This window comes from Roseibium sp. RKSG952 (assembly GCF_009711355.1).
Window position 1 is genome coordinate 52,645 of sequence record NZ_SMMF01000950.1, and the last position, 57,671, is coordinate 110,315.

47 protein-coding genes and 1 pseudogene (1 of these 48 running past the window's edge) are annotated in these 57,671 nt (G+C 55.1%); 28 read left to right on the forward strand and 20 right to left on the reverse strand.

Annotated elements, in window-relative coordinates; all coding sequences use genetic code 11:
* The 6 genes and pseudogenes from E1297_RS49960 to E1297_RS33075 all read left to right on the forward strand — a co-directional run.
* Nucleotides 1–984 (forward strand): annotated as a pseudogene (locus E1297_RS49960) (hypothetical protein); the annotation flags it as partial.
* 212 nt (nucleotides 985–1,196) lie between these two features.
* Nucleotides 1,197–2,267 (forward strand): FHA domain-containing protein, encoded by a 1,071-nt coding sequence (locus E1297_RS33055; protein ID WP_155145604.1) that lies wholly within the window; start codon nucleotides 1,197–1,199, stop codon nucleotides 2,265–2,267.
* Nucleotides 2,268–2,270: 3 nt separating this feature from the next.
* A complete protein-coding gene (locus E1297_RS33060; RefSeq protein ID WP_155145606.1) occupies nucleotides 2,271–3,056 on the forward strand; it encodes a PP2C family serine/threonine-protein phosphatase in 786 nt (261 codons plus the stop codon).
* A gap of 26 nt (nucleotides 3,057–3,082) precedes the next feature.
* Entirely contained in the window at nucleotides 3,083–4,345 is a 1,263-nt protein-coding gene (locus E1297_RS33065; protein WP_155145609.1) for a transporter substrate-binding domain-containing protein, read from the forward strand.
* 44 nt (nucleotides 4,346–4,389) lie between these two features.
* Nucleotides 4,390–5,499: a transporter substrate-binding domain-containing protein gene (locus E1297_RS33070; protein ID WP_155145610.1), complete on the forward strand. Its 1,110-nt coding sequence runs from the start codon at nucleotides 4,390–4,392 to the stop codon at nucleotides 5,497–5,499.
* Nucleotides 5,500–5,911: 412 nt separating this feature from the next.
* Nucleotides 5,912–7,483, forward strand: a complete 1,572-nt coding sequence (locus E1297_RS33075; protein WP_155145613.1) for a carbamoyltransferase C-terminal domain-containing protein — start codon at nucleotides 5,912–5,914, stop codon at nucleotides 7,481–7,483.
* 19 nt (nucleotides 7,484–7,502) lie between these two features.
* Here the strand turns inward: E1297_RS33075 and E1297_RS33080 are convergent, their stop codons facing one another.
* The 10 genes from E1297_RS33080 to E1297_RS33125 all read right to left on the reverse strand — a co-directional run bounded on the left by E1297_RS33080 (nucleotide 7,503) and on the right by E1297_RS33125 (nucleotide 21,219).
* Nucleotides 7,503–8,663: a glycosyltransferase family 4 protein gene (locus E1297_RS33080; protein WP_155145615.1), complete on the reverse strand. Its 1,161-nt coding sequence runs from the start codon at nucleotides 8,661–8,663 to the stop codon at nucleotides 7,503–7,505.
* A gap of 70 nt (nucleotides 8,664–8,733) precedes the next feature.
* Nucleotides 8,734–10,044, reverse strand: coding sequence for a lipopolysaccharide biosynthesis protein (locus E1297_RS33085; protein WP_155145617.1), 1,311 nt, complete (start codon nucleotides 10,042–10,044; stop codon nucleotides 8,734–8,736).
* An 808-nt stretch (nucleotides 10,045–10,852) separates the two neighbouring features.
* Nucleotides 10,853–12,040, reverse strand: a complete 1,188-nt coding sequence (locus tag E1297_RS33090; RefSeq protein WP_244327975.1) for a glycosyltransferase family 4 protein — start codon at nucleotides 12,038–12,040, stop codon at nucleotides 10,853–10,855.
* Between the two features lie 69 nt (nucleotides 12,041–12,109).
* Complete coding sequence (locus tag E1297_RS33095; RefSeq protein WP_155145619.1) at nucleotides 12,110–13,201, reverse strand: glycosyltransferase family 4 protein; 1,092 nt, start codon at nucleotides 13,199–13,201, stop codon at nucleotides 12,110–12,112.
* 211 nt (nucleotides 13,202–13,412) lie between these two features.
* Complete coding sequence (locus tag E1297_RS33100; RefSeq protein ID WP_155145621.1) at nucleotides 13,413–14,375, reverse strand: NAD(P)-dependent oxidoreductase; 963 nt, start codon at nucleotides 14,373–14,375, stop codon at nucleotides 13,413–13,415.
* Nucleotides 14,376–14,617: 242 nt separating this feature from the next.
* On the reverse strand, nucleotides 14,618–15,745 hold the full coding sequence (gene rfbG / locus E1297_RS33105) for a CDP-glucose 4,6-dehydratase (RefSeq protein ID WP_155145623.1): 1,128 nt from the start codon (nucleotides 15,743–15,745) through the stop codon (nucleotides 14,618–14,620).
* A 7-nt stretch (nucleotides 15,746–15,752) separates the two neighbouring features.
* Nucleotides 15,753–16,562, reverse strand: a complete 810-nt coding sequence (gene rfbF / locus E1297_RS33110) for a glucose-1-phosphate cytidylyltransferase (RefSeq protein ID WP_155145625.1) — start codon at nucleotides 16,560–16,562, stop codon at nucleotides 15,753–15,755.
* An 87-nt stretch (nucleotides 16,563–16,649) separates the two neighbouring features.
* Nucleotides 16,650–17,006: a hypothetical protein gene (locus E1297_RS33115; RefSeq protein WP_155145628.1), complete on the reverse strand. Its 357-nt coding sequence runs from the start codon at nucleotides 17,004–17,006 to the stop codon at nucleotides 16,650–16,652.
* An 87-nt stretch (nucleotides 17,007–17,093) separates the two neighbouring features.
* On the reverse strand, nucleotides 17,094–19,208 hold the full coding sequence (locus E1297_RS33120; protein WP_155145631.1) for a nucleoside-diphosphate sugar epimerase/dehydratase: 2,115 nt from the start codon (nucleotides 19,206–19,208) through the stop codon (nucleotides 17,094–17,096).
* An 802-nt stretch (nucleotides 19,209–20,010) separates the two neighbouring features.
* On the reverse strand, nucleotides 20,011–21,219 hold the full coding sequence (locus E1297_RS33125; protein WP_196223458.1) for a polysaccharide biosynthesis/export family protein: 1,209 nt from the start codon (nucleotides 21,217–21,219) through the stop codon (nucleotides 20,011–20,013).
* Nucleotides 21,220–21,901: 682 nt separating this feature from the next.
* On the opposite strand from E1297_RS33125, the gene E1297_RS33130 reads away from it, so the two are divergent.
* The 7 genes from E1297_RS33130 (at nucleotide 21,902) to E1297_RS33160 (ending at nucleotide 29,787) form a co-directional block, all read left to right on the forward strand.
* Complete coding sequence (locus E1297_RS33130) at nucleotides 21,902–22,528, forward strand: sugar transferase (RefSeq protein ID WP_155145635.1); 627 nt, start codon at nucleotides 21,902–21,904, stop codon at nucleotides 22,526–22,528.
* Nucleotides 22,525–23,436 carry a methionyl-tRNA formyltransferase gene (locus tag E1297_RS33135; protein WP_155145637.1) on the forward strand — a complete coding sequence of 304 codons (912 nt, stop codon included), beginning with the start codon at nucleotides 22,525–22,527 and terminating at the stop codon, nucleotides 23,434–23,436. Before E1297_RS33130 ends, E1297_RS33135 begins: the two co-directional genes overlap by 4 nt.
* Nucleotides 23,436–24,131, forward strand: a complete 696-nt coding sequence (locus tag E1297_RS33140; protein WP_155145640.1) for a PIG-L deacetylase family protein — start codon at nucleotides 23,436–23,438, stop codon at nucleotides 24,129–24,131. The genes E1297_RS33135 and E1297_RS33140 overlap by 1 nt, the downstream gene beginning before the upstream one ends.
* Nucleotides 24,132–24,144: 13 nt before the next feature.
* Nucleotides 24,145–25,326, forward strand: coding sequence for a DegT/DnrJ/EryC1/StrS family aminotransferase (locus tag E1297_RS33145; RefSeq protein WP_155145642.1), 1,182 nt, complete (start codon nucleotides 24,145–24,147; stop codon nucleotides 25,324–25,326).
* A 46-nt stretch (nucleotides 25,327–25,372) separates the two neighbouring features.
* The gene (locus tag E1297_RS33150; RefSeq protein ID WP_244327976.1) at nucleotides 25,373–26,527 is read left to right on the forward strand and encodes a glycosyltransferase; all 1,155 of its coding nucleotides are present in this window, start codon (nucleotides 25,373–25,375) and stop codon (nucleotides 26,525–26,527) included.
* 11 nt (nucleotides 26,528–26,538) lie between these two features.
* Complete coding sequence (gene asnB / locus E1297_RS33155; RefSeq protein WP_155145644.1) at nucleotides 26,539–28,488, forward strand: asparagine synthase (glutamine-hydrolyzing); 1,950 nt, start codon at nucleotides 26,539–26,541, stop codon at nucleotides 28,486–28,488.
* Nucleotides 28,489–28,653: 165 nt separating this feature from the next.
* A complete protein-coding gene (locus E1297_RS33160) occupies nucleotides 28,654–29,787 on the forward strand; it encodes an SGNH/GDSL hydrolase family protein (protein WP_155145646.1) in 1,134 nt (377 codons plus the stop codon).
* A gap of 6 nt (nucleotides 29,788–29,793) precedes the next feature.
* Here E1297_RS33160 and E1297_RS33165 read toward each other — a convergent pair whose 3' ends face one another.
* From E1297_RS33165 to E1297_RS33200, 8 genes are all read right to left on the reverse strand, one after another.
* The gene (locus E1297_RS33165; RefSeq protein WP_196223459.1) at nucleotides 29,794–30,672 is read right to left on the reverse strand and encodes an NAD(P)-dependent oxidoreductase; all 879 of its coding nucleotides are present in this window, start codon (nucleotides 30,670–30,672) and stop codon (nucleotides 29,794–29,796) included.
* A gap of 8 nt (nucleotides 30,673–30,680) precedes the next feature.
* Nucleotides 30,681–31,715: an ATP-grasp domain-containing protein gene (locus tag E1297_RS33170; RefSeq protein WP_196223460.1), complete on the reverse strand. Its 1,035-nt coding sequence runs from the start codon at nucleotides 31,713–31,715 to the stop codon at nucleotides 30,681–30,683.
* A 1-nt stretch (nucleotide 31,716) separates the two neighbouring features.
* On the reverse strand, nucleotides 31,717–32,502 hold the full coding sequence (locus E1297_RS33175; RefSeq protein ID WP_155145651.1) for a metallophosphoesterase: 786 nt from the start codon (nucleotides 32,500–32,502) through the stop codon (nucleotides 31,717–31,719).
* 136 nt (nucleotides 32,503–32,638) lie between these two features.
* The gene (locus E1297_RS33180) at nucleotides 32,639–33,961 is read right to left on the reverse strand and encodes a GDSL-type esterase/lipase family protein (protein WP_155145653.1); all 1,323 of its coding nucleotides are present in this window, start codon (nucleotides 33,959–33,961) and stop codon (nucleotides 32,639–32,641) included.
* A 558-nt stretch (nucleotides 33,962–34,519) separates the two neighbouring features.
* Nucleotides 34,520–36,733: an NADP-dependent isocitrate dehydrogenase gene (locus E1297_RS33185; RefSeq protein WP_155145655.1), complete on the reverse strand. Its 2,214-nt coding sequence runs from the start codon at nucleotides 36,731–36,733 to the stop codon at nucleotides 34,520–34,522.
* A gap of 230 nt (nucleotides 36,734–36,963) precedes the next feature.
* Entirely contained in the window at nucleotides 36,964–38,082 is a 1,119-nt protein-coding gene (locus tag E1297_RS33190; RefSeq protein ID WP_155145657.1) for a hypothetical protein, read from the reverse strand.
* A gap of 125 nt (nucleotides 38,083–38,207) precedes the next feature.
* On the reverse strand, nucleotides 38,208–38,918 hold the full coding sequence (locus E1297_RS33195) for an aspartate/glutamate racemase family protein (protein WP_155145659.1): 711 nt from the start codon (nucleotides 38,916–38,918) through the stop codon (nucleotides 38,208–38,210).
* Between the two features lie 3 nt (nucleotides 38,919–38,921).
* A complete protein-coding gene (locus tag E1297_RS33200; protein ID WP_155145661.1) occupies nucleotides 38,922–39,620 on the reverse strand; it encodes a GntR family transcriptional regulator in 699 nt (232 codons plus the stop codon).
* A gap of 112 nt (nucleotides 39,621–39,732) precedes the next feature.
* Here E1297_RS33200 and E1297_RS33205 point away from each other — a divergent pair, with 112 nt between their 5' ends.
* Nucleotides 39,733–41,427, forward strand: coding sequence for a thiamine pyrophosphate-binding protein (locus tag E1297_RS33205; protein WP_155145663.1), 1,695 nt, complete (start codon nucleotides 39,733–39,735; stop codon nucleotides 41,425–41,427).
* Here the strand turns inward: E1297_RS33205 and E1297_RS33210 are convergent.
* Entirely contained in the window at nucleotides 41,388–42,308 is a 921-nt protein-coding gene (locus E1297_RS33210; RefSeq protein ID WP_209016153.1) for a LysR family transcriptional regulator, read from the reverse strand. The two genes, E1297_RS33205 and E1297_RS33210, sit on opposite strands and share 40 nt — an antisense overlap.
* Nucleotides 42,309–42,408: 100 nt before the next feature.
* Here E1297_RS33210 and E1297_RS33215 point away from each other — a divergent pair, with 100 nt between their 5' ends.
* The 13 genes from E1297_RS33215 to E1297_RS33275 all read left to right on the forward strand — a co-directional run bounded on the left by E1297_RS33215 (nucleotide 42,409) and on the right by E1297_RS33275 (nucleotide 55,791).
* Nucleotides 42,409–43,542 (forward strand): enolase C-terminal domain-like protein, encoded by a 1,134-nt coding sequence (locus E1297_RS33215; RefSeq protein WP_155145665.1) that lies wholly within the window; start codon nucleotides 42,409–42,411, stop codon nucleotides 43,540–43,542.
* Nucleotides 43,539–44,789, forward strand: coding sequence for an FAD-binding oxidoreductase (locus tag E1297_RS33220; RefSeq protein WP_155145667.1), 1,251 nt, complete (start codon nucleotides 43,539–43,541; stop codon nucleotides 44,787–44,789). Before E1297_RS33215 ends, E1297_RS33220 begins: the two co-directional genes overlap by 4 nt.
* A gap of 50 nt (nucleotides 44,790–44,839) precedes the next feature.
* Nucleotides 44,840–45,817, forward strand: a complete 978-nt coding sequence (locus E1297_RS33225) for a TRAP transporter substrate-binding protein (RefSeq protein ID WP_155145669.1) — start codon at nucleotides 44,840–44,842, stop codon at nucleotides 45,815–45,817.
* Nucleotides 45,818–45,887: 70 nt separating this feature from the next.
* Complete coding sequence (locus E1297_RS33230) at nucleotides 45,888–46,421, forward strand: TRAP transporter small permease (RefSeq protein ID WP_155145671.1); 534 nt, start codon at nucleotides 45,888–45,890, stop codon at nucleotides 46,419–46,421.
* A gap of 4 nt (nucleotides 46,422–46,425) precedes the next feature.
* Nucleotides 46,426–47,739, forward strand: coding sequence for a TRAP transporter large permease (locus E1297_RS33235; protein WP_155145673.1), 1,314 nt, complete (start codon nucleotides 46,426–46,428; stop codon nucleotides 47,737–47,739).
* Nucleotides 47,740–47,746: 7 nt separating this feature from the next.
* On the forward strand, nucleotides 47,747–48,673 hold the full coding sequence (locus tag E1297_RS33240) for a hypothetical protein (RefSeq protein WP_155145675.1): 927 nt from the start codon (nucleotides 47,747–47,749) through the stop codon (nucleotides 48,671–48,673).
* A gap of 139 nt (nucleotides 48,674–48,812) precedes the next feature.
* Complete coding sequence (locus E1297_RS33245) at nucleotides 48,813–49,472, forward strand: DUF4129 domain-containing protein (protein ID WP_196223461.1); 660 nt, start codon at nucleotides 48,813–48,815, stop codon at nucleotides 49,470–49,472.
* Nucleotides 49,469–50,782: a hypothetical protein gene (locus tag E1297_RS33250; RefSeq protein ID WP_155145679.1), complete on the forward strand. Its 1,314-nt coding sequence runs from the start codon at nucleotides 49,469–49,471 to the stop codon at nucleotides 50,780–50,782. The genes E1297_RS33245 and E1297_RS33250 overlap by 4 nt, the downstream gene beginning before the upstream one ends.
* A complete protein-coding gene (locus E1297_RS33255; protein ID WP_155145681.1) occupies nucleotides 50,772–51,728 on the forward strand; it encodes a MoxR family ATPase in 957 nt (318 codons plus the stop codon). Before E1297_RS33250 ends, E1297_RS33255 begins: the two co-directional genes overlap by 11 nt.
* Before the next feature lie 98 nt (nucleotides 51,729–51,826).
* Entirely contained in the window at nucleotides 51,827–53,008 is a 1,182-nt protein-coding gene (locus E1297_RS33260; RefSeq protein ID WP_155145684.1) for a DUF58 domain-containing protein, read from the forward strand.
* Nucleotides 53,008–54,003, forward strand: a complete 996-nt coding sequence (locus E1297_RS33265) for a stage II sporulation protein M (RefSeq protein ID WP_155145685.1) — start codon at nucleotides 53,008–53,010, stop codon at nucleotides 54,001–54,003. The genes E1297_RS33260 and E1297_RS33265 overlap by 1 nt, the downstream gene beginning before the upstream one ends.
* Nucleotides 54,000–54,893 (forward strand): RDD family protein, encoded by an 894-nt coding sequence (locus E1297_RS33270; protein ID WP_155145687.1) that lies wholly within the window; start codon nucleotides 54,000–54,002, stop codon nucleotides 54,891–54,893. Before E1297_RS33265 ends, E1297_RS33270 begins: the two co-directional genes overlap by 4 nt.
* 121 nt (nucleotides 54,894–55,014) lie before the next feature.
* The gene (locus E1297_RS33275) at nucleotides 55,015–55,791 is read left to right on the forward strand and encodes a hypothetical protein (protein ID WP_155145689.1); all 777 of its coding nucleotides are present in this window, start codon (nucleotides 55,015–55,017) and stop codon (nucleotides 55,789–55,791) included.
* Between the two features lie 109 nt (nucleotides 55,792–55,900).
* On the opposite strand, the gene E1297_RS33280 is transcribed toward E1297_RS33275, so the two are convergent.
* Nucleotides 55,901–56,785 (reverse strand): LysR substrate-binding domain-containing protein, encoded by an 885-nt coding sequence (locus tag E1297_RS33280; RefSeq protein WP_196223462.1) that lies wholly within the window; start codon nucleotides 56,783–56,785, stop codon nucleotides 55,901–55,903.
* 99 nt (nucleotides 56,786–56,884) lie between these two features.
* Here E1297_RS33280 and leuB point away from each other — a divergent pair, with 99 nt between their 5' ends.
* Nucleotides 56,885–57,671, forward strand: the 5' portion of a protein-coding gene (leuB, locus tag E1297_RS33285) for a 3-isopropylmalate dehydrogenase (protein ID WP_155145692.1). 299 nt of this gene lie beyond the right edge of the window; 787 of the gene's 1,086 nt are visible here — the first part of the coding sequence; the start codon lies at nucleotides 56,885–56,887; its stop codon lies off the right edge, out of view.

Genomic DNA, 57,671 nt, shown 5'->3' on the forward strand with positions numbered 1-57,671 from the left:
GTTGTGGCGGTGGCAATCGCTGCAGGTGGCTTTTTCGTACTGTCGGGTGACAAGTCCGAACCCGAAGCCCCGGCAGAAACAGCTGAGGTAACTCCTGCACCTGAAACGCAAGCTCCGACCCCCGAGCCTGCTGAACAGACGGCAGAGACTCCGGCAGAACCGGCACCTGCGGCAGCGGAAGAAACAGAAACTGCCCAGAACAATTCAGCAGCACAGGAACAGCCTGTCGAGCAGGCACAAAGCGAACCTGTCGAGCAGCCTCAGACTGCGCCCGCCGAGGTTCAGCCGGAAGAAACGGCAACCGCAGCTGCAGAACCTTCTGCGGAAGAAGCCGCTACAGCCGCAGCTGAAACTCCGGCTCCTGCCACGCCCGTGAATCTGGCTGAGAACCAGGTTGCCTTTGGACACTGGGACGTCGAAATCCCATTTGCAACGGCCAAGCGGCGTGCCTCGACCGGCAGCACTATCGCGATTACCGGCGTCGATCCTAACCGGGACATGTCCGTCATCGGTGACTGGATTAAGCGCGGAGCAGCTATCTATACGCTGAACGGAAAACCGGTTCGTGCAGATGCAACCTTTGCTGCGCAGGTACTGGACGACCTCAAGGTGGATCCTGACGGTTATATTCGCGTCGCGGCGCGGTATCGCCCCATCGGTGAGACACGGGCCAAGAATGGTCTGCTCGCCCTGCCCGCAATCCGCATGTTCGGTCTAGAGAACGGGTATGGCCTGACCGTGCGCAATACCTCTGATGCAGGTTGGCAGACCGTTGTCACCAATGTGCCTGCTGCGCATGCCGGTGGGCTGCAACAAGGGGATATCTTGCTGCGGGAAAACAACACCGACACGGTCATCGATAGTCCGGAAAGTCTGGATGAGGCGTTGGCCCAGCTTGTTTCCAATGATCAACCCGAAGCGCGACTGACTGTTTTGCGCAACGGGGCCGAGACAACTGCTGTCATGCAGTTAGCGCAGGAGTAGTCTGACCGGTTCAATTGTAATCCGCCAGTGTGTGTTTTGCTGAGGGTGGCTGCCTGAACAGCCATCCTGACGGGGACCGGCCCGCCGCGGAAAGTAAGAGTTCTCTGGTTTTTTCAATCATCAGTACCACTGCGCAACTTGCGCGCAGAGGACAGTAGCAGACGCGTGGGTTCTCAACCCCCATGCCCAGAATTCAAAAAGGTGTCGACACCATGTTCAAATACAAAAGCCCTCTCAGCCGGCTTCTCGAAGGTGCCGGCAAAGCCAAAGAAGCCGAAACCGAGCAGCCCAAAGAAGAAGCCGCAGATCAGCAGGAACCAATTGCGGATTTCAATGCACTGCGTCAGGCGTTGGCCGGTGGTAATCTGTCATCCGATTCATACGAAGAATCCGATGAGCTTATCCCCGAAGAAAAGATGCCTGACTTCGCCGAGCGCGAAGAAAAAGCCGAAGAAGGCGAGATTGCCGAAGCTGAAGAAACTGTTGCTGAGGCACCGGCCGTCGAGGCAGAAGCTGTCGAAGAGGAACAAGTCGTCACCCTGCACGTGGCACCGACCGAGACCGCTGAAAGCACCGAAGAAGAAGATATGTTGGCTGCCGTCGCGCAGGCATCTGCAGACACAAGTGAAGAAATAGCTGAGACCCCGGCAGAATCTGAAACACCGGCAGAAGCTGAAGCGCCAGCAGAAGCTGTCACCGCTGAGCCTGAACCGGTTGCCGAAGCACCCGAAGCCCCGGTTGAGCCAGTTGAAGCTGAGCAGGTCGCAGCAGAACCTGAGCAAGATACACAGCCAGAACCGCTTGCAGCGCCAGCACCCGCCGAGGATCGCCGGTCGCGCGTCAAAACCACTTTCCTTGGCTTCGAACGCGCGGACACGCATGTTCAGGATCTGATGGAAAGCGCCGAACCGGTCGCCAAGACCGAAGCGGCACAAGAAACCTTCCCCGTAGGTTGGCTGGTCGTGACCAGCGGTCCGGGCCGCGGCTCCAGTGTTACACTGACCGAAGGGCTGATGCAGATTGGTCGTAACGATGATCAAGCCATTCAGCTTGATTTCGGTGACACGGGTATCTCGCGCAGCAACCATGCTGTGATTGCTTATGACCCGGAAGATCGCAAATGCTATCTGGGACATGGCGGTAAGGCCAACCTTGTGCGCCTGAATGGCAAACCGGTGCTTAGCACCATCGCACTGAACAGCGGAGACCTGATCCGTATCAGCGAAACCTCTCTTCGTTTTGCAGCCTTCTGCGACGATGGCTTTGATTGGCGGGACGCATAATAGATGCTGGCGACTCCGGCATATGACATTGCACTGATCCTGAACCAGGGTCAGCGCGAAACGCAGGAAGATGCGATCGCCGCTCGTGTCTTTGATGCTTCGAACTCGGGTTATGTTGTGGTGGCCGATGGTATGGGTGGCCACGAAGCGGGTGAAGTTGCATCAGAGCTGGTTCTTTCCGCCTGGAGAGAAGTGGTCGATACGCAGATGGAAGATCCCGATGCTGCCGAAGGCGCATTGATCGATGCACTGCCGATGGCTGCGATGCAGGCCAACGCAGCAATTGCCAATCACGGTGACGAACAGAGCCAGGGTTTCAGCATGGGTTCGACCTTGTTGGGCATGCTGCTTCTGGGGCAGCGGGTGTTCTGGATTTCGATCGGTGACAGCCCGATGTACCTGTATCGGGACGGCACACTGACCCAAATCAACGAAGACCATTCAATGGCACCCGAGATCGATGCGCAGGTCGCCAAGGGGATTTTGTCCCCTGACGAGGCGCGGTCACACCCCGACCGCAATCAGCTGACGTCGGTGATCATGGGTGCATCCATTCCCAAGGTCGATTGTCCCGAGGAGCCTCTGGTTCTGAATGCGGATGACATCCTGATCCTGGGCAGTGATGGACTGCAATATCTCAGCAATGACGAGATCCAGTCGATCCTGAATGATCATGCGCAGTCTTTATCTCAGGACATCGCCGATACCCTGCTGCAGGCGCTGCAGGCCAAGGAGGATCCCGACCAGGACAACGTTTCAATCGCCGTCGTCAAGCCGGCAGGACAATAACCAAAAAAGGCAAAGCAACAGGACTCATGCGAACACACCTGATCATATCCAGCCTGGCACTTGCTGCCGCGACGGGGGCAGCCTCGGCGCAAGAGGCTTGTTCAACATATGAAATCCAGCGCGGCGACAGCCTGCGGGAACTGGCAATCCAAGTCTATTCGACCGAAGATTACCGGATCATCTATGATGCAAACCGCGACGTGATCGGGTCCAACCCGAACATAATCCGGGTCGGCGACGTTCTGGAATTCCCCTGCCTAGAAGACGTGGGCCGCGCTATACCTCAGGGTGATACTGAAGCCGAGCGCATGGCCGCGGAAATGGCTGCTGAGCTGGTCAAAGCCGCCGAAGCACGCGCCGAGCAAGCCATTGCAGATGCCGAAGCGCGTGTTGCTGCAGCCGAAGCCGAGGCCAAGAAGACCAGCGAAGAGGCCGTGATTGCGGCCAAGGCAGAGGCGAAGAAGGAAATTGAGGCAGCCCGCGCCGAAGGTGCCGCGCTGATCCGCAATGCCACAAGCGGCGAACGCCCCGAGATCCGCGATCGCCAGCTGCTACTGATCACTGGCGGCAACTACGCCCCGTTCACCGACGAGGCCCTGCCACATCGTGGTCTGTATACCCAGTTGGTTGAAACCGCCATGTTCCGGGCCGCGCCAGAGCAGGCCTATAAGATCCAGTTCGTCAACGACTGGTCATCGCACTTGGATTTGCTGATGCCGACTTTGGCATTTGACGCCACCTTCCCTTGGTCGCGACCGAACTGTGAAGAAGCAGAGGCCCTGTCTGAAAAAGACCGCGTGCGTTGCGAAACTTACAACTTCTCGAACCCGTTTTATGAAGTTGTGGACACCTTCTTTGCCAAGGAAGGAAGCGGTTACGAGGAAACTCTGACCTATGCTGATTTTGCTGGCACCACGATTTGCCGTCCTGAAGGCTGGTCGCTGTCGCATATGGATGCGGTCGGCCTCTATGAACCAGCTATCACGATGCTTCGCCCGGTTGAGCCTGACGAGTGCTTCCACGCCGTCATGGATGGCCGTGCGGACATCGTCGCGATTGAGGCACATCTCGCGGTCGAAGCCATCAGTCGCCTCGGCTACGAACATCAGATCATCGAAAACCCCAACCTGGCGGCGGTAAAGTCGCTTAACGTCATGACCCACAAAGATAATCCAGATGGGGAAGCGATCCTAGAGACGCTTAATCAGGGTCTGGCGATCATGCAGCAATCGGGTGAATGGCGCGACATCGTGTCGACCGCCCTGCGTCATCAAATGGAAAATGGCTAAGGCCCCAAGAGGCCTGACAAAACAAAAGTCTGGAGGAAGTGGACATGTTTGAATTGAAACTGAAGAAAGCAGTGATGTCGGCCGCAGCCGTTACTGCGCTGAGCGCCGGTGCAGCCGCTGCACAGGAAGCTTGTACAAACTATACGGTTGTCGACGGTGACACGATGGCGACGATCGCCATCGCGGCTTACGGCACATCGAACTACCAGCCGATCTTTAACGCGAACCGTAACATCATCACTAACCCGAACTCGCTGGAGCCGGGCTTGGTACTGGCCCTGCCTTGTGAAGACGGTAGCCTGCCGAACGGCCGTTCGGCCCAAGAGATCATCGCGGCGGAAGAACAGCGTGCTGCAAGCGTCCAACGTTCGAGCGTTTACCAGCCGCCGATCAAGTTGGTCACCGGCAACGGCTGGGCACCTTTCGCGGATGAATCGCTGAACGGCGGTGGTGCGATTACCCGTCTGGGCACCACAGCGCTGCAGCGTGGCGGTAACGCGCGCGACTACTCGGTCAGCTTCGTAGATGACTGGAACTCGCACCTGGAAACCCTGCTGCCGCTCGGCGCGTTCGATGTATCGATGGCATGGAACATGCCTGACTGCACCAACCGTTCCTATGAGTGGTCTTGGGAAACCGAAGTACGCTGCACCCAGTTCGACTCGTCTGTTCCGGTGTATGACATTGTTGTCGGCTTCTACACCCTGCCAGAGAGCAACTACGCCAACGCCACCACCTTCGACGAGTTGAAAGGCGCAACCATCTGCCGTATGGACGGTTGGTTCATCCACGATCTGGAACAAGAAGGCCTGCACAACGGCGAATCCATGACCCTGATGCAGCCGATCACCGCGCGTGAGTGCCTTGATGCGGTTCTGACCGGTACCGCGGACATCGCCACCTTCGAAGTTCAGCTGTTCTCGGACACCATGTCGGAAATGGGCCTGAACCAGAACGACATGATCGAAAACCCATTCGTGACCTCGCTGTCGTCGCTGCGTTTCATCGCACACCGCAGCAACCCGTTCGGCAAGCAGTACCTGGCCATGCTGAACAAGGGTCTGAACGAGATGCGTGAATCGGGTGAGTGGTACGCCATCGTTTCCGATACCCTGCGCGAGCATAATGAAAAACTGATGGCAGCGTCGAACTGATCCCTCGGTTCACCTGTATAATCTGGGCCGGTCAATTGACCGGCCCTTTTTTGTTACTGGGTCTGGTCAAATCGGCTGATCCAAACTGCCAGCTGGACCTTTCTCCACAAATGAGTTTTGTGGTCCAATCGGCGTTAAAAACGCTCGCCCGACAGCTCGGGCACAACATTTACTTTGGTAAACAATGTCCGAAAATTTACCTTTCCGTTTACGAATGTCTGCCTAAGCCACCCGCCTCACTCACCGTGGTCAAAGTTAGTTTACAAGCCCTCCCTACCATCTGTTAGGCTGTATTTGAGCGGCTGATTTAGTTGGGCCGCATTTGTATTTTTGATTGTCTTCTGGCGTGCCTCCACGGTCTCTGGCGCGATCGGGATGTAAGTGGTTCGGCCAGCGTTGTGAGGTTCGTGAAATGAATATTCTGTCGTTTAAATCGGGTCATGACGGCACGGTTGCCGGTATCGACAGTGCCGATCAGAAACTGCTGTTTTCCTACGAGGCCGAAAAGAACAGTTTTCCCAGATACACCCCGGTAACTCCCGACACCTTCATTGACGCGGGGCTTTGGTTCAAAGACCTGCCGGATGTTTTGGCCCTCAGTGGCTGGTCAAGCAATGGATCGGATCATGTCACCACGTCGGGTGCGGGGTATTTTGGTGTAGGCCCTGGGTCCGAGAGTATCGGCAAACGCACGTTTTTCGGCAAGTCGGTGGACTATTATTCGTCGACTCATGAACGCGCGCATATCTGGTGTAGCTACGCCCTTTCACCCTTCCAGCAGGGTGAGCCATGTTATGTCCTGCTTTGGGAAGGCGCGTTGGGTGATTTCTATGAGATAGACGCCAAGCTCAATATTCGCCATCTGGGTCAGGTGATGACATCTCCGGGCACACGATTTGCCTTTCTTTACGCGCTGGCCGACCCGGACTTCCCGATTTCCGGCGGCGAGTTGCGGCCTGAAGATCCTGGACGGTTGATGGCCGCCTGTGCATTTGGTGAAAACGGCCCAGCGGACGAAGACGAACAAGCGCTGATTGATCAGGTTTTGTCCATTAACACGGCAACTGATCCGTTGCGCAAAAGCTCCTTTGTGAATTCGCCCTTTTTCAACATTGGCACTGACAGCCAAAAGCTGAAGAACCTCGCAACCAAACTCTCAGATGCCATTTTTGACCGGTTCCACCAGTTCGCAGAAAAGAACCTCAATCAAAGCTACCCGCTGCTTATCGCTGGCGGCTGCGGATTGAACGGACACTGGAACACACGCTGGAAAGAAAGTGGTTTGTTCCGTGAGGTGTTTATTCCCCCGACCACTGGTGATTCAGGTTGTGCAATCGGTACTGCCGTCGATGCTATGCGCCACTTTACCGGTCGCGCCAAGCTGGATTGGTCGGTCTATTCCGGTCAGTCATTCTGTGACGACAAGGTCGATACTGATGGCATCACCATGTCAGAGCTCAACCTCAAAGTCGTTGCGCAGGCCCTGATGGATGGTCAGATCATCGGCTGGACGCGCGGGAATTGCGAAATTGGACCACGAGCCCTTGGCAACCGTTCAATTCTGGCTGCGCCATTTTCCAGCGAAACGCGGGTCAGACTGAACCGCATCAAAGGACGAGCACTGAACAGTCCCGTCGCTCCATCAGTGCTGCAGGAAGACGCCGTCCAGCACTTTGATCTATCCGGTTCTTCACCTTACATGCTTGATTTTCATCGGGTCAAAAACCCGGATCTTGCTGCAATAACACATGTCGACGGGTCAGCACGCGTGCAGACTGTCGAGCGTGATCAGAACCCATTCTTCTACGATTTATTGAATGAGTTCAAAACGATCTCCGGTGTCGGCGTACTATGCAACACCTCTCTGAACTTCAAAAACTCGGGCTTTATCAACAAGACCAGCGATTTGGCGCACTATGCGCGCCAGGTTGGACTGGATGGGTTTGTTGCGGGGAACACCTATTATAAAATCGATGCTCCCTGACGCCTCGTTCTGTCAATCGTCAGGACAGCAACCGATCATAGATTTCGCAGACACCTTGGACGTGGATTGAAAGACCGAAGTTTTCGTTCGCATACGCTTGCGCGGTTGCCGAGATGCGATCGCGCAGCTCCTTGTCCTGGCGCAGTTGCTTAACGGGCTCAACGAACGCGGCCGGATCGAACGGATCAACCAGAAAGCCGTTTTCCCTATCCCTGATCGCTTCGATATTGCCACCATGGCGTGTCGCGACAACGGGTGTTCCCAGATACATCGCTTCGATGAGAGTGCGGCCAAAAGGTTCGTCCAACGCGGTTACCAGATTGGCATCCATCGCCGCCATATAGCCATCAATCGGTTGCCTGAATCCCATCAGATGAATGCTATCCGTAATGCCCGCATCTGCAGCTATATCGAGGCAGGATTGCTTCAGTTCTTCGTCTCGTTCAGCAACGCTGCCAAAAAGGAAGCCGTGAACCGGTACATCAGGCATCGCCTTCTGAATGGCTGCAATGACCTTAACGAAGTGATCAGGGCGTTTTCTGGTGACGAAATTCCCGAAATAGCCCAGCAAAATGGCGTTATCCGGCAAGTTCATCTCGGCAAGAACCGCTTGGCGGCTGGTCTCACGATCGGGCGGGTTTGGATTGAAATCAAATGGGCTGCGAACCACTGTAAATTTCTGATCAACCGATCGAAGCGGTTTGCTGGGTTTTGCAAACTGCGAGACGCTGATGATGTGATCAGAAAACAATGGCGCCAGCTTGTTGATGCCAAACGCGGTTGGATCCTGGCGATGATGCCAAATGTGTTTCTTGCCCCCCAGCTTGGTCGGCAACACCCAGTTGGCATGCATCCGGCCTTCGTTCGTGTGCACGATGTCGGGGTCAATGCGAGACAAGGTGGACACTAGACGGCGCATGCTAGAGATCATGTAAGCCCCCGCCCCGCAATCCTTGGGATAGCTCAAGCCCCCTGGCGACATCAGGCTGGGTTCTTCCAAAACCTCAAAATCCAGCCCAAGCGATTGCGCATAGTCTGCAGCAGGTCCAGCCTCATAGTGGATCAGGATGTGGGGTTCGTATTTGGACCGATCCAGCGCTGCTGCCAGCTTCATTGCTGAAACATGGCTACCGCCGATTACTGTGTCACCCTCAAAGGGGAATAGGATTTTCTTAGGCATTGGTATCTCTGGAAGCTCGTAAAACAGTTACTCGGTAAAACGGTGATCAGGTGTCGGAAGCTTTGACTTGTCATTTGTTCCTCGCCAGATATGCCCGGATGGACAGGATACATCCCAGCGTCCAGACGAGATTGAACAGCACATGTGTTAACGCAATGCCTTCGATCCCCAACCAATAAAGCAGCGGCAGGAACGAGATTGCAAAAATGCAGGTCGAAACGAAAGTCGTTCTGACCAATGCGCTATCCAATCCCATACTCAACAGTGCCGGGTTCAGAACCAAGGCGCCAAGATAAAGGACCGCGGCAAACATCAGGATGGTCATCACCGGCGCTGCCTCACGGAACTCAGGGCCAAACAGCAAAACCGCGATTTCCGGCATCTTCCACGCCAATGGCAAGGATACGATCAGAGAAACACCAAACATTGCGAAGGTGACATAGCGCACAAGACGCCAGAATTTTCCAAATTCGGCACTGGCCCAGAGGCGTGTCATTTCAGGATATAGAACCTGCCGAATTGGGGCGCCAAGCCGCACGACATTTGTCATGATGCGTTTGCCGACCTGATAGAAACCCACTGCGGTCACATCCAACATTGCGCCAGCCACGATCACATCCAGTCGTTGTGTCGATTGTCTGAGAATTACGTTGAAGTTTGAGTTCCAAAGAAAGCGCAGAAAACCCGGATTGTCTGAAAACGCCTGAGACAATTTCAGCTTCATAAAGGCCTGCAGGCTACGCTTTCGTAATTCATTCACTGCGAGGGAAAAGGCCACCAGCCCGGTCAGGACCTGATGCATCAGCATCAGCGCAAGAAATGCCCAGATATCGAGGCTGAGCATGTAGGCAATCACGATGCCAACAAAGCGCAGACCAGCTATCACCATGTCGGAAATCGCAAGGACATCGAACCTGTCAAAAATACGCAGTACCGCGATACCTGTTGGCCGAAGCGACAGGAACAGGCCGATCGCGACCAGTGAGATATACGATGAACCGATATCTTCTGGCAGCCCAATCAGCGGCGCCAGAGTGGGTGCTAACAACAGGGCAATTGTACCTGCCAGTAATCCACCAAGGATATCGATAACGACTGATAGCTTGACCAGATGACGAAAGCGCGATGTGTCATCCTGTGCGAGCGCTTCGCTCCCATACTTGATCACCGCTTGCCAGGGCTCCAACCTGAAAAGGCGGTCCAGAATCTGCACATATGCATCGACAAGAGCTAGAATCCCAACAGCCGCTGGGCCCAAGGCCCGAGCTGTAATGATCAGGCTGGCAAGGCCAAAGAAGGCAACAAGGATTTGGGACAAGAACAGCCATGACATGTTCTTGGCAATTCGCTTCACCAATGATTTGGAACGAGAGCCGGTCATAATCTCAATCTGAAACGTTCTGGAATACTAAAACGAACATCCCAGAACCGGGTCGGTAATTAACCCATGGCACCAGGTACAGTTTAAACACCTTTCTGTTTCTAAAACGTCCTCAGATGATTCTGATTGTCACTATTCTTATCATTTAGTTTGCTGAAATTATATCGCTGCACAAAAACACAAATTGATTTTGGGGTCCGGAATTAGCTTTCATAGGTAACCAAACTTTGACGGTTTCGACGTCGCATCAGAGGGTTTGCCTAACTACTCTGCACCAATAGCCAGCAGACCGGAGCCACAAACTTCTAAGAACAAGCCCCTAAAAACCTGAAAGTTTCTAGGTGGTGAATTCTTCAATGTATCGCAGCCTCAGCAACAATCAGCCAATCACCAGTGCATTGTAGTCAATTCCGGCTTTGGTCGAAAGTTTACGAGACTAAATCGCCAAATCGGAAAGCTATTTTCGAAAACCTTGGATGCCGTGCCGCGCAATCGTTTGCCCGAAAACACCATGGATCGCTTTGATGGCACATTCGAAAATTAAGCCTACCCACAAAGAAAAATGACCAGCACCCCATATGCTGGTCATTTTCAGAGTGAGTGGTCAGGCTAAGCGCCTCACCGGTCTTCATTCAAGTTAACCTTACGCTAGTCGATCGCCCCCATTCTGGGTATTAGGGGTATCCCGTAGGTCGGTGGATTTTCTTTGCTACAAGAAGATCAAATTTCGCATTTGTACGATCTTGTTGACCGCATGATCACCCAAAACTGGTCATTTGCTCATATCTTAAATGGTTAATATGAATGGTCAGAGGGTCTCACCATCCGCCAGCAAACCCATCTTTCCCAGAAGGATGGTGTTTATCCTTCTGACGTCGAAATCGGACACAGCCCTGTCACGCGATGCCTGACCCATTTTGACGATCAGCTCGGGGTTCTCAACAAAGCGCGCCATAGCCTCACACAGTTTGTCCGGGCTGCGAACCGGGATCACATATCCGGTTTCTCCGTCAATGACCGGATCTGCACATCCCGGCGCGTCAGATGTTATCACCGCTCGTCCCGTCGACATGGCTTCGAGAGTGGCCCGCGGAATTCCTTCACGGTAGGCTGTCGGCAATACAAATACGGAACAATTGGCCAGATACGGCCTGACATCTGCCGTTTCCCCCAGATACTCGACAATGCCCTCGCGAGACCATTCATCGATATCTCGCTGACTGACGGAATCGGGGTTTGCATCCATCGGCCCCAACAGCTGGCACCGGGCCTCGGGATGTCTGCGTTTCAACTCCCGCGCAGCCTCGACAAAATCGAAGACACCTTTCTCACGCAAAAGACGCGCGATCATCAAAAAAACCGGCGCCCCGTTGGGGGGATTGGAAAACGCATAGGAATCAAGATTCACACCAGAGCCGGGTACGATGCTCAGCTTCGTGGCATTGTTGATCAGTCTTCTTTCGCGAAACTCTTTCTCGTCGGCCTTGTTATAGACCAGAACCTCGTCGACACCTCTAAGCGCGCTTCGGTACAGGAACGATGACAGTGTCCTTACCACACGACGTTTCAGGGTTAAGTTGTGGGTACTATACACATAACCCAACCCGGTATTCATCGCGTATATGCGCGGGACACCCGCAATCTTGGCAGCGAGGCATCCGTAAATGATCGGCTTGATTGTGTATGGGAAGACAATATCCGGCTTGAACTCTTTGAACACCTGCACCAACGCACGCAATGTACGTAGGTCCCTCACAGGATTCATACCCGCGCGGGCCAGCGGAAACTGAACGAATTTGACCCCGATCTCCTTCAATGCGCGTTCCGTGGGTTCATGCCGCTCCGGGCCGCATGCGATCACTTCTGCCCGTTCGGACAAATCCCTCAGCAAATCATATCGGAAATTCAACAGCGACGACGTAAGGTTGGAGACAACCGCTATCTTTGGCCTCGTTTGGTTCGAAGATATCTCGTGAGATTTCAGTGTCTGCAACAAGACGAACTCCCATTGATGCCCCGCGCTCTGCGATCCGCAGGTTTATCCAGAAATCTGGTTGATTGGCGGTCACAATGCATGATGAATCTGCCTGATCGTGTTGTCTTCGATGACTTCATCCCACACCGCCAGAATGTTGTCCGGGGCAAGCCAGCTCAGGTTTTGTGCAAAGGACTGCCGCATCCTGTTCAGCGTTTCCGGTTCTTCACAAAGCCGGATCACCGCCGCTGCCAATGCATCGACATCTTCAGGTGGCACCAACAGCCCATTGTCATCGTGCCGGATCAGCTCACGCGGACCGTTGGGGCAATCGAAGGAAACAACCGGCAACCCGGTGACGGTTGCTTCGGCAACAACGTTGGGAAAACCCTCAAATCGCGATGGGAACACCAGCAAGTCCGCACCTGCCATCCAGGCACCCGGCGATGAACTCGCACCCGGCAATGAAACCGCATCCCAAAGGCCAAGCTGATCGCGCAAGTCTTCCAGCGCCGTTCTTTCAGGCCCTTCGCCGTAGATTGTAAGCTTGGCCGCGGGATTGGCCCGGAGTATCTGAGGCATCGCCTGCAGCAAGAGATCAAACCCCTTTTGACGATCCAGGCGGCCAACTGCGACGAGTTGGTTATTCCCCTTTCCCAGTCGATCTCGAATGCCGTCCAGCGGGGCACACGGATTCGGAACAACTTGCGCTTTGCGCTGTAGGGATCGGGGCAAATCCTGACTGGCACGCTCGGTCTGCATCACGATGGTTCTGGCCCGATGCGCCAGAAGATTTTGCGCGTGGCGCCATATTGGATGGGCATTCTGGGCCTTTGGATTGTTCCGTTCTGAAATGATGATGGGAACCCGCCACCCCAGCACTGCAGCCAACGCCAACACGTTGATCTTGGTAAGAAACGTAATCACGAGGTCCGGTTTCACTTCACGAATGACCTGACGAATATGTTGCAGACGCGCCCATTGTCCGCGGGCCTTGGGGTCGTCACTGGCCACCATCAACGTCACATCGTCCGGAAAAGAAAAGTAAGATCCCCCTTCCGGCATCGTCAACCCGGCGACATAGACATCGTCGCCCATACCGGATCTGTGCGCGGCGAGAATGGAAACGATTTTTTCGGCACCACCCGCACCGAAACCACCCTGAATAATCAGAATTTTCACTTCGCTCTCCTCGAGATCTTTTGGCCCTTTTGGGATAAGGGCGCTGAAGCGGCGCACAACGTGAACTGCCGGGGCTTTAACGGGTTCGGGCTGTTCATGCGTCCTTCGACAATGAGACCATTTAATTCTTCCAACGCCGCACGGACGCGGTCATAGGACAACCAGACCCGGGTCATTTTGTGATTAGCAGGTATCAGGATCGCTACGGCTGTCATGCGCTCTGCCCCGTCAAAACCTTTGACCTCATAACATTCCGGGACCATTCAACCGTGTCCCGCAGGCCTTCCTTCAGCGCCGTCTTTGGCGCCCATGGATACCGGGATTTTATTAGCGAAGGATCATTCACCAGTTTCATCACCGGGCCGGGTGGCGAACCATATTCAATCAGTTCGGCAGGGGCCCCGGTCAGTTTTACAAGGTCCTCCACCACATCTCTGACCTTTGTCGCCGTGCCAGTACCGATGTTTATAACCGGACTTCCAGCCGACGGATTATCTGCAAGCAACAGAAGGGCGCGGACCACATCGTTGACATGAATAAAGTCACGCACATCATCCGGTCGTTCGATATGTACGGCTTGGCCACGCAGCAGATTGTCAACAAGGTAGGGAACAAGCTGAGTTCCCGTTTGACCCGGTCCGTATGTCAACGACAGTCGCGCGGTGACTACAGTAAATGGCAAGCGCAGACGCAACATTTCGAGGTACTTTGTGCCTGCCAGCATCGACGCCCCGTAGCTGTCGCGCGGTTGTTCACGTTGAGCCTCAACATAGGGTACCGGGTTACCGCCATACTCCGCATTTGTACCCAGTCGGATGAATGATCGCGGGGGGGATTTGCAAACTGTGGCAGCTTTCAAAACACCTAACAGAGTAAGCAGGTTTTCCTGCACACTTTCAAAAGAACCCTCTAGTGCTGCATTTGCCTGCACCTTGATCTGCGCGGCTGCATGGAACACCACCTGGGGCTGACAGGTCTCAAAAATCGACTGCACATAGGCTACATCCGTCAACTCTGCGCGCACCACTTCTACAGACGAACTCACGTCCGAAAGCTTCTCGAGCGAGGAGGAAGGACGTACCAATGCAGTGACGTCATCACCACGCGTCAGGCATGTTCTGACTAGGTGAGAACCAATGAAACCCGTTGCTCCGGTGATCAGAACACGCGTCATCGTTCAACTCCAGCATCCGACCTACAAAAGGCCGGTGCAACAAGGCTTACACTTAACCAAATGCAGCCTTTCGAACGTGACGCTATGTAGAGAAGCGCAGCGAGCCTTTCCTGCATCTCGCGCAGATGGACCCCCATCTGGGTCGAAGTTCTTAGAACCACCAAAACGGAGTCGGCCACTTCCCGATTGCCTACCGTTTGCCCATAATACACTAACAAAAACCGTCTCCTAAAACACACGACCTACTGGGCCGCGACTGTGCAGTCACTGAAATCTGCTGGTGACGAAAAATCTTCAAAGATACTGATCTGCTCAGCAGTCATTTGTATAATATCTGCCGAGGCGGCATAGGCCTTATGCCAGTCTACGGTCATCTCAATACCCGTTTGCAAATCCAGACGCGGATGCCAGCCTAACCGGCTTTGCGCCTTGGTAATGTCCAAACGTAATGTTCGCGCCTCGTGCGGTGCATCATCATATTTGTCAGAGAAACTGAACTCGGGCGCGCCTGCCCCCCAGGCGCGCCGGACTATATCCGCCAATTCCCTAACATCCACCGTGCCTGAAACATCAGGTCCGAAATTCCAGGCGCCGGCAAACTCCGGACCGTTACTCAAAATCTTATCAGCAACCTGCAGGTAACCCGATAGCGGCTCCAAAACATGCTGCCACGGGCGGATGCTGTCAGGATTGCGAACCACAACTGGCAGGTTTCGCTCCCAGGCGCGGATGATGTCAGGCACAAGGCGATCTTCGCTCCAATCCCCACCACCAAACACATTACCTGCACGAACAGTCGCCAATTGCGGTCCATCCGGATCGGCAAAGAACGAATGGGCGTAGGACTGTGCTACAAGCTCGGTTGCGCCCTTGGACGCACTGTAAGGATCCTTGCCACCCAACGGGTCGTTCTCACGGAACCCCCGAATCCCTTCGCGGTTGTCATAGCACTTGTCGCTGGTCACCACGACCACCGCCCTCAAGGACGGCATTCTGCGAGCAGCTTCCAGAACGTGAACCGTGCCCTGCACATTTGTCGCGAATGTCTCAACCGGTTCACGATAAGATTTTCTCACCAGCGGTTGCGCGGCCATGTGAAAGATCACTTCGGCATCCACATCCTGCAACGTCTTATTCAGCGCCGTAGCATCCCGGATATCGGCGAAACGGCTATCTGTAATCTGTTCGATACCGCATGCTGCATAGAATGACGGACCGGGCTCAGGCGGCAAAGCCAGACCGGTCACATGCGCACCCAGCCGGGTAAGCCAGGCAGACATCCAACCGCCTTTGAAGCCGCTATGCCCTGTCACGAGGACACGGCGACCGGAAAAGCGGCCGCCGAATATCTGATCGGAATGATCAGTCATGAATGCCTCAGATTGCTATGGCCGGGTACTCGGCGGATGGTTTTGTATTGAACTGCAGCCATGGCGGGGTCTCGCCCTCACACAGAGCATCCAGAGCGTTGCGATCCCGAATGGTATCCATCGGACGCCAGAAACCATCGTGGCGATAGGCCATCAACTCACCATCCCGGGCCATCTGGCTTAGCGGTGATTGCTCGAGTGGCTCCATATCGTCGACCATGTAGTCCATCACACCCGGTTCAAACACAAAGAACCCGCCATTGATCCAGGTTTCGCGACTGCGCACTTTTTCTGTGAACGCATCCACGCGATCGCCTTTCAGCTCAATGCTCCCGAAACGTGCAGGAGGTTGAACCGCGGTAACGGTCGCGAGCTTGCCATGGGATTTGTGGAAATCGATCAGGGCGTTGATATCGATGTTTCCCAGACCATCTGCGTAAGTGCACATAAAGGTCTCGTCTGGGTCCAACCATTCCTTGAGGCGGCGAATGCGCCCGCTGGTCATCGTGTGGGTCCCGGTGTCGACAACAGATACATTCCAGCCGCCCGGTGCAGACGGCACAAGCTTGAGTTCACCTGTGTCTAACGAAACAGAAATATTGTTCGCAATCAGGTGATAGTTGGCAAAAAACTGCTTTAACATCAGAGATTTATAACCGGCAGCAACAACAAAATCGCGGTGCCCGAAGTGGCTGTAGATATCCATGACACGCGCGATGATGGGGCGGCCTCCGACCTCGACCATGGGTTTCGGTATCGAGACCGTTTCCTCGGCCAGTCGAGACCCCAGTCCCCCTGCAAAAAGTACCGTTTTCATTTGTGCCACTCCCTCAAAAAACCTTTTACTAAAATCTGCACATCTGCGCCGGTGGAGCGCAAATTGGTCGTACGGTAACGAGCGGGCTCAGTTGATTGGACATGGTCGATCTACCTCACCTGCTATTTTCGAGTATATCACACCCTGATCGTAACGGTTATCTAACCCTGAATTTCGCCCCAGGCTGCGCCCGTTTGTTTCCGCATCGCGCAACAATGACTCTTCCAGCGCTGAATCATATCCGGGCAGGAAAGCGGCGAGAGGATTGGAATCAATCAGGGCCTTCAATTCAACTGCGCCGTTCATCTTGTTCTGTTTCGACAGATCTGGATCGGTAAACAACTGTAAACCGGGTGCCAGATATGGCGCCCCCAGAAGTCGGGCGAAACGATCTGCATGAGAACGGGTAGTAGCGATACCGCCAACATGGTTTGACCCAGGCATTTTTAGCTCGCTCCGAAGAGCTTTGGTTACTCGTAGCTTTTCCGGCCCTCGGAAGGGCCGGAACTTTCAACAACTTATACAATAATTTTAGCGACCGGCGGTGATCGTTTCCAATGCATCCGGTCGTGTAAAGCCACCGACCAGGCTCTCAGTTGGCACAGGTTTGATGTTCGGTTTGCCCGGACGCGCGGTCAGTTCTTTTGCATCGATTGGCCGCAGACCGTTGGCACCGTAACCCGGCACCAACTCTTTCAGCAGCTTCTTGACACCTAAATCGTTCCCGTCATGTGCGGCCTGTTCCAACTTAAGGATCATGGCGCGCAGACGGGCAGCCGAGACACCCTCGGGGATTGCCGAGGCTACACCAGGAATTCCGCTTTCGCGGTGATCTTCGGTGACGTCGAACAGTTCTTCGAACAGTTTTTCGCCCTGACGAATACCAATGAATTTGATGTCTACATCTTCATAGGGAACCAGACCCGCAAGGCGGATCATGCGCTCGGCCAGATCGACAATCTTGACCGGGCGACCCATGTCCAGAACAAAGATCTCACCATGGCTGTTCTCGAGTGTCAGGCCTTTAGCTGCGGCAACCAAAGTCAACTGGACAGCCTCACGAATGGTCATGAAGTACCGTTCCATTTTGGGATCGGTAACCGTCAATGGACCACCTTCGGAGATCTGGCGTTGGAACAACGGGATCAGCGACCCGGACGACCCAAGAACGTTGCCAAAGCGGACCGAGAAGAAACGCGTTTCTTCGTCAGTCTCATTCGTGACGCGGTCTTGCGCCTGCACGTAGAATTCAGCGACCCGCTTGGTCGCGCCCATGACGCTAGTGCTGTTGACGGCCTTATCGGTCGAAACCTGAACCATTGCGATAGCACCCACGTTACGCGCTGCATCAGCCACGTTGCGGGTTCCGATCACGTTGGTCAGAACGCCTTCGCATGGGTTCAGTTCAACCATCGGAACATGCTTCAGTGCTGCGGCATTGAATACCAGCTCGGGGCGATGGCGTTCAAAGATCGCATTCACCCGTCCCGCATTCCGAATATCAGCCACGTAAATACGGCGGGCAACATCAGGGAAGTTCTGACCCAAGTCCATATCGATCGAATAGGCGTTGTATTCGGTGTTTTCGATCATCACCAGCTCAGCCGGTTCGAATGAAGCGATCTGACGGGTCAGTTCGCTGCCGATGGATCCACCCGCACCAGTGATGAGCACACGACGCCCCTGGAACATCTCGCGCAGCATCGAGCGCTCAACCGCCTTTTGCGGGCGGTCCAGAATGTCTTCCGGATTGACTGTACGGATACCGTTGTTTTCGGTGCCCAACTCTTCCAATCCGGTAAGACGGGACACGGTAATGCTGTTAGCTTCTGCCCAGCGGGTCAGCTTGCGAATACCATCGCTTTCAAAATGGGTTACCGGTTCAGTCAACAACAGGCGTTGCGGCAGCTCATCATAGTACTTCAGCCGTTCGATCGCCGCGTCCGCATCCAGCAAAGATCCGATGATCTTTACATCGTGGAAATACAGGCCTTGCGTATTGCGCGCATCATCGATGATGCCGACCGGCTGATACTTGGATTCCGTATTCCGCAGAGAACGGACAAACAAGTCGCAGCTTGCACCTGTACCCACGAGGATCACAGGAATCTTGCCATCGCCATCGGTCGATTGCGATTGCGTCATACGGGTCAGTTCGGTGCTGCGGGCAAGCACGCGCAGTGTTCCGAATGCAGGCACAACAAGCAGGAACTGAATGAAGTAAACCGCGAGAGGAATTTGCGCGGTAGCCTGAACTGCAGACCCCAGCAACGCCAGTGCACCAACGGAAAGGGCCGAAGCGCGAACGATCAGGGTCACATCACGCAGGGATGTTGAACGTGTGTGACGCTTGTAGATGCCGGACATGGGCAAAATCGCCAATGCAATAAGACAGGACATCAGCACCAGTGGCACCAAAACCGATCCAAACTGCGCAGGCAAAGCACCGCCATTGGCCAGAACAACCGCCATCACAACCGAGATCGCGGATGCCGCAACATCACCAATCACAAGCCGGCGATTGGCGCTCAGTTCAGCGAGTTTCTGCTTCAGCTTCGGCCGAACGCCCGCGAACAATTGTTCGGGTTCAACCAAGTTGTCTTTTTCAAGTCCACTTTTGAGCTTAACCAATTCTTGCTCGTACATACTCAGAACTCCGGCGTAAAATTGCCCCAAACCACTCGACTCAATTGAATCGGCCCAAAACCACAGGCCCAATCCTCAAAGCCACACTACTGCACCGACGCAAACCACGCGCCGGCTGCTGATTGTTATCGTCTAAAAGTCCCCCTACGGTTCAGGCACGTTACAATCTGCACCCAGAACCAAGACCCCCTTCTCACTCGTACACACCAAAATACAAAAACAACGCAGCCAAACATGCGGCCTTGTCAATTTACTATGCGTCAACGCTATCACACCAATATGGGGATAAAAAACTATTTTTCATGCTGACGACACCGTTCAGACAAAGAAATGCCTTTTTTCCGAGCCGGTACGCCAGTTTTTCATCAAGAAGCAAGCTTTCCTTCGCGCCCGTATTTTGACTGATTCCAGCAACCTGTGCCGTTAAACACCCCTTTTGTTTCTTTATGCGCAACAGAACATGCCGCCAAAGGCCCCAAGAAATCAGACGATTCGTTGCGCTTTTTCGGCTGCGCAGCCACCCAAGGTTTACAAGTTCCAGGATCTGTGGCCGTACAACGAGGCCATGTTGTAGGCATAAAATTAGCCCATCTCACTGACGCGAGCATCCTTCAGACCGGGGCGTTCAACTTTTCTTGCAACGGTGTCGGGAGCTGATCGATGGACCCATGTATTTGCTCATTTTACAGCACTCATGATGATGGGATCTACCGAACGGGCCAAATTCAAGGACAGAGCGCAACTTGTAACCTAACAGTGCTCACTGTCTTGAATTGAAGCCGGGACTACACGAACCCGGCGGTCAGTTGGATGTAACGATGATAGATCTGATCACTTCGACCGTATCACCGGGCATCAGCCGATCAGCCGCCTGGAACCGTTGCACCTGCCCGTCTTCACCACGGGTCACCGCAAACTCAATCACCGTTTCACTGGCAACGTCGTCATCACTCAGAAAACCGGCTGCGGCCAATTCCCCGTGCAGGCTGGACGCTGTCGCCAATCGGGTTTTTAACGAAGCCAGTTCACTCTCGACCCTGTTCAGTTGAACAAGTGCATCAGAACGGGCATTGTCATCCAGTTCCAATTCGTCCCGTTCAGCCCGGTTCAGTTCCTGCCGCGCTGTCATCAGCGCGATTTCCTGGTCCAATCGCTTGGTTTCGAGATCGTTCAGCATATTCGTCATACTTGTGACGCGGTTCGAAACCGTCAGCCCTTTTTCCTTGAGCGCTGTCAGGTTCTCAAGCTCACGGCTGATGTTCTCAATCTGCGCATTGCGCAACTCAAGCTGGATGGTCAGGCTTGAAATCTGTTCCTTCAGCATGCTCTGCAGATCCCGAATGCGATCACCCAATCCTTCGCGGGCATTCAGCGTTGCAGCCAGAATTTCACCTTCCAATCCTTCGGGGGATTCTGGTGCGCCTTCTCCACTTTCGCTCTGCTCAAGACTGGCCAGATCGGCCAACAGTCTTTTCTTTTCGTCTTCCAGTTCCTCGATCTGGGTCGACAAGAGCCGTATCTCGCCCCCCATTCTGAGAATCTGATAGTCGTTGTTTGACGTGAACTGGATTGGCGGACGAATGGGACCACCCGCCAGAGCAAGCAACTGCTGAGCCGTCATTCCAGCCTGATAGTCATACGCACCCGGAGAGTTCACATCACCCAAAACGTAAACCGGCAGATGACCCACAACCTCAAGCGCGATCTTTGGCGGCTCGATCATACCGATTTGGCGACGCAGCTTTAACTCGAGCGTCTCAGCCAGTTCCGCAGCAGTCTGACCTTCGGCTGCGACCTCTCCGACCAAGGGAATCATCAGGGTTCCGTCGCGCGCGACCGTATATTCGCCGGACAACCCATCCCAACGAAGATATGAGGAAGAGTTCAGATCCCAGCGCATGGCGCGTAGTGAAATTTTATCCTGATGATGCAGACGATAACTCTCTGCCGCCACAACGGTGGCAGATAACACGAGCAGAAGCCCCGCATACAATATCTTGAAACAGCTCAACAAACCCTGTCTCCCAAACTCACTACAACAAACATCACGGCCCGGATTCTAGAATAACGAAGCCGATAAACTCAAATCAAATCCCACACACCGCCCAAGGCATCACACGCAATCGGGCGGCAACTGCTAAACGTATACACACATTCACCCGATGGGCGAACTACCTAAAGGATAGTGGTTGCCAGTGTTTCTGACAAGCGAGCGCTCAAAGTCGATTGGTGCAAAAGCTCTGGTCAGTCAATGTAACTGACGTCCGGGCTATCGCCTCCGAATGCCCCCCGAGGATGATCTGCGCCTGATCAATCTGCATGACGCCGCAAAAGTCGGGGCATGATGCGGAACAAGAATTGCGGTGGTTCCTTTTGGATGGATCACACGACCCTCTCACTCATTATCGCACCTGGCAGGACAATCAGAGATTCACGCAAGAATCGTTGCTGAATTCCACCCGAAATTTTCCGCAAGTTAACGTTTACAAAACCCTTTTCGCCCGAATCTAGATTTGCGCCGCAGAATTCTTGCAAATCAAAATGAACTGGCACAAATTGAACTCATATTCTCCACCTGATCGCGAGGTATGGCCTCTGGGTGGGCGAAGTTTTTTCGACGAACGACGCAAACGTTCGTAGTTGTTGTGTTTATAGTGAGTCGCGGGATTCCGCGATTTGGGTTGGATTAAGTTGTGAACAGGTTTCTTGAAATCCTGATATGCCTGACATTGGGCGTGCTGACATTGCCCTTTTTTCTGATTGGCTGCGTCATCGTATTTTTCTCGGTGGGCACACCGCTGATGTTCTCTCAGATCAGATCAGGCCAGAGCGGCCATGATTTTCAGCTGTTCAAGCTGCGTAGCATGAAAGAGACCCGCGATCCCGAAGGGAAGCTCCTGCCAGACTCAGCGCGACAAACCCGGGCGACTGCTATCATCAGGCGCTTGCGGATCGATGAACTGCCCCAACTGGTTTTGGTACTTCAGAACAAGATGGCGTTGGTTGGGCCCCGCCCATTGCTGCCGGCGACGATCAAAGATTTCGGGTCTGCAGGACAATACCGCTGTTCTGTACGGCCGGGGCTGACAGGATGGGCACAGGTCAGTGGTAACACCAATCTCAGCGACTCCGAGAAACTTCAGCTTGATCTTTGGTACGTCGCCCACCGCTCACTGGGTCTGGATTTGCGCATTCTGGGCGAAACGCTCGGGGTCGCAGTGCGCGGAGAGCGTCGTCGCACCGACCGGATCGCGACGGCAAACGAATGGTTAAAGGACCATAAATTCAAGAATTTCAATCTGCAGGAGATACCCGCGTGAAGATCGTATTTGTAGGTGCAGTTGAATCTTCCCTCGGGGCTCTGGTTTCGATCTGTGCCGCAGGTCACGTACCGAGTCTTGTGGTGACGATCCCTCCACACCTGGGCTCGCGGCACTCTGACTATGTCGATCTGTCCCCGGTTGCGCGCAAATACAATGTGCCGGTGCTGTTTACCGAGAAGACGAACTCAACCGAAACCATAGACCAGATTGCCAGCTTTGAACCTGACCTGATCCTGGTCATAGGTTGGTCTCAGATTTGCGGCCCTGAATTCCGTGCAATACCGCGTCTGGGATGTATCGGATTTCATCCTTCGGCCCTTCCGCGGCTGCGCGGGCGCGGTGTCATTCCATGGTCCATCCTGATGCAGGAAAGCAGCGTGGGGTCTTCGCTGTTCTGGCTGGGTGAAGGGGCCGATGATGGACCTATTGCGGCGCAGGCACGATATGCAGTCGACCCTGAAACCGTGACTGCGCGTGAACTTTACGACCGCGCCTTGCGGGCAGTGTCTGGCCTGTTGCCACCGCTCCTCACGCAGATCGCCGACGGAGATATACCAGCAGAACCTCAAACGACAGCAGGTGTCAGCCTCTGTGCCAGGCGCCGGCCCGAGGATGGGTTGATCGATTGGTCACGCTCCGCCCAGGAAATTCACCGCCTGATCCGCGCCTCGGGGCCACCCTACCCCGGCGCATATTCATTTGGGTCTGACGGTCAGTGCATCGTGATGACAGCCGCAAAATACACCGAACCCGACGGATATTACATTGGCCTGCCCGGCCAGATTCAGGCAATCGACGATCAGGCCTTCACCGTGGCCTGCGGCGACGGCCGCTGTCTTGATATTCTGGAGTGGTCCGGAGCCGAAAAGCCACCCGCATTGCATTCAAAATTAAGGAACGCCTGATGATCGCCACTGACTTGTTCAACGCAGGTAAAGGACCGGTCCTTGTTGTCGCCCCTCATCCCGATGATGAGGTCCTTGGCGTTGGTGGTACTATTGCGCGCCTTGCGGATGCCGGGCGCGATGTCCACGTTGTGGTGGTGACGCGAGGAGGCCCACCCAAGTTTCCGCTCGAACAGGTCCAGCGCATCGCAGCCGAGGCTAAACAGGCCCATGATCTGCTGGGTGTCAAACAGACCCATTGGCTGGAGTTTCCAGCCGCCGAGCTGCCGGAACTGCCACATTCGGCCCTGAATGCCAGCCTCGGGAAATTGGTGAGCGAGCTGGGCCCTGAGCTGATCTTTGCTCCGCATCCTGGCGACATCCACATGGACCATCAGCTTAGCTTTCTGTCGACACTGGTGGCCAGTCGGCCGCATCAAACAGATTATCCCGCCACAATTGCAGCCTACGAGACGTTGTCTGAAACAAACTGGAACGCGCCCTATCTGACGACGCCCTTCGTTCCGAACGTTTTTGTCGATATATCCGAAACCATCGACCGCAAAATTGACGCCTTTGCGCTGTTTGCAAGTCAGGTCAAACCCGCCCCGCATGAACGATCCGTCGAAAGCCTGCGCGCCCTTGCGACGTTGCGTGGAGCGACCGTGCACCGGCCCGCTGCCGAAGGTTTTGTTCTGGTCCGGTCGGTCATTTAGCAGGAGAAACGCAATGCAGAAATGGCCCGTATACGATCAGGAACAAATCGACGCCGTTGCGCAGGTGCTCGCCTCCGGCAAGGTCAACGCTTGGACAGGCCCTGATGTTCGCGCATTTGAGGATGAATATTGCACCTATACCGGGGCCAATCATGCAATCGCCATCGCCAATGGTACATTGACGCTGGACGCAGCTTTGCACGGTTTGAATCTGCAGCCGGGTGATGAGGTCATAGTCACTCCGCGGAGTTTCATCGCCTCAGCCAGTTCGGTCATGCTGTATGGCGCCGTTCCGATCTTTGCCGATGTCGATCCTGACACGCAGAACATCACACCGGAAACCATCGCCCCACTGATCACAAACCGGACAAAAGGGATCATTCCTGTCCATCTGGCCGGTTGGCCATGCGACATGCGGGGCATCATGGATCTGGCGCGAGCTCATGATCTCTGGGTCATCGAAGATTGCGCTCAGGCGCATGGGGCGATGATTGGCGAGACGCATGTTGGTACGATTGGTACCATCGGCTCATTCTCTTTTTGTCAGGACAAGATCATCACCACCGGCGGTGAGGGTGGATTGCTTGTGACCAATGATCACGACCTGTGGTCGAGGATCTGGAGCTACAAGGATCACGGCAAGGGCTATGACACCGTCTTCAATACCCCTGCCCCACCGGGATTTCGCTGGCTGCATGATTCCGGGCCGGGAACCAATCTGCGCCTGAACGGCATGGCAGCCGCCCTTGGACGCATCCAGTTACAGCGTTTGAACGACTGGCGGGCACATCGAACGGCAAACGCCAATTTGCTGCACGATGCGATGAGCACATGCCCCGCGTTTCGTGTGCCGATGCCATCAACAGACATCACACATGCCTATTACCGGTTCTACGCCTTCGTCAGGCCCGAAGCATTGGCGACCGGGTGGGACCGTGACCGGATCATCGCCGAGATCACAGCAGCCGGTTTCCCCGCATTCTCAGGCAGTTGTTCCGAGATATATCTTGAACAGACCTTCCAAAAACACGGCATCGGACCAGAAAAGCCGCTGCCAGTTGCGCGCGAGCTTGGCGAAACCAGCCTCGCCTTCCTTGTCGACCCGGCACGATCCCAAGACGAGGTTTCACGCATGTGCGAAGTGATCGTGGATGTGGGCAACCGTGCCCTCGCCCCGCAATTGGCAGGACAATAGAGGCGTCGATGAAACCAGTCTTAATATATCCTGCGGTGACAATTCGATGCCATCTGTATCGGATGGTGGAGGTGTTGGAATGATCCTGCATGTCACCACGGATTTCTCGGGTCAGGGCGGTGCGCAGGCGATGCTCGCACGTTTGCTCTCGAAATCCCGGGAAAAAGCGGTTGTTGTAGCATTGACCGAAGTGTCGGATCGTTGTCGAAACATGGCAAACAATGACCGGGTCGAATATGTCTCGCTTCGCGCGCAATCACCGCTCGCGCTGCCCCGTGCGATCTGGAAAATCCGGCAGTTGATTCAGAAACATAAGCCCGATGTCGTTTTGTGCTGGATGTATCACGCAATGGTCGTGGGTCTGATAGCGGACAAATTGAGTTCCGCGCACCCTCCGGTCGTCTGGACAATCCGTCAGGCACTGGATGACCCCGATGCTTTCACCCGCAGCACACGAATTGCGGTAAACCTGTCCAAAACACTGTCCCGTTTCACAGACGGTATCATCTACAACTCGACCCGGGCGCTGGAACAACACGAGAAGTACGGGTTCGCAGATACGCATTCCTCGGTCATTCCGAACGGGTTTATTCTGCCCAAATCGGCTCAGGACCGCTCCGGTCCTGTTCGAACATTGGGTGTTGCTGCACGCTTTCACCCGCAAAAGGACTTTGGCACATTCTTTCGTGCTTTCGCTGACGCCCGTCGCAAGGTTCCCGATCTGAAGGCAAGACTTGCCGGAGATGGGGTCACATCAGACAATCCCGAGATTCGTGAGATGCTCTCTACCAACGATCTGCCATCGGACAGTGTGGCGTTATGTGGCGATCTGAGCGACATGACGGATTTCTACAACAGCATCGACGCTCTGGTTCTGTCGTCCAGAACCGAAGGGTTCCCGAACGTTATCGCCGAGGCAATGAGCTTTGGTCGCCCGGTCGTCACGACGGATGTCGGGGATTCGGCGCTGATCGTTGGCGACAATGGCTACGTCGTCCCGATGCGCGACCCAGATGCGATGGCCGAAGCGATGGTACAGACCGCGAACTGGCCTGCGGAAACCTATCAGTCGAAAAGCAGGGAAGCGCAGGATCGCATCGCACGCAGATACTCGCTGACGGCTATTGCGGATGCATATGACTGCGCGCTGGCCAAGGCGATCTCAAGACGCGGGCACCCGGTTGTCCTGAAAGCCGAGTAAGGAAAGCGGATATGTGTGGCATTGCTGGATATCTTGCGTTTCAAGGCTTTGAGCCGGACAGCGCCAGACGCACGCTCAAAGCCATGTGCGACAGCATTCAGCATCGCGGACCGGATGCCGAAGGCCTGTTTGTTGATGGGGGTTCTGGTGTCGCTTTGGGCCACCGTCGGCTTTCGATCGTGGACTTGTCGGAAACTGGCGCCCAGCCAATGGATTCACCAAGTGGTCGCTTTACGATCGTGTATAACGGCGAGATTTACGGGTTTCTTGAGTTGCGCCAGCAGTTGATGGATCTCGGGGTATCTCTGCGGGGAACATCGGATACCGAAGTTTTGCTCGCCGCGATGGATTTGTGGGGTGTACATAAGGCACTAGAGCTTTCGCACGGCATGTTTGCCTTTGCTGTTTATGACCGCAAACAGAACCGCGTGGTTTTTGCTCGTGACCGGCTTGGGAAAAAGCCGCTCTACATTGGCCTCAAATCTAGCAAGCTACTGTTCGGATCCGAACTTAAAGCGTTGCGCGCGCATCCCGAGTTCGGCGCACCTGCCGCCTGCCCGCGCGCGCAGGCGCAATATGTCCGCTATGGTTTTGTTCCTGCGCCTCTGTCGATTTACCGTGATGTCATCAAGTTGCCCGCCGGAACCTTGGTCGAGGTGCAATTGGATGCGCCACCTACCTCAGCGGACGCTTTGTCCGAGCGTATCGAGAGTTTTTGGGATCTTCGTCAATGTGCTGCCGAAGGTCTGGCAGAGCCCTACGAAAACGAAGATCATGCGCTAAAGGCAATCGAGGCCGAGCTTGGCCGCGCAGTGCAAGACCGCATGGTCGCCGATGTCCCGGTCGGTACGTTCCTGTCGGGGGGCATAGATTCCACACTGATCACTGCAATCATGCAGGAGCAAGCCCCGTCCAAGGTCACAAGCTTCACCGTCCGCTTTGAAGACAAGGATCTTAACGAAGCGGATCACGCCGCGGCGATAGCCTCATATCTGGGCACCAATCACCACGAGGTGACAGCCACTCCCCGCATGGCATTTGATCTGCTCGACAGTTTGCCAGCGGTCTATGATGAACCTTTTGCCGATCCATCAGCGATCCCGACCTTACTGGTTTCACAGCTTGCGCAGCGGCAACTCAAGGTCGTTCTGTCGGGCGACGGTGGCGACGAGTCATTTGGCGGTTACGAACGCTATGCCCGTATGTTGGCGATGCAGAAGCTGGCGCAAAAACTGCCCCGACCCGCCGCAGCGGCCATTGCCTCGGCACCGGGAGGCGTCAGCAAGGCGATTATGTCCGTGCTGCGCCCCGCCCTGCCCGGCTCCATGCGAGAGCAGATGACACCTGACCGCCTGTCAAAGGTGGCTGACATCGTTCGTCATCCGGATCTGCGCAGCAGATACAACTCGATGTTTAGTCTTTGGGAACCTTCTGCCGCTCTGCGTGCCCAAGTGAATGACACGGGCGTATACCGGGCCCGTGATCTTCCGGATGGGCTGAGCGATACAGACACCATGATGATGCTGGATTCCGGTATCTACCTGCCCGAAGGTATACTGGTGAAAGTTGATCGGGCCTCCATGTCTGTTGGCCTTGAGGTGCGGGCACCGCTGTTGGATGACCGCGTTGTCGCCGCCGCCTGGCGGTCGCCCAACACACTTCGATATAATGGAAAGGTGGGCAAAGTCGCGTTGCGCCAACTTGTCGACAAACGCATTCCCAAGAGCCTTTACGACAGGCCCAAACAGGGATTTGGTGTTCCTATGAACGAATGGCTGCGCGGACCGTTGAAGGAAGTTGCCCAAAGCGTTTTTTCAGGTGACAGCACGGTTTGCGAGATCTTCGATCCGGCGCTTCTGCAAAGGCGCTGGCGTGAACATCTTGATGGTAGCCGGAACTGGGGGCCACATCTGTGGTTCGTTCTGGCTTACAGTTTCTGGCACCGGAGATGGATGCAATGATCCGGCTCAAATCATCCGAAGTGCGACGTCTGCCTGCTACCGCATGTGCCGGACATCCGGTCAAACCAACATTCGTTGCCACAAAGAAGCTGGACCCCTGCGGTTTCGACAACGTAGCCCGTAATTTGTTTGCGTGGTGACGCAAAGGTCAGAGGTAAGTTCAAAGTGCTCAAGAATTTCCTTTTAATCGCTATCAGTTGCCTGATCACATTGGCCTGTGTCGAGGTTCTTCTGCGCGTATTCGATCCTTTGAACCTGGAACCTCATTCGAGTCCAAAGATTGCAAATGTCACACTACAACATCAGGGCGTCCATTTCTGCGAGGGGGGCCCCGACCGGCTGCGTCGGCATGACACTGTCTATTCACGCGAAAACCCGCTGCAATCGTATTTCGAGTTTCGCAACGATATCGTTTCGTATCACAAATATAATGAAAATGGCTTCCGGGGAACGACCGAGCCAGAGGGCGACAAAGGGCGCATACTGGTTCTGGGCGACTCCTTCATTCGTGGCACATTGTCCGATGAAACAGAAACCATACCAGCACTCCTGACGCGCTGGTCTGAGGACGCGCATTACATCAACCTGGGCACGGGCGGCCATGGCACTTTGCAACATGATCTGACCTATCGTGAATTTAAGGATGTGTTCCCGCACGACACCGTGCTGATGTTCGTCTTCAACAGCAATGATCTGACCGACAACGTCACGTTCAGAAAATGGCAGGAAAACCCGACCCCCTTCGGTCAGAAACAAACTGTCAGCCAGCAACTCAAGACCAAGATCGCGACTTTCCATGTCGGCAAGCTGGTCATACGTTTGAAATCCATGCTGACCAACCGCGACCTCTATCCGTCTGAACCAACAGAGGATGAGACAAACCTGTTCCTGGAATCTCTGCATACGCTCAATCAGGCCGTGACCGACAAGGGCGCCCGACTGGTTGTGGTTTCCCTGCCCAGCGTTTCGGAGTTCGTGGATGAAGGCTATGTAACATTCCGCTCCGATCCAGTTGGCTACAGCGATGCGGTTCGAGCCCTGATTGAGCAATCTGCTGGCGACGAAGGCTTCATCTGGCTTGACCTGAAACCCGGACTGGAAGCCATGGCAGATCAGCTGCAGGTTCCGACCGTTGACCTGTTCGGCAGCCCGGATCATCACCTGCAGGAAGTCGGGAACTATGCGGTCGCCTCAGCGGTTGCAAAGTTCCTCGAGGAAAATGGCATCGATGCGTTTGAGATCGAAGACAGCTTTGTCAATCGCATGCAACACGCGCCCGATGCGGTGAGTTGCCCCTGAGCCTTGTCAGGCTGCAGGAGGCATGACTTGCTGTTCCAGTGTCATCGCCAACCCGGTTGGCAGTGATATCAGTGGCCCGTAGCCAAACGCATTCGCTGCTGCAGAATTGTCCAGAGCAAAGCGCGTGAAGGGTGGTTCATGATCCGGATGGATCGACAAATCCACCGGATCCGCTGGTCCAAAAGCCGCGATCACCTGACCAAGTTCCGCAAGTCGAACTGGCCCGGACCCTGCGATGTTGAAAACCCCTGTTGCGCCCGTTTCAGCTGCCATCAATGCCGCCCGGCTCAGATCATGGGCATGAACGAAATCTATCCTGTTCTCGGGGCCGCTGACCTCGATCTCGTGCCCGGCCCTTGCCGACTGCAACATCCGGATCAGAAACTTGTCTTCGGGCAACCCAAATCCATAAAGTGATGACGGGCGCAAGATGGTGGCCTTCAATCCATCTGTTTCAGCACACTCGGCGATTACGCTTTCAGCCATCCGTTTGGAAGCGGCGTATGATCCACCAATCGGACCTGGGCCTGTTGCAGCATCTTCGCGAATGACCGCTGAGTGCGGGTCCCGGTAAACCGAACCGCTTGAGATAAATATCAGATGTACATTCCGTCCTGCCGCCCATTGAGCCAGGTTCAGAACTGCCCTGACATTTATGTCGTAAAGGTCGCGCAAAGACGACGAGGCATCTGATTCAACACCGGTCGGTATTTTGGCCGCGCAATGGATGAAAATATCTGCCCCTTCGGTGATTGCGTCAAAGCGGGCGGTATCATTCCATTCGCTCAAATTCCATTTTTGACGGTCAATCGAAACAAACGGCACCCCGCGATCCGCGAGCAAAGCGCAGAGATGCCGACCCAACAGACCGGTTGCACCTGTCATTGCAACCTTCATGACCTGCGACCATAGAGGCTGAATTGCGTGCCGGGATCCGGGATCAACTGACCAGTATTTTCCAACTGGTTCAGCGCTGCAGTGGGCAACACCAGCTCGCTCCAATATCTCAAAACTGCGCTGTCCCAAGCAATCTCAGGCGAATAGGGTATCCCCTGATCGTGCTTGATGTAAAACTCGACCGGATTGAAACCGAGCTGAGAACAGAATGGTGTTGTGCCCGAGAAACGCGCGTTGATTTCAAAGACCTTCGGGACACCGTCGTGATCCAATCGCAATTGAAAATTGCACGCCCCTTCAACACTCAGTTTTTCGGCAATCGCTGTCACATAGGCCTCGACCTCGGCATTTTGTTCGGGAAATGCGCGATAGGTATCGCCGGACCGCAATATGCGCCGCAGCGCCAGAACGGGTGAAAGCTTGCCGTTGACCCCAACGATGGTGCAGGTGAATTCTCGGGTATCGTCACCGATCAGTTCCTGCACGATGATTTGTGAATGATCCCCGGGATAGGCGGCAAGCTCTTCTTGGCTGTTTGCGCGCTCAACACCAATGGATCGAAACCCAACGGCGGGTTTCGCGATGACCGGGAAAGGCAGATCGTCGATTTTCAGCGCCTCGACCAAGGGCCAGGTCTTTGGATAAGGCAACCCGTTTTCTTTTAGAAACGCCGAAGTCAGCGCCTTATCATCAGCGATCTGAACCGCATTCAACGGATTGACCACAACCCGCGTCCCAAAGCGTTGCGCGATCTCCTCGCGTTTTTCCGCACACAAAGCCAGTTCGATATCAGTGCCCGGGATGTAGTAGTCGACGCTTTCTGCTTCGAATATGCGCGCCAGAGATTCCAGGTATCGCGGCGACCGGCAACCCTCGACCAGAAATACCTTGTCGCAGGCGTAGAGACCTGCCGATTGCGCCGCCATATCAGCGCCAAGGATACGGATCGGAAGGTCTGTAATAAGCCGCAGCGATTTGATGATCCCCTGACCGACACCACCGCCTGCGCCTGTAACCAATACCGTGATCAATTCACTTCTCCATAAACGAAACAAGTTTGTCTTTGGTGGCCTTGCTCAGGTCCGTCGCAGCAATCTCACGACAGAACTTTGCCCGATCAAAGTCGATGTTTGGAAGGCTCACTTTCACTTCAGACCCATCAAGCTGGATTGTGAGATAAGTAAAACCCGTTCCTCTTGGTTGTCCGACTGTACCCGGGTTCAGCAATAGAACTTCGCCCGCGGCCGGCTTCAGCCAGACATCGGTTTCAACATTCTCGGCCCGGCCATCTGCATCGACAATCACAGCAAAGGAACGATGAGAATGGCCAAAGACCCCAATACTGAACCCATTGTCGCGTAAGTTCTGCGCAGCAGGAGTCCACTGCTCAGGTTTCGACACATAAGACCAGTCGCCATATTCATACGGGTTGGCATGGGAAAACAGGATCGGGCCAAATTCATATCGTGTGCACCACGGATAGCGTTCCCATAGCGGCGGCAGATCAGCGACCTTGGCATGTGTCCAATGGACAGATTCCAGCACGAAATCCGGGATATTATCGTAAAATGCTGAATTGCCGCGATCCAGGTCGAAATAGAACTGATCATGATTGCCACAGATAAAAACACAATTCTGTTCGGATTTCAGCTTATCGACAGCATCCAGTACCTCTCGTGGCTGAACCCCATAGGTCAACAAATCTCCAAGCACGACCACAAGTTCAGGATTGATCGACTTCACTTGCGCAATCGCTGCAACCAGTGCATCTGCGTTCCCGTGAATGTCGGACAGAACGGCGATCGTCTGAATACTCATGAACTTCTTCTGCCTGCACTCTTGCGGTTGGATTCTTGTGGTCGTTCCATAGGCATTCAACCTGTTTGGATCGTACAAGGAAATCTGACCGGCACAAACTGATCCTGTCCCTGCTAAAGTCAGTGAAACCCAGAAATCAATTGAGCAATCCCCGCTGACGCAAGGATTGCACAATGGTTTCGGCGGCTACGGTCGCGCCTTTTTCATTAAAATGGGCATCTGCGGCATACATCAAGCGGGGTTCGTCAGCGGCTTCGAACACCTCAGTCAGATCGATCATCTGAAGGTCAGCCTGGGTCGCTGCGTCCCGAACCATGTTGCGCAAGGGATCGTGTACAAAATCCTGTGGCAACATGCCCACAAAGCGACTGATCGTAGGAATGTAGACGACCACCAGCTCTCCACCCCATTGTTCTACCATCTCAGCCGCCCGTTTCAGGACCTGACCATAAACCGGGTTCGGTTCAGCGGCTTTGGGATAATGAAGTCCCAACACTTCGGTCGTTTTTTGCAGGGCGAAGAAGTTCCGGAATACGCGCTGCTTTCGAAGATAGTCCCGCCAGGACAGGGTGGTTCCATCCCACCATTGATCCATGTGCTGTCTGGCTGCCTCGATCTGCGCCTCAGAGTGCGCGATGACCCCAAAATCCGTTCCAGACTCTAGCGCAGGCGCTAGCCAGGGCATCTCTTCTTCGCGCTGCAGGTTCTTCCAATCATTGCCTGCGAAGAAGGCCATGACCGTCACATCCGGCTTGAAATAAGGCCCATACCGGCCAAGCACTGCCAACTCGAACAATGGCCCGGCGCCCCGGTGGCCTGTATTCATCAATTGCGGGATATCCTTGCGTAATTGACTCGCCAGATCGTGCCCATCTTCAAGGCAGAACCCTTCGGCAAACGAGTCACCCAACAACATGACATCGATGCCTCCGTCGTGCACAGTATCGGGGTTTCGAAACCCGTACCGGTCAGGCTGGTATGAAACCGGCTGGCCATTCAGTGAACATAGAAAGATGTCGCCTTCGGTCAAAGGTGAGAGCATGGCGGCATCAAGCGTTTGAATGTCTTTTTCATTGTTCAAACGTTTGATTGTATAGGCTGGCGGTATGTTTTGCCGGAATTGCCCTGTCTCGGTCGTCTTGCTTACGACGCCGAACATTCCAAGACGCGCGGGCAGAGACTTGACTGTCAGATAGGCCTCAAACGCGAACAATGTCGCAAACAGCGAGCTTGCGCAGATACCGACAACAAGCCTAGTATCGCCTTTGACCCGCAGGGCAACAAACAAAAGGCACAAAGCCATAAATCCCGGGACCAACACATAACGGGTAATACGCGCGATGCCCGACGCGTACTCGGCAGAGTTCAAAACTGCATAGATGACAATCGCAATCAGATAGAGTGCCGGGAGCAGGCACAAAACAGCAGCGAAGCGCCCACCTTTCTCACCGTTTCCCATTTAGCCTCAACCCTTCGGTTTCATGCGAATTGTCCCCACTTGAGCTCGACCATCCATTGATCACTGCTATCGCGATCTCGAATCGTCGGCACGAAGTCCGATACCAATTGGGGCTGGTTGCGCACCGCAGGCCTGCCTGTCGAAGCAGCAGGATACGACCCCCTTCACCAGATATGAGGGGAAGCAAAGTATTACAAAAGTGCTTTGCTAGACCCGCTACTCGGGCATAAAAGGAAGGGCCATCTAAGACAGGCTGGAATACAGCGTGTCTCATAAGGCGCGTATCCGATTCCAAACGCAAATTGGAACAATGTATGCTCATAGGCTAAAACACAAAATCACTAATACCAAACACAGATCGTGTTAACACAACGATCCACTATTGCAATTGAGCTTAGGGAACCCTCGCGGGGAAGTCAGGGGGAATTTAACTCTGCGATCCCCACACGACCAATTTGTTTGCAGAAAATTGCACTCTGGTCGTTGAGTAAATCGTGTCTATGCATGCGGAGTGCATGAAATAGGGGGTCGGCTGTTTGAGCCGACCCCCCTATGTTTTTAGCCGATAATTGCGTTCAGCGTCGCGCTGGGGCGCATCACGGCTGCAGCCTTTGCCGGATCGGTATGATAGTAGCCACCAAGATCCGCTTTCGCACCCTGAGCAGCAGCCAGTTCGGACAGAATCTGCTCTTCTTTATCAGCCAGCTCTTTTGCAACCGGCCCAAACTCAGCGGCCAGTTCGGCATCTTCGGTTTGCGCAGCCAAAGCCTCGGCCCAGTAGCGCGCGAACCAATAGTGGCTGTCGCGGTTGTCAGGCTGGCCAACCTTGCGGCTTGGCGATTTGTTGTTGTCCAGAATGCCTTGCGTCGCGGCTTCGGCTGCAGCACCCAGAACGCCCGCCTTGGCGTTGCCCTTGCTGTCAGCGAGGAAGTTCAGCGATTCACCCAACGCACAGAACTCGCCCATCGAGTCCCAACGCAGGTGGTTCTCTTCCATCAACTGCTGCACGTGCTTGGGCGCCGAACCACCCGCGCCGGTTTCGAACAACCCACCACCGTTCATCAGCTTGACGATGGACAGCATCTTGGCCGAGGTGCCGAGTTCAAGGATCGGGAACAGATCGGTCAGGTAATCACGCAGCACGTTACCGGTGATGGCGATGCTGTCCTTACCTGCCGTGATGGTCTCCAGTGACTGGCGGGTTGCTTCACGCGGGGCCATGATCAGAAATTTGTCGGCAACGCCAGCTGCCTCAAGGGCCGGTTTGACGTATTTGATCAGTTCAGCGTCATGGGCGCGGTTTGCGTCCAGCCAAAAGATTGCTTCGGAACCGGTCAAGCGCTGACGATCCATCGCCAGCTGAATCCAGTTCTCGATCGGAGCTTTCTTCACAGTGCAGGCACGCCAGATGTCACCCTTTTCAACCTCGTGCGAATGCAACGTCTCACCATTGGCCAAAACGATACGGATCGTGCCATCGGCGGGTGCCTGGAAGGTTGTCGGGTGCGAGCCGTATTCTTCCGCCTTCTGCGCCATCAGGCCCACGTTGGCCACGGCACCGGCGGTGGCCGGGTTCAACGCGCCGTTGGCTTTGAAGAAGTTGATGGTCTCGTCATAGACGGGAGCATAGCAGCGGTCAGGAATCACACAGTTGGTGTCTCCCTTGGCGCCGGTCTCGTCCCAGCCTTTGCCACCTGCGCGGATCACCGCGGGCATCGAGGCGTCGATGATCACGTCCGACGGAACATGCAGGTTGGTGATGCCCTTGTCGCTATCGACCATGTACATGGAAGGACGGTCCGCCTTGATCGCGTCGATCGCGGCCATGATGTCGGCATTGTCTTTTACGCGATCCAACAGATCACCAAGACCCGAGTTCGGGTTCACACCCAATGCGTCCAGTTCCGCGCCAAACTTCTCAAACACTGGCGCCAGCCAAGCTTTGACTGCATAGCCGAAGATGATCGGGTCCGAGACCTTCATCATCGTCGCTTTCATGTGCAGCGAGAACATGGTGCCGTCTTTTTTGGTGTCTTCAATGGCGTCCGCCAGGAACGAGGACAGCGCTTTGACCGACATGAAGGTCGCGTCGGCAACAGTGCCTTCGGCCAGCGGCCATGCGTCTTTCAGAACGGTCACGCTGCCGTCCTTGCCGACGAATTCGATCTTGGCATCGCCCGCCTGAGCAGCCGTGATGGTGGCCGATTTCTCATTGGCATAGAAATCGTTACCGGACATCGACGAAACCTTGGTTTTGCTGTCCGACACCCATTCACCCATCGAGTGCGGGTTCTTCTGAGCGTAGTTCTTGACCGCACGGGCCGCGCGACGATCCGAGTTGCCCTCACGCAGAACCGGGTTCACTGCCGAGCCTTTGATGGCGTCATAGCGTGCGCGGATCGCCTTTTCCTCGTCAGTCGAAGGCTCTTCGGGGTAGTTCGGAATATTGTAGCCCTGCGATTGCAGCTCTTCGATGGCTGCAACCAGCTGCGGGACCGACGCCGAGATGTTCGGCAGCTTGATCACATTGGCATCCGGCGTCTTCACCAGCTCACCCAGAGCAGCCAGATCATCGGTGATGCGCTGATCTTCGGTCAGGTTTTCCGGGAAGGTCGCCAGAATGCGCCCGGCCAGCGAAATATCCTTGGTGCCGACACTCACGCCAGCGGCCGAAGCGAACTTGCGAATGATGGGCAGGAACGATGCGCTGGCCAGCTCCGGCGCTTCGTCTACAATGGTATACAATATATCGAAGTTCGATTTTTCTGCCATATTCCCTTACCTTTTTTAAGCCTTTCAGGGGCGTGCGATCCGAGAGTTGTGCCACAAGGAGCGTGGCGCGGGAGGAGCGGCTCAATCATACCGCTCCGTCGGTGACTCTGATTTGACAGGGCCTCCATTAAATCAGGATCGACCTGGGATCAATCGCAGTATCGCGCGCATATTGACACGGTTGGGAGATTATAGGCCCTCTTGCTTTTCAAATGTCTTGGCGACGCAATTTAGCCATCCTGCCATGGAAGCCATGAAAGCTTGAGATCATCATGATCAAAATATTGATCGATGAGTTGGTCGATCCTTGAATTTCGATCCGGAGATTTATCGATATTTGGGGTCAATCCGGAATTTTCCAGAGCGTTGATCATACCTTGCTCAGCATCTCGATTAGTTTCCTCAAAATAACTGCGGAACGCCTCGCGAGCCAAATCACGCCTTCCAAAAGTCTCGTACAAGATTGGGCGGTAAGCTAACACATATTCTTGTTCCCAGCTTGGGTTCGAGAACGTGCGTCGAATCCGATTTAGCCAAGATAGCTCTGCGGTTACTTGGTCGGCGCACCATTTGATATATTGATCCGCATACAGGATACCCTTTTGCTCATCTCCGATAGTAAGATGAATTGCCACAGGAGACAGTAATTCGAAATAGACATCAGGCTGCAGCTCCGCTCTTGTCTTTTCAGCTTTCAATGCAGATTCAGCATCGCCCGAATAAAGTATGTGCAGCATAATCAACTGATCATACACCCATGCTTGCTCTGGCCATCGCTCAGCGGCTTTGGATACGAGATCAAAAGCCAACTCATGGTTTCCGCTGTCGATGTGATTTGAGGCTATCTTCTCCGCTACCTCACTAATATTCGGATAGTCAGCATGTAAGCGCTCGTAAATTGCGAGAGCGGCCTCGCGCTTTCCGGTATCTTCGAGAAACTTCGCCTTTTTCCAGGTTACGTAAGCCTCTTCAGGAAACGCCTTTGATACACGATCAAAGTCATCCAACGCCGCGTCAAGATCCCCGCTCGCGTGCTTTATCTCCGCTCGCATGACCCAAGTCTGGTAGTTCTCTGGTTGCAGCTCCATTGCATGATTCACATCAGCAAGCGCACGTTCATAGTGGCCGTTGTAGCTATGAGCCCAGGCCCGTCTGGTCAGAAAGAGATGCCGGTATACGGGCGCAGTATCGTCCTGTTCGATCAACGTCGTACACGCAGCAATGCGTTCGGACCGGGTTGCCTTGCCATTGATACATGTTGCCGCCAGATCATCAGGCCTCGGGTTCCCACCAAACCAAATAATTCCAGCGGCGAGAATGGTGGTCAAAGCGGCAAGGCGTATGCGCATTCAAGCTCCAGTACAGAGTGTTTACTCGCCTTTAGATGGTATTTTTCACAACAATTACAAGCGTATTTGCTTTATAACCATTTGAAAAATAGCCTCTCTTCATATCACCCTTAATGTGCAAACAACTAATACCGGGGCGGCGCCAACCCCGCCTGAAACCAGCTGACCAGCGAAACGATAGAATAGACGGGCAAGCCCGTTGCTGCCTGAATGTCGGCTGCATATGGACACATATTGGTGCATTCCAGAACCAGCGCCCCAAGCTCGGGATGCGCCTCTTTCATGGCCATCGCTGCCTCAACATTATCGACCCGCGCCTTTTCAACATCCAATGTCAATTCATTGTCGAGGATGGCTCGGGTAAACTCCTGCCCGCCTTCAGTCGTGCCGATAGGCGTGCCATCAGGAACCCGCGCCCGGGTCAGGTGGTCCTGCGTCAGGGTCGATGCCGAAATGGTCAGAACACCGGCACGCTTGCCCACCGGTAGGAAGCGATTAACCATCTCAACCTGCATCAGGGAAGAGGTTACGACCGGAACCGGAACCGCCCTGGCCAATTCATCCTGAAACAAAGACAGAAACCCGCAATTGGTGGTGATGCCATCCACCCCGTCACGCACAAGATCGCGGGCAGCATCTATAAAGGCGTCCAGCATACCCTCAGCCTTGTGTCGCACCACCAGATCGGGCGAGGCATCGCGGACGATGCGATAATGCACCGGAAAGGGCCAGGTCAGGGCGTTACCCATGTCGCCGGGGATGCGCGGGAAACGGGCGTCCAACATCAGGATGCCGACCGAAGCCCCGTAAACAGATTTTCCGCCCTTAGCGATCATACCTTATCCCTCGCCTATGATACGTGCCGAAATGTCGTCCGAGCCTTCCATGTAGATGTTGGAAATCCCGTGACGCACAGCATCCTGAACCTGATCCATCCGCTTGACGATATGTCGACCCAACGCCGCCGCCGCTACATTTGCATCGCGGTCCAGCAACGCCTGCATGACCCGTTTGTGTTCCTCTTTCGACCGTTGAACCCGGTCGAGGCTCATGGATATCCAGCGGATGTAGCGGATACGCTCATTGATCCGGCGCAGGGTCTCCAAAAGCTCGGCATTCCCCGAAAGTTTGGCGATCCCAAGATGAAATGCTTCGTCCCTGCTGACAGCTTCTTCAACAGTCAGGCCGGTGATATCGATCCCGGTTTCATAAAGCTCATTGCTCAGGGAGCGGAGTTCTTCGTCGGACGCTTTTTCACAGGCTGATCGGGCTGCTGCGACTTCGATGATCTGCCGTAGTTCGAAAAGATCGTAAACGCTTTGCGCATCCAGAGGCCGGCAAAAGAACCCCTGCCCCGGCCGAAAATCGAACATCCGCTCAGCGACCAGCCGGTTCAACGCCTCGCGCAAAGGTGTCCGGCTGACACCCAGCTCTTTTGACAGCGCAACCTCGTTAAGCCGATCGCCGGGCCGCAGGCGAAACGATACGGCCATCGCCTTTACCTGCTCATAGATATCATCAACGCGTGGCCCAGCCATGAAACCGCCTTTTCCTGCTTTTTGCACAGGTGCCACAGGCGAGACTTGAAATCAATATACAAAACTGTATACAGCTCTGCATGCAGATTCTGCGAGGAAGGAAACGCAAGCTATGACCGGAACCAATTACCTGACCGGCGCCGAGGCGATGGTGCGGATGCTCGAGGCCCACGGCGTCAAACATATGTTCGGCTTGTGCGGAGATACGACCTTGCCATTCTATGATGCGCTGTCACGCATGGATCACGGCATTCAGCACATCCTGACCCGCGATGAACGGCATGCAGCATATATGGCTGACGGCTATGCCCGTGTGACGGGAAAGCCCGGCGTATGCGAAGGGCCATCAGGCGGTGGCGCAACTTACATTCTGCCCGGTGTGATCGAGGCCAATGAAAGCTCGGTCCCGATCCTTGCTATTACGTCAGACGTGGCCACCACCAGCCGCGGCAAGTATCCTTTGACCGAACTGGATCAGCCCGCACTTTTCAAACCACTGGCCAAGTGGAACGCTTCACTTGATGACGCCACCCGACTGCCAGCAATGGTTCGGGCGGCATTCCGCGCCATGACAACCGGGACACCTGGTGCGACCCATCTGGCCTTGCCGTTCGATACGCAGAAAGGTCAGGTCGACGAGGCAGAAATCTGGGCGGACGCGCGCCACCGCAGCTATCCGGCTGAACGTGCTGGCCCGGATATGGCTGCAATCGAGGCGGCGGCCGAAATTCTTGCAAACGCGAAATCAGCTGTCGCAATTTGCGGTGGTGGACCTGTTCTGTCTGGCGCCAGCAATGCGCTGCACGAAGTTGCCTCTTTGCTGGATATGCCGGTGGCAACAACAGTATCCGGTCAGGGCTCAATCGCCGAAACCGATCCTCTGGCGCTAGGAGTGGTCGGCTCAAACGGGGGCATACCTGCGACACGCGCCGTGGTGGATCAGGCTGATGTGGTCGTATTCATTGGCTGTCGCGCCGGATCGGTGACAACCGAACGCTGGCGCAGCCCGGGCCGCGACACCACGATTATCCACATCGACAGTGATCCCATGGTGATTGGTGCCAACTATCAGACTGAAGTGGCCATTTGCGCCGATGCACGGCTGGCACTCGAAGCCTTGGCACGATCCCTGAAAGATCGTCGCGATCTTACAAGCCAAGGCGGTGCCGCCAAAGCCAAAGCAGCCTGGGAAGCCAAACTGGCCGCATATGCAGCTCTGGCAAACAGCACGGAAACTCCCATCCGACCCGAAGCCGTAATGGCGGCGATGATGGACATACTGGATGATGACGCAATTGTCGTTGCGGATCCCGGCACACCTTGCCCTTACTTCAGCGCCCATTATCGCTGGGCTAAACCGGGCCGCCACTTTATCACCAATCGGGCACATGGTGCGCTGGGGTATTCGCTGGGTGCCGCGATGGGTGCGCATGTCGGTCGACCGTCGGTAAAGACTTTGGCCGTAATGGGCGACGGATCATTTGGATTCACCTGCGGTGAATTCGAAACCATGGTACGTCACAAAATGCCGATTACGTCGATCGTCTTTTCGAACTCGGTATTCGGCTGGATCAAGGCAGGCCAGAATGCGGGATTTGGACAGCGTTACTACAATGTCGATTTCAACCGGACGGATCATGCGGCGGTTGCCTCGGCCTTTGGCGTCAAATCATGGACTGTAAAGGATCCGGCCGATCTGCGCCGGGTTTTGAAAGAAGCAATCGAACACGACGGACCGACTCTTGTCGACATCCATTCCCAGCAGCTTCACGAAGCCGCCGCCCCGGTATCTGAATGGGTCGCATAAGAAGCAATTGCGGGCGTCAGCTGTGCCAGAAACTCTTGCGCGATGGCTGACAGCGGACGCCCCTTTGCGGTGATGATCGCAAGATCCAGCATCACAGAGGGTCTGAACGGGCGGGTCTGATACCCGCCCTCTTCATCAAACATGACGGTGAACGGGTCGATGACCGCCACCCCCATACCCTGCTTTACAAAGCTCAACAGGTTCTCGGACAGGTGCGTGTGGATCTTAGTGCGCCAGGTACGTCCAGCTGCCTGAAAGATATCCCGTGTCCGGCGATGGGTCTGATGCTCAGGCCCCATCACAATGAAGGATTCATTCTCCAACAGTTCCGGCGTCAACACATCGTATTGGGCCAGATGACTGCCTTCGGGAAAGGTAGCTAGCGTTTCGAAATGGAACTCTTGGTAGTTCAAAGTGTCATGCAGGATCGGCATTTCGACTATCCCGATCTCGAACAGGCCTGAGATCACCCACTCCTGAATCTTCGACGAATACTGAGACTGAAAACTGACCGACAGGTTTGGCCGCGATTCAGCAAAGCGCGCGATCTCACGCGGCATGAACCCGAATGACAACAGATGCGGCGCAGCCACCTGCAATTGGCCCGGATGCTTGTTCTGCAAATCTGTCACGGCCTGTGCGACGTGATCCAGCCCACGAACCACGGTATCGACCTCACGGAACAGCAACTCAGCCTCAGGCGTCGGCAGTAACCGCCCCTTGTTACGCTCAAACAATGGAAGGCGGGCTTCACGCTCAAGCTGCGCAAGCAAGTTGCTGATACCCGGCTGAGAAATGCCAAGAACCGAAGCCGCTCCGGTTACAGTGCCGGTCTCCATGATAGCGTGAAAGGCCTGCAATTGCCGAAAGCGAAGAGACACTTTGCCCACCTCATCATTTTTTCTGATACTCTTACTATAACATAGTATTTGAAATGATATACTAGGCAATGCACGGTTCTTCCCGACCGCCGGAGGAAGAATGAGCAATCTGAATCAAAAAATAACAGGGTTTGACGTGTGGCATCTTGCGTTGCCGGTCACATCCAGACGCGATCACGGGATCGGCTCGGTCGAGGGAACGTGCGAAGTCGTCATTCTGCGGCTAACTTCCGAAGACGGCAATGAAGGATTTGGTGAGGCCTCTCCGTGGTCGGTCTTTACCGGCACGCCCGAGGCCACATATGCAGCGCTGAACCGGTATATCCGGCCACTCGTGATTGGCGAGAAAGTCGGTGACCGGGCGGCGATCATGGCTCGGGCCGCATATGCGGTCGCGCATTGCACCGAGGCGAAGGCCGCGCTGGAAAGTGCCCTGCTCGATCTGTCAGGCCGGATAACCGGCTTACCGGTCTGGTCACTCTTGGGGGGCAAATGTCGCGATACGATCCCACTCAGCTGCTCAATCGCAAACCCGGAGTTCTCGCAGGATATCGACTTGCTGGCGCGGCTTCGTGATGATGGCGTCCGGATCGTCAAGCTGAAGACCGGGTTCAAGGATCATGCCTTTGACATCATGCGCCTCGAATGTCTGGCACAAAACTATCCGGAGTTTTCGGTTCGTGTGGACTACAATCAGGGGCTGTCAATTAACGATGCCCCAGCACAGGTGCGGGACGTCGCCCAATTCAATCCGGATTTCATCGAACAACCGGTCAGAGCACATCATTACGGCATGATGTCAAAGCTACGGGGCATGATCGACATTCCCTTGCTGGCTGATGAGAGTGTGTTCGGACCCGAAGACATGGAACGCGCCGCCCGCGAAGGCATCTGTGACGGCGTTTCGGTGAAAATCATGAAATCAGGTGGTCTGACCCGTGGGCAAACAGTCGCCCGCATCGCGGCAGCACATGGGCTGAGCGCCTATGGCGGCGACATGTTCGAAGCCGGGCTGGCCCATCTGGCTGGCACACATATGATTGCAGCCACTCCGGAAATCACCCTTGGCTGCGAGTTCTATCAGGCCTCTTACTTTCTGGGTGAGGACATATTGGAGGAGCCCTTCCTCGTGGAAAACGGCAAGGTTGTTGTGCCAGACACTCCGGGACTTGGAGGACGACCTGATCTGAATAAGCTCAACCATTATGCCGTTACCAGAGCTGTTGCAGCATGACTGACAAAAAGACCATAGCCATTGTCGGCGCAGGGATTGTCGGCGTATCGGCCGCTGTTTGGCTGCAGCGCGATGGCCATGACGTGATCCTGATCGACAAGGCAAGCCCGGGAGAAGGCACATCCCATGGCAACGGCGGTGTTCTGGCCTCCTGTTCGATCGTACCTGTGACGGTGCCGGGGCTGCTGCAAAAAGCCCCTAAGATGCTGTTCAGCCCATCGCAGCCTTTATTCATGAAGTGGGGGTATTTTCCCAAACTTCTGCCGTGGCTGATGCGATACCTGAGCCATGCCAATGCAGATGACGTCGAACGGATCGCCGCGGCCCTGACCCCCATCGTTGGCGACAGCCTGAACGACCACAAAGCGCTTGCTGAGGGGACAGGTGCTGAGAAATGGCTCGAACCGTCCGACTACCTGTTTCTCTATGAAAACAGGGAACATTTTGACGGGGATGCGTTTGGTTGGAGCATCCGTCGCAAACACGGGTTTCATTGGGAAGAACTGGAAGGTCAGGCCTTTCACGACTACGATCCGATCTTCAGCCAGGATATTGGCTTTGCTGCAAAGCTGGGGGATCACGGTCACATCAAAGACCCTGGTCAATATGTCAAAGATCTCGCAGCGCATGTGGAAACAAATGGTGGACGCATCGTACGCGCCGCTGTCGATGATATCGTCCGCAACAACGGCAAAGTGACAGGCGTACTTACCGAGGGCGAGACCATCGCCTGCGACACCGCAATCGTAACCGCAGGGGTCTGGTCAGGACCTCTTGCCAAACGATTGGGTATCTCTGTTCCTCTGGAAAGCGAACGCGGCTATCATCTTGAACTGATAGAACCTTCGGCGATGCCGCGCAGCCCGGTCATGGTCGCATCCGGTAAGTTTGTCGCCACTCCGATGGAAGGCCGGATTAGACTGGCCGGGATTGTAGAGTTTGGCGGCCTTGATGCGGCGCCTTCGCGTGCGCCGTTTGAATTGATGCGAAAGAATGCCCGCGCTGCATTTCCGGGCGTGACATGGAAGGACGAAGTTGAATGGATGGGGCACAGGCCTGCGCCAGCGGATTCGATCCCGATCATCGGTGACGTACCCGGGATCGAAGGCGCGTACATGGGCTTTGGGCACCATCACATCGGTCTGACAGGCGGACCAAAGACAGGGCGCCTGTTGGCGCAATTGATTGCGGGCAGAACCCCGAACGCGGATCTGAGCGTTTATGCTCCGGCGCGGTTCAAGACATAACGATGCCGGTGAAAAACATTGGCGCACCTAATTTCAACTGGGAGAAAAAGATGAAAAAACTAGCTGGTCTTCTAACTGCAACTGCATTGACAGCTGCGACCGCCATGCCGGCAATTGCCGAAAAATGGGATATGCCGATGGCGTATTCGGCATCCAATTTCCACTCGGCCACGGGCGCGGAATTTGCCAAATGCGTCACCACCGGCACCGGTGGCGAGATTGAGATCGTTACACATCCTTCCGGCTCGCTGTTCAAAGGCGCGGATATCAAACGCGCCATTCAGACTGGCCAGGCTCCGATTGGTGAACGCCTGTTGTCCGGTCACCAGAACGAAAATGCGCTGTTCGGTTTTGACTCCATCCCGTTTCTTGCGACCTCTTTCGATGACAGCGCCAAGCTTTGGGACGCCGCAAGACCCTCGATCGAAAATCTGCTGGCTGAGCAGAACCTGACCCTGCTTTATGCCGTTCCGTGGCCGCCACAGGGGCTGTACTTCAAGAACGAAGTGAACTCGGTCGCCGATATGAAAGGCATCAAGTTCCGCTCGTACAACAACGCCACATCACGGCTGGCAGAGCTGACCGGAATGCTTCCGGTGACCATCGAAGCGGCTGAAATCAGCCAGGCCTTTGCCACCGGCGTCGCAGACTCGATGGTATCGTCCGGTTCAACCGGCTATGACCGCAAGGTCTGGGAAAGCCTGAACTACTTCTACGAAGTAGACGCCTGGTTGCCGCGCAACTACGTGATGGTCAATTCCGATGTCTGGTCTGGTGTCTCGGACGCCAACAAAAATGTCATCAAGGCCTGTGCCGAACTGGCGGAATACGCCGGCAACTGGCGCGCCAAGGAATACACCGGCTTTACCCTGCAAGGTTTGCGTGATGGCGGCATGACAGTTGGTCCGGCATCCGAGCAGATGACGAACGAACTGAAAGAGATCGGCGTCACCATGACCAATGAATGGCTTGAGGCCGCTGGCGACGAGGGCAAAGCCATCGTCGACGCGTTTAATTCGTCTCAGTAAACAACCTGACCCGGGCGGCGGCTGATCCTGCCGCCCGTTGTCCATTCAATCACAACCAAACGGGGACAGCATGGCGGTATTGAGAGGGCTTCGGTCCGTACTGGATTTCATTTATCTGGCGGCGGGTGTTCTGGCCGCGCTTAGCCTGATCGCCATTCTTGTGCTGATCGTCGTTCAGATGCTGGCCCGATGGACGGGCGAAGTGTTTCCGGGTGCACCGGATTATGCCGGCTATGCGATGGCTGCAGCTTCGTTCCTTGCCTTTGCCAATGCGCTGAACCGGGGCAGTCACATCCGCGTCTCGATCCTGTTGAATTCAGTGCCGGACGGGGTTCGACGCATTCTCGAGATATGGTGCTTTGCCGTTGGCGCCGCTGTGATGTGGTATTTCTGCTGGTACGCCTATCGCTTTGTCTACTGGAGCTGGAAGTTCAACGACATCAGCCAGGGACAGGACAAAACCGCCCTTTGGATACCGCAATCAGCGATGCTGTTCGGCGCTGTCATTCTTGCTATCGCGCTGACCGATCATCTGATCCACGTGCTGTTCCGGGGTGATCACCGCATCACCCGCGACCTTGCCGACCAAAGCCACGGAGAGTGAGGACATGGAAAACGTATCAATCATCATCCTCTTTCTCTTTGTACTGTTCACCTTGCTGGGCACCGGTGTTTGGGTCGGCCTTGCCCTGATGGGCGTTGCATGGGTCGGGATGGAACTGTTCACGACCCGGCCTGTCGGCGATGTCATGATCACGACGATCTGGTCGGCTTCATCCTCATGGACCCTGACGGCACTGCCCATGTTCATCTGGATGGGTGAAATCCTCTATCGAACCCGATTATCCGAAGACATGTTCAAAGGTCTTTCTCCGTGGATGGCCCCCCTGCCCGGCGGTCTGGTGCACACCAATATCGTCGGCTGTACGGTCTTCGCCGCGGTGTCCGGATCCTCCGCTGCAACGCTGACCACGGTTGGCAAGATGTCGATCCCTGAACTGAGAAAGCGAAACTACCCCGAACGCATGATCATCGGCACTCTGACAGGTGCTGCAACGCTGGGCCTTATGATCCCTCCTTCGCTTACGCTGATTGTTTACGGCGTCACCATCAATGAATCGATCACCAAGCTTTTCTTTGCCGGCATCCTGCCCGGGCTGGTGCTGGCCGCGATGTTCATGGGCTACGTGGCGATCTATTCGAAATTCGGCAAAGACTGGAATCCCAACAACGAAGGCAAGCTGAGATTTTCGGAGAAAATCAAGAACTCGCGCTTCCTGCTGCCGGTGATCCTGCTGATCATGGTGGTAATCGGATCGATGTATCTGGGATATGCCACCGCGACCGAGGCTGCGGCCTTTGGTGTGATCGGAGGGCTGCTGCTGGCCGCAGGTCAAGGGTCACTGACTTGGAAGACATTCACCGAAAGCCTGATGGGTGCCACCAGAACCAGCGCGATGATTGCACTGATCCTTGCGGGCGCTGCGTTCTTGTCCCTATCCATGGGCTTCACCGGACTGCCGCGCGGTCTGGCCGATCTGATTGCTGGGTGGGAGCTGACGCGGTTCGAACTGCTGATGGTCCTGCTGGTCTTCTACATCATTCTGGGCTGTTTTCTTGATGGTATCTCCTCGGTGGTGCTGACGATGGCTGTGGTCGAACCGATGATCCGGGACGCAGGCATCGACCTGATCTGGTTCGGCATCTTCATCGTTGTCGTCGTCGAGATGGCGCAGATCACACCGCCGATCGGGTTCAACCTGTTCGTGATGCAGGGCATGACCAACCATGAGATGAGCTATATCGCACGCGCTGCCATCCCGATGTTCCTGATCATGGTTCTGATGGTGTTTGTCCTGATCTGGTTCCCAGAACTGGCCACCTGGCTGCCAGAGAATCTGCGTCAGAGGCCGGGAGGATAATCCGGCCTTGAACCCGCTCCATCTTGCGGCCCGCCACGGACCTTACGTATTGGTCGCAGGTCTGTTGGCGGGCCTTGCATTGCCAGCACTTGCCGAACCGATGCGGGATTTTTTGCCGCCGCTAGTCGTGCTGTTGTTGTTCGTCACCGTGCTGCGAATGGAGCCTGCAGCCATTCTGGGCTCGCTGACAGAACTGCCGAAAGTGATGTTGACGGTTTTAAGCATTCAGCTGCTTCTGCCGTTGGTTATCGTAACAGTGGGGATTGCGGGTGGCTGGATCGGCACCCCACTGTTTTTGTCGATGATCATCATGGCCGCGGCGCCGTCGATTTCTGGCAGTCCCAACATGTGCATGATGATGGGGCATCCGCCCGAACACGCCATGAGATTGATGGTTGTGGGTACCGCCCTGTTGCCCCTGACGGTGGTGCCGATTTTCTGGCTGTTGCCCGAACTGGGCGGGGTAAGCGCGGTATTGTGGGCAGCGCTTCGGCTGTTCCTGACGATTGCCCTAGCAACAATTGCTGCTGTGGCGGTGCGGCGGACCGTTTTGCGCAATCCATCCGAGAACACGCTTCTGAGTCTCGAAGGCGCCGCCTCGATCACGCTTGCGGTTTTTGTGATAGGTCTCATGCCATCCGTCAGCGCAGTCGCGTTGGCCGATCCGGCGCGCGCTGCCTTCTGGATCGCCTTTGCCTGCGCTGCCAATCTGGGGGCGCAGTTCATCACGTTTCAGTTGACCCGCAACAGGTTGTCGATGCCAAAGGCGACTGCCCTTTCGTTGATCGCGGGGAACCGGAACATCGCACTATTTTTTGTATCACTTCCACCCGAGGTTACCGCCCCGATCATGGTCTTTATTGGAGCCTATCAAATACCGATGTATCTGACGCCGCTGATCATGCGACCGCTCTATCGCAGAGGTCAGACCTGACGAACTGCAACACCTATTGCTCTCATTTAGATACCGGGGATTTGTCGTATTGCATGCAAAACACCGGTGATCTATCGATACGCTAATGCGTTGTGTTTTTGCGTTGATTTTCTCTTTTTTCGCGTGCGCGGCTTCCCATGTGATCGCGCAGGAAGCGGTCATTGATCCTCCTGAACTCAGTGAGTCCGGCAGGGCCTATTTGGATGCGATCCGATATCACGGCATTGACAGCGACGTCGTGTATTTTGATCCGACGCGTCCAGCCCCACCGCTTGAGACAGATGCCAAGCCAAAGCCTGAGCGTTCAGAGGAAAACCGCTCCTGGACCTTTTCAGGAGGGTCTCAAACGACAACAGTCATCATTATGCTGTTGATTTTGGGGATCCTGGTGGCATTCGTCTACTTCACAGCAGGTGGAACATCCGTTTCATTCAGCAAAGGCGTAGAGAACACCCGACGCAAATCGAGGCAGAAATCCAACAGTGATGGGCCTGACCCAGCGGACCAATCCGATCTGGACACAATCCTCAATATTCCAGACCGCCAGCTTGCACTTATTGGATTGGCACAGCTTGCCCTGACGCGATGCCTGAACGCAAACGGCGTCCTGTTCAAACGCAGCTGGACACATCGTGAAGCCCTGCGAAAGCTGCCGCAAACACTGTCTTACATCCAAGACCTGCGGGCGCTGGTTCTGGACAGTGAACGTGTCCATTTCGGCGGCCGCTCGATCAGCGAAAGCGACTTTGCAGCACATGTCGCGCGGGTTCGACCGATATTGCGGGAGACACGCGCATGACGGACATCAGTCAGACCAGTCCCCCACCTCAGATCAGGCTGGATTGGGTCATAATCGCTCTGGTGGTTCTGTTGTCTCTGGGTGTTTTCCTGTATCTCGCCGCACAACGCCAATATGTATTGCGCGAATCCACCAACGGCTTTGACGGACTGAAAATCTGGCTGAACAGCGAGTCTCAACCGACCCAGAGCTTCACGGGTGGCTGGCCATTGGATCGCAGCACCATCGGATTGTTGGTCCAGCCGATATTCGACACGCATCCCGATACAGATCGAAAGGCTGCCCGAACCAAAGAAGAATTGCTGCTGCAGACAGACGAATTTGATCAGCAGATCGATATCATTCAGGAGAAAGCCGGTTCCGTTCAAAGCCTGATCATTCTGCCCAAGTGGCGCAGCGGCATGCGGCTGACAGGGTACGGTCATCCTTTTCTGCTGGCGCCACGCGGTGATGTTCAAACGGTTCTGCATCAGATCGTCGGCCCGGATGTGGGTCAGGTGTTTTACATGCGCACCCCTTTCTCGGACTTCGATTATGACGGGGATAGGGAAGTGCTGGCCGCCCGAGTTTACGCAGGACAGGCATTCGAAGGGATCGGATGCGAGCCAGTTATCGGCAGACCGGGCGCGATGCTACTTGGCCTTTGCCCATTACCCGGCGACGAAGACCGGGATCAGGTCTATGTTCTGTCCGATCCGGATGTTCTCAACAATCACGGTTTGCGACTTGGCGAAAACGCTCTGATTGCCGCGCAACTGCTGCCGCAAATCGCAGGGGAAAACCGGATCGTCATCGATTACAGCGACAGAAACTGGCTGACCGAGCCGGAGCAGATCGTCCAGAGGGAAAGAACTTGGGAAGATCTGGCGCGTTTGTTCGAGTATCCGTTCCGGATTTTGTGGATCGGGGCGGCCTTACTTCTGGCGCTTGCTATCTGGCGCGGTGGCATTCGTAACGGGCCGGTCACCAATGATGGTCCATCGCTTGGCACTGGGAAGCGTGCAGCCAACCGGGCGCGGGCGCGATTGATGCGGCTGACCGGGCAGGACGGCGCATTGCTGTCAGATTTCGTCAATACCCGCATACGTGCACAAGCGGCCGAGGTATTTGGACCGGGACATGTGGTCAATGGCGGCGTCGAAGCCGCCTACCTGCGATACATGCGGGCGCGCCAGCCTGCACTGGCCGCTGAACTGACTGACCTGCTGGGAACAATCCGGGGACTACCTGCGCATCTGAATGCCAGCGACGCCATCACTTATATAGACAAATTTGAATCGATACTGGAGCGATTTGCCGATGACGCTTGATGAATTGTTTGCCCATGCCGAGGCTCTGCGCACGGAGATCGGCAAAGTCGTTCAGGGACAGGAAGAGGCCATCGACCTGCTGCTGACTGCCCTGTTTTCACGCGGCCATGTGCTGTTGGAAGGGCCGCCGGGAACAGCCAAAACCCTGCTGGCGCGCAGCTTTGCAGGTGCCCTCAACCTCGCGTTCGGACGTATTCAGTTTACGCCTGACCTGATGCCGGGCGATGTTCTTGGAACTTCGATCTACAATTTTCAAACCAGCGAATTCGTTCTGACCAAAGGACCCGTCTTCAGTCAGATCCTTCTGGCGGACGAGATCAACCGGGCACCCCCAAAGACACAAGCAGCGCTGTTGCAGGCCATGAACGAACGGATGGTGACCATAGACGGTACTGACCACGATCTGGGATCGGAATTCATGGTAGTCGCCACTCAGAACCCGATTGAGCAACAGGGAACCTATCCCCTGCCCGAGGCGCAGCTTGACCGCTTTCTGTTCAAGATAAACCTGACTTTCCCGCCCGAAGATGTCGAACTTGCCATTCTGCGCCAGCACGCTGCTGAACCTCTGGATTTCCTGACGGCAACACAGGCGGTTGCACCGCTATTGGACGGCGAAACCACCGCCGCTGCGCGCAGCCTGATCGATGGCATCGTTCTGGATGACGATATTCTGGCCTATATCCTAAGGCTGGTGCGCGCGACGCGAGAGAGTTCGGACATCGCCTTTGGTGCATCAACCCGGGCTGCAGATGCTATCGCCGGGGCCGCCCGTGCGACTGCCGCCCTGAACGGGCGCGACTTCGCCATCCCGGATGACGTCAAAAACCTGATTATTTACGCTTTGCAACACAGGATCGTTCTCAGCCCCTCTGCTGAAATCGAAGGGCGCAGCGCCCGGCAGGTTCTTGAAAACATCCTCAACCAGATCGAGGCCCCCCGCTGATCCGACCATCGCAAAAATTGCTGGTTGCGGCCTGTGTAGCCCTTTGCCTGTCACTTGCAGCGATCGTGCTGGGTGACGCAACCCGAAACGTGGCCGTCATGCCCTGGATTTTGCTCGGTGTGATTGCAGCGGTGGATCTGCTGTTGTCCTGGCCCCGCCGCCGATCAATCTCAGTGGAACCGGTGGGGGAGGTCTTTGTTGGCGAACCTTTCGGCATAGCGCTGGAGGTTTCACCTTCCACGGTGGGCCTGCGCGGGCAACTTGATTGGCCCGAAGGCCTGAAGGGCCCGTCAGAATTTGATCTCGGGATCGGCAAGGCCACAATCAAAGGCGAGGCTATTCGGCGTGGCACATGGGTTTTTCCAAACGTGTGGCTGTTCTGGTCCTCGCGCCTGACACTGTTCGAATTTGTGCCTAAGATCAGTTTTGGGCTTGAGGTCGCGGTCGTACCCAATATCCGCCGCGTCCAGTCAGGCGAAATATCCACGACCGTTCAATCCCGGCTGTTTGGCGTCAAGGAAAACCGCGCCATTGGTGAAGGGACAGAGTTCCATCAATTGAGGGATTTTGTACCCGGAATGGATGCCAGTTCAATCGACTGGAAACGGTCAGCGCGCCATCGTTCGCTGGTCGCGAAAGAGGTTCGCGCAGAACGCAACCATCATGTGATCATCGCGCTCGACAATGGATATCAAATGCGCGAAGAGATCGCCGGGCTACCAAAGATCGACCATGCGATTACCGCAGCTTTGGCGACGGCATGGGCCGCAGCAATCGGCGGCGATCTGGTTGGGTTATACGCCTATGACGCAGAACCGCGGCTGTTTTTACCACCAGAGCCCGGACGCGCAGCCTTCACAAGACTGCGTAGCCGCACCGCAGAGCTAAGCTATGAAAGCCGCGAAACAAACCATACACTGGCCATGACCGAACTGAACAGGCGTACACCAAAACGTAGCCTGATCATCGTGTTTTCCGATTTTGTCGATACTACCTCGGCCGAGTTGATGGTCGAGAATGTTGGTGTTCTGGCAAAGCGGCATCTGATCGTGTTCGTTGCACTGCGCGACCCGATCTTGGAAGCTCAGGTAAAAAGCACTCCCTCAGACATGAACGGCGTCGCCGAAACGGTGTCCACCGGACAGTTGCTGCATGAACGACGCGTGGTACTCGAGCGTCTGCATCAGCTAGGGGTCACCATCATCGACACGGAACCAGGTAATGTTTCAGCGCGGCTGATCTCGACCTATCTGGAAATCAAAGCGCGGGAGATGATCTGATGTCAGACAGTGACCTGATCCGCTCTGCCCGTTTCCGGCAGGAGCGCGAAGCCGACTGGGTAAAGCTGTCGGCGTTGGTCGACAAAGCCGAAAATCAGGGTATGCATCGCCTGAGCTTTCAGGAAGCGCGTGATCTGGCCGATCTTTATCGTCAGGCAACCACATCGCTGTCCATCGCGCGTGAGATTTCACTGGATCGCGGGCTGCTGGACTATCTTGAGGCACTGACAAGCAGGGCATATCTGAGCGTTTATGCGCCACAGCAACGGCTCGGCGGTATCATCCGCAGATTTCTGACCAGCGGAGGGCCAAGGGCCATGCGCGCCTCGTGGCGGGTTTTGTTGCTTGGGTTCCTCTGCATGGCAGCAGGGGCAGTGGTTGGCTATTTCTTTTATTTCGACAATCCCGAATGGTTCTACGTCTTTATGCCTTCGGAACTGGCCGGGGGGCGCAGCCCTGACGCCAGCACCGACTACCTGCACGCGCAGCTCTATGGAGAGGAAGACGGATCGGGGCTTGGCGCATTTGCGACTTACCTCTTCTCGCACAACACCCGCATTGCCATTTTCGTTTTTGGTCTGGGTGCCTTTCTGTGCGCACCATCCATCCTGCTGACATTCTATAACGGGCTGATCTTAGGTGTTTTCTTTGCACTTCATGTCGACCGAAGCCTTGGCTGGGATCTGTTTGGCTGGCTCTCCATTCACGGCGTGACCGAGCTTTCGGCGATCTGCATAGCATGCGCCGGTGGCTTGAAGCTTGGGCTTGCTGTGCTGTTCCCCGGCAATCAGACCCGCGCTTCTGCATTGCGGGCTGCAGGCCACGATGCAGTCAAACTGGCCATGATCGCGGCCATGATGCTGGTCGTTGCTGCGTTACTCGAAGGGTTCGGGCGTCAGCTTGTTCAGGACCAGAGCACACGCATTGCAATCGGCTGGGGCGTAGGTGCTTTGTGGTTGCTGTGGTTTGCACTGGGTGGAAGGGAGCGGTCATGACCATTCGCCCGATGGATCAGTTGCTGCCACCCGAAGGGGTGCCACTGAATTTCAGGATCGCTGGCATCGGTGTGCGGACGACGGCACAAATAAGCGATCTGCTGATCACAGGGATCGGTGCTTTGGCGCTGTTTCTGCTGACGCTGGGCTTGGACATCGTGACGCCTGGAACCGCGATTGCCATCGCCTCGATGTTGTTCTTTTTCATCCGCATCCCCTACTACGCGATGTCTGAACTGATCTGGAATGGCCAGACCATCGGCAAGCGGCTCATGAAGATCAAGGTCGTTGCGTCGGATGGGCAGGCGCTGACAACGCAATCACTTGTCGTGCGCAACCTGATGAAAGAGGCCGAGATTTTTCTGCCGGGCACCCTTCTGCTGACACTGGATGCGAACCAGATGGTGCCCTCGATCATATCACTTTTATGGATCATGGCCGTATTGGCTGTTCCGCTGTTCAACAAACGTCGCAGACGGCTGGGCGACATCATTGCGGGAACATATGTAATCCACCTGCCCAAACCGGTTCTTCTTGAGGACATGTCAAAGGTGATCAGGCAACCAGTGGCAGACGAGCAGAAGTTTCGTTTCCTGACCCATCATCTGGAACATTACGGCGCGTTCGAGCTGCAAACACTTGAAGGGTTCCTGCGCGCAAGCGACAGGCCCAAAGGTCCCGCAGCCTACAAGCGCCACAAGGAAACCCTTGCAGCAATCGTTGATCAGATCAGGCGTAAGATCGAATATGCCGATCCCGTCCGGGCACAGGATCAGCAAGCTTTTCTTGAGGCTTTTTACAAAGCGCAACGCGGATATCTTGAGCAGCGGCAGCTCTTTGGCGACAAACGCGCTGACAAATATCATGCCGCGCAGGATGATCAGGCCTGAGATAGCCTGTTGTAATTTTACACTGACGAGAGCAGGCTCTGCGCATTTCTTCTTGCGGATGAGTGCCGCTGCGAGGCTTTATCTCAATCAGATAGTCTAAGATATTGATGAGGTATTCAGTATGACAGATGCAGTTAACTCTGGGGCACATACCCCTTTTGGTGTCGGATCGGTTGTCGGCGACTCTTTTTCAATTCTGTTCAGCAAGCTTCCCGTGGTCGCGCTTCTGGGCTTCATTCCGGCGTTGTTCGATGTAATTTTGACCAACTCCATGAACTTGGACACCACCACAAGCCTTGAGCCGGGTGCTGAATTCGACACAGCCGGTTTCGTTGGCAGGTTCGGTGTGGCGTTTCTGTTCAGCCTGGTGATGATGTCGATCATTACGGCAACTCTGGTTCAGTTTTCTTATGACGCCAAACTTGGTCGGTCGGCTCAGATTGGTCGCTATTTTTCCACCGCAATCAGAAATCTACCTGCCATCATTGTGTTGTCGATTGTAGCTTCGATCCTGTACGCAATCGGCTTCATGCTGTTGATCATACCCGGTATCTGGCTTTACGCCGTTTTCTCGATGCTCGTACCCGTCATCGTAATCGAAGGTGCGGGATTTAGCGCCCTAGGTCGCAGCGCCGAACTGACCAAAGGTTACCGCTGGCCGATTATCGGGGCATTGTTCCTGATATTCCTCTGCCTGTTCCTGTTCGGCTTCGTGACCGCCTTTATCCTGGCAGCTATATCAGGTGGCTCTCTCTTTGGACTTGGAGTGCTTCTTGAGACAATCATCAACGCAATCTCTTATGGTTTGGCGAGTATCGCGATAGCGATGATCTTCGCACGCCTTAAAGAGATCAAAGAAGGTGTCAGCGTTTCCGATCTGGTGGACGTGTTCAAATAATCACGACGCACGGCGCGCAAAAATTAAACCAGCAGCCCTTTCGTAAGGCTGCTGGTTTTTTAATTCTACGGCCAGACGATTAGTGCATTGAGCCTGGCGCACTACCCACTCAGTTAACCTCTCCAATCCAATCCAGAAACAAACCCGTTCCTGGCTTTGATTGCCCTGCGGACGTAATCGAACAAAAGTAACCCCGCTTGGTGTTGCACTCATGTGCGCTGGCCAGTGCCAGTGCGCCGCTGCTCAGATACTCATCCAGTAAGGGTCGCCAGCCGATGCCAATGCCCAATCCGTTCTGGATGGCTCTCAGGTAAACCATGTAGCTGAGGTACGCATCATGGGCCGGTGGCTTTGGGATTTCGATCCCTGTTCCTTCAAAGAACCTTTCCCAGTCACCGTTATGATCCAGTTCGGACATGTGCAAAAGCTTGCGTTGCGCCAGCTCAGCATGGGTTAAACTCTGCCCGTTGTTCAACAGATCGGGATGGCAGACTGCAACCATCCGCTCAGCGAAAATTCGACGACTGCTGGTGCCCGGAACACCCTGTTCACCGAACAATATGACCACGTCACACTTATTGGCGTTGAAATCAGGGTTCTGATCCCGGGTCACGATCTGAATCTTCGTAGACGGATGCAAGGCCTGAAACTCCGCCAGACGCGGTAGCAGATACAGGCTGGTAAAGCCGATACTGGCGCTGACCACGATGGTTTCATCACCGCGCCTGGCCCGTAAGGCATCCATCCCATTTCTGATCGCATCAAAGCCGCGCGACACCGCATCCGCCAGCAACACGCCATCCTCTGTCAATGTAAGGCGCGGCTTGGTCCGCAGGAAAAGCCTGACCCCAAGCTCTGCCTCCAATGCCGCGACATGGCGGCTGATTGCCGGCTGAAGCACATTCAACTCCTCGGCCGCCCGGGAAAAGCTGAGACGGCGCGCTGCTGCTTCGAACGCTTTAATCTGTTGAAGCGGAAGAGATTGGCGCGACATATTCATTCCTTCTAGGAACTATTTTCATTCACCATTTCCATCTTTTTCTCTCATTTCAAGCGCGCAAGTCTATCTCAGCGACCGGTTAGGGAATGATCTATGGAAAAACGGATCCTGGCTTTGGGCGGCGACGGGATTGGCCCAGAGATTTTGGGGTATGGCTTGCGCACGGCAGAGGCTCTGGCGCGACAAGCTGGTATCAAGCTCATAATCGAACAGGATTTGCTGCATGGTGCCTCTTGGGATGCTTTGGGCACTTTCTGTTCGGACGAGGTTCTGCAAAAGGCCCGTCAATCCGATGCGGTTCTGGTTGGTGCTGTTGGCGGTCCTCAATGGGACAACATCCGCGTCTCGGGCGGTGCTGAGAAACAGGATGGCCTGATGTATCTGCGGCACCATCTGCAGACTTACCTTGGCCTGAGACCGGCGCGCGCCTGGAAACCTTTGATGCGCCAAACGCCATTTCGATCGGGCCTCGCGGATACAGCAGATGTCCTGATCCTGCGCGAAATGTGTGGCGGGGCGATGTTTGCGCAAGAACGTGGCCAACGGATCAGGAATGGTGTGCGACAGGGATATGACCTGACTGCCTATGATGAGGATGAAGTATCGCGTTTCGCGCGTGGAGGGTTCGAACTTGCGCGCGAACGGCGTGGACGGCTGGTCAGCTGCGACAAATCCAATGTGATGGAAAGCTACAAACTGTGGCGTACAGTGGTGACAGAGGTCGCGCAGGACTATCCGGACGTGGCTTTTGAGAACATGTTTGCGGACAATTGCGCTTATCAGTTGATGCAGCGCCCGGGCGATTTTGATGTGGTTCTGTGCTGCAACCAAATGGGCGATGTACTTAGTGATCTGTCGGCTGTTTATGCCGGTTCGCTAG

Excerpts from the sequence above, each read along its gene's own strand:
- E1297_RS33205 (WP_155145663.1), top strand. The coding sequence starts at position 39,733 with ATGACCGGAACCAATTACCTGACCGGCGCCGAGGCGATGGTGCGGATG.
- E1297_RS33260 (WP_155145684.1), top strand. The coding sequence starts at position 51,827 with ATGCCCTGGATTTTGCTCGGTGTGATTGCAGCGGTGGATCTGCTGTTG.
- E1297_RS33055 (WP_155145604.1), top strand. The coding sequence starts at position 1,197 with ATGTTCAAATACAAAAGCCCTCTCAGCCGGCTTCTCGAAGGTGCCGGC.
- E1297_RS33220 (WP_155145667.1), top strand. The coding sequence starts at position 43,539 with ATGACTGACAAAAAGACCATAGCCATTGTCGGCGCAGGGATTGTCGGC.
- E1297_RS33230 (WP_155145671.1), top strand. The coding sequence starts at position 45,888 with ATGGCGGTATTGAGAGGGCTTCGGTCCGTACTGGATTTCATTTATCTG.
- E1297_RS33185 (WP_155145655.1), bottom strand. The coding sequence starts at position 36,733 with ATGGCAGAAAAATCGAACTTCGATATATTGTATACCATTGTAGACGAA.
- E1297_RS33145 (WP_155145642.1), top strand. The coding sequence starts at position 24,145 with ATGCAGAAATGGCCCGTATACGATCAGGAACAAATCGACGCCGTTGCG.
- E1297_RS33060 (WP_155145606.1), top strand. The coding sequence starts at position 2,271 with ATGCTGGCGACTCCGGCATATGACATTGCACTGATCCTGAACCAGGGT.
- E1297_RS33270 (WP_155145687.1), top strand. The coding sequence starts at position 54,000 with ATGACCATTCGCCCGATGGATCAGTTGCTGCCACCCGAAGGGGTGCCA.
- E1297_RS33075 (WP_155145613.1), top strand. The coding sequence starts at position 5,912 with ATGAATATTCTGTCGTTTAAATCGGGTCATGACGGCACGGTTGCCGGT.
- E1297_RS33070 (WP_155145610.1), top strand. The coding sequence starts at position 4,390 with ATGTTTGAATTGAAACTGAAGAAAGCAGTGATGTCGGCCGCAGCCGTT.
- E1297_RS33115 (WP_155145628.1), bottom strand. The coding sequence starts at position 17,006 with ATGCCTGGGTCAAACCATGTTGGCGGTATCGCTACTACCCGTTCTCAT.
- E1297_RS33085 (WP_155145617.1), bottom strand. The coding sequence starts at position 10,044 with ATGACCGGCTCTCGTTCCAAATCATTGGTGAAGCGAATTGCCAAGAAC.
- E1297_RS33180 (WP_155145653.1), bottom strand. The coding sequence starts at position 33,961 with ATGGGAAACGGTGAGAAAGGTGGGCGCTTCGCTGCTGTTTTGTGCCTG.
- E1297_RS33165 (WP_196223459.1), bottom strand. The coding sequence starts at position 30,672 with ATGACAGGTGCAACCGGTCTGTTGGGTCGGCATCTCTGCGCTTTGCTC.
- E1297_RS33120 (WP_155145631.1), bottom strand. The coding sequence starts at position 19,208 with ATGTACGAGCAAGAATTGGTTAAGCTCAAAAGTGGACTTGAAAAAGAC.
- E1297_RS33255 (WP_155145681.1), top strand. The coding sequence starts at position 50,772 with ATGACGCTTGATGAATTGTTTGCCCATGCCGAGGCTCTGCGCACGGAG.
- E1297_RS33235 (WP_155145673.1), top strand. The coding sequence starts at position 46,426 with ATGGAAAACGTATCAATCATCATCCTCTTTCTCTTTGTACTGTTCACC.
- E1297_RS33150 (WP_244327976.1), top strand. The coding sequence starts at position 25,373 with ATGCCATCTGTATCGGATGGTGGAGGTGTTGGAATGATCCTGCATGTC.
- E1297_RS33140 (WP_155145640.1), top strand. The coding sequence starts at position 23,436 with ATGATCGCCACTGACTTGTTCAACGCAGGTAAAGGACCGGTCCTTGTT.
- E1297_RS33225 (WP_155145669.1), top strand. The coding sequence starts at position 44,840 with ATGAAAAAACTAGCTGGTCTTCTAACTGCAACTGCATTGACAGCTGCG.
- E1297_RS33200 (WP_155145661.1), bottom strand. The coding sequence starts at position 39,620 with ATGGCTGGGCCACGCGTTGATGATATCTATGAGCAGGTAAAGGCGATG.
- E1297_RS33275 (WP_155145689.1), top strand. The coding sequence starts at position 55,015 with ATGACAGATGCAGTTAACTCTGGGGCACATACCCCTTTTGGTGTCGGA.
- E1297_RS33100 (WP_155145621.1), bottom strand. The coding sequence starts at position 14,375 with ATGACGCGTGTTCTGATCACCGGAGCAACGGGTTTCATTGGTTCTCAC.
- rfbF (WP_155145625.1), bottom strand. The coding sequence starts at position 16,562 with ATGAAAACGGTACTTTTTGCAGGGGGACTGGGGTCTCGACTGGCCGAG.
- E1297_RS33175 (WP_155145651.1), bottom strand. The coding sequence starts at position 32,502 with ATGAGTATTCAGACGATCGCCGTTCTGTCCGACATTCACGGGAACGCA.
- asnB (WP_155145644.1), top strand. The coding sequence starts at position 26,539 with ATGTGTGGCATTGCTGGATATCTTGCGTTTCAAGGCTTTGAGCCGGAC.
- E1297_RS33265 (WP_155145685.1), top strand. The coding sequence starts at position 53,008 with ATGTCAGACAGTGACCTGATCCGCTCTGCCCGTTTCCGGCAGGAGCGC.
- E1297_RS33250 (WP_155145679.1), top strand. The coding sequence starts at position 49,469 with ATGACGGACATCAGTCAGACCAGTCCCCCACCTCAGATCAGGCTGGAT.
- E1297_RS33080 (WP_155145615.1), bottom strand. The coding sequence starts at position 8,663 with ATGCCTAAGAAAATCCTATTCCCCTTTGAGGGTGACACAGTAATCGGC.
- rfbG (WP_155145623.1), bottom strand. The coding sequence starts at position 15,745 with ATGACTGATCATTCCGATCAGATATTCGGCGGCCGCTTTTCCGGTCGC.
- E1297_RS33190 (WP_155145657.1), bottom strand. The coding sequence starts at position 38,082 with ATGCGCATACGCCTTGCCGCTTTGACCACCATTCTCGCCGCTGGAATT.
- E1297_RS33280 (WP_196223462.1), bottom strand. The coding sequence starts at position 56,785 with ATGTCGCGCCAATCTCTTCCGCTTCAACAGATTAAAGCGTTCGAAGCA.
- E1297_RS33065 (WP_155145609.1), top strand. The coding sequence starts at position 3,083 with ATGCGAACACACCTGATCATATCCAGCCTGGCACTTGCTGCCGCGACG.
- E1297_RS33215 (WP_155145665.1), top strand. The coding sequence starts at position 42,409 with ATGAGCAATCTGAATCAAAAAATAACAGGGTTTGACGTGTGGCATCTT.
- E1297_RS33195 (WP_155145659.1), bottom strand. The coding sequence starts at position 38,918 with ATGATCGCTAAGGGCGGAAAATCTGTTTACGGGGCTTCGGTCGGCATC.